At 70.8% G+C, this 57671-nt stretch carries 44 protein-coding genes; 36 read left to right on the top strand and 8 right to left on the bottom strand.

Annotated features, from left to right (window positions below; all coding sequences use genetic code 11):
- Window positions 1–87: 87 nt before the first annotated feature.
- The 3 genes from ACF1FZ_RS22355 (at window position 88) to ACF1FZ_RS22345 (ending at window position 3760) form a co-directional block, all read left to right on the top strand.
- The gene (locus tag ACF1FZ_RS22355; RefSeq protein WP_391775156.1) at window positions 88–2307 is read left to right on the top strand and encodes an MMPL family transporter; all 2220 of its coding nucleotides are present in this window, start codon (window positions 88–90) and stop codon (window positions 2305–2307) included.
- Window positions 2308–2335: 28 nt separating this feature from the next.
- Window positions 2336–2905 (top strand): GNAT family N-acetyltransferase, encoded by a 570-nt coding sequence (locus ACF1FZ_RS22350; protein ID WP_391775155.1) that lies wholly within the window; start codon window positions 2336–2338, stop codon window positions 2903–2905.
- Window positions 2906–3076: 171 nt separating this feature from the next.
- The gene (locus ACF1FZ_RS22345) at window positions 3077–3760 is read left to right on the top strand and encodes a hypothetical protein (RefSeq protein WP_391775154.1); all 684 of its coding nucleotides are present in this window, start codon (window positions 3077–3079) and stop codon (window positions 3758–3760) included.
- 512 nt (window positions 3761–4272) lie between these two features.
- On the opposite strand, the gene ACF1FZ_RS22340 is transcribed toward ACF1FZ_RS22345, so the two are convergent.
- Complete coding sequence (locus ACF1FZ_RS22340) at window positions 4273–5454, bottom strand: PQQ-dependent sugar dehydrogenase (RefSeq protein ID WP_391775153.1); 1182 nt, start codon at window positions 5452–5454, stop codon at window positions 4273–4275.
- A 154-nt stretch (window positions 5455–5608) separates the two neighbouring features.
- Window positions 5609–6601: an aldo/keto reductase gene (locus tag ACF1FZ_RS22335; protein WP_391775152.1), complete on the bottom strand. Its 993-nt coding sequence runs from the start codon at window positions 6599–6601 to the stop codon at window positions 5609–5611.
- Window positions 6602–6706: 105 nt separating this feature from the next.
- On the opposite strand from ACF1FZ_RS22335, the gene ACF1FZ_RS22330 reads away from it, so the two are divergent.
- The 7 genes from ACF1FZ_RS22330 to ACF1FZ_RS22300 all read left to right on the top strand — a co-directional run bounded on the left by ACF1FZ_RS22330 (window position 6707) and on the right by ACF1FZ_RS22300 (window position 16659).
- Entirely contained in the window at window positions 6707–7657 is a 951-nt protein-coding gene (locus ACF1FZ_RS22330; protein WP_391775151.1) for a 2-hydroxyacid dehydrogenase, read from the top strand.
- 267 nt (window positions 7658–7924) lie between these two features.
- Window positions 7925–10756 (top strand): putative bifunctional diguanylate cyclase/phosphodiesterase, encoded by a 2832-nt coding sequence (locus tag ACF1FZ_RS22325; RefSeq protein ID WP_391775150.1) that lies wholly within the window; start codon window positions 7925–7927, stop codon window positions 10754–10756.
- 216 nt (window positions 10757–10972) lie between these two features.
- Window positions 10973–12841, top strand: a complete 1869-nt coding sequence (locus tag ACF1FZ_RS22320) for an acetolactate synthase large subunit (protein WP_391775149.1) — start codon at window positions 10973–10975, stop codon at window positions 12839–12841.
- Window positions 12842–12864: 23 nt separating this feature from the next.
- Entirely contained in the window at window positions 12865–13392 is a 528-nt protein-coding gene (gene ilvN / locus ACF1FZ_RS22315) for an acetolactate synthase small subunit (RefSeq protein ID WP_391775148.1), read from the top strand.
- A gap of 105 nt (window positions 13393–13497) precedes the next feature.
- A complete protein-coding gene (gene ilvC, locus ACF1FZ_RS22310) occupies window positions 13498–14499 on the top strand; it encodes a ketol-acid reductoisomerase (RefSeq protein ID WP_391775147.1) in 1002 nt (333 codons plus the stop codon).
- 299 nt (window positions 14500–14798) lie between these two features.
- Complete coding sequence (gene serA, locus ACF1FZ_RS22305; RefSeq protein ID WP_391775146.1) at window positions 14799–16391, top strand: phosphoglycerate dehydrogenase; 1593 nt, start codon at window positions 14799–14801, stop codon at window positions 16389–16391.
- Window positions 16392–16503: 112 nt separating this feature from the next.
- Window positions 16504–16659 (top strand): hypothetical protein, encoded by a 156-nt coding sequence (locus tag ACF1FZ_RS22300; protein ID WP_391775145.1) that lies wholly within the window; start codon window positions 16504–16506, stop codon window positions 16657–16659.
- A gap of 270 nt (window positions 16660–16929) precedes the next feature.
- Here the strand turns inward: ACF1FZ_RS22300 and ACF1FZ_RS22295 are convergent, their stop codons facing one another.
- A complete protein-coding gene (locus ACF1FZ_RS22295; RefSeq protein WP_391775144.1) occupies window positions 16930–18069 on the bottom strand; it encodes a PucR family transcriptional regulator in 1140 nt (379 codons plus the stop codon).
- 177 nt (window positions 18070–18246) lie between these two features.
- Between ACF1FZ_RS22295 and ACF1FZ_RS22290 the strand changes: the two genes are divergently transcribed.
- Both ACF1FZ_RS22290 and pruA read left to right on the top strand, forming a co-directional pair.
- Window positions 18247–19227 (top strand): proline dehydrogenase family protein, encoded by a 981-nt coding sequence (locus ACF1FZ_RS22290; RefSeq protein WP_391775143.1) that lies wholly within the window; start codon window positions 18247–18249, stop codon window positions 19225–19227.
- An 82-nt stretch (window positions 19228–19309) separates the two neighbouring features.
- Window positions 19310–20941: an L-glutamate gamma-semialdehyde dehydrogenase gene (pruA, locus tag ACF1FZ_RS22285; RefSeq protein ID WP_391775142.1), complete on the top strand. Its 1632-nt coding sequence runs from the start codon at window positions 19310–19312 to the stop codon at window positions 20939–20941.
- 133 nt (window positions 20942–21074) lie between these two features.
- Here pruA and ACF1FZ_RS22280 read toward each other — a convergent pair whose 3' ends face one another.
- On the bottom strand, window positions 21075–23366 hold the full coding sequence (locus ACF1FZ_RS22280; protein ID WP_391775141.1) for a glycoside hydrolase family 3 N-terminal domain-containing protein: 2292 nt from the start codon (window positions 23364–23366) through the stop codon (window positions 21075–21077).
- Between the two features lie 155 nt (window positions 23367–23521).
- Here ACF1FZ_RS22280 and ACF1FZ_RS22275 point away from each other — a divergent pair, with 155 nt between their 5' ends.
- The 18 genes from ACF1FZ_RS22275 (at window position 23522) to ACF1FZ_RS22190 (ending at window position 46718) form a co-directional block, all read left to right on the top strand.
- Window positions 23522–24121, top strand: coding sequence for a TetR/AcrR family transcriptional regulator (locus ACF1FZ_RS22275; RefSeq protein WP_391775140.1), 600 nt, complete (start codon window positions 23522–23524; stop codon window positions 24119–24121).
- A 298-nt stretch (window positions 24122–24419) separates the two neighbouring features.
- Window positions 24420–24548: a hypothetical protein gene (locus ACF1FZ_RS22270; protein WP_391775139.1), complete on the top strand. Its 129-nt coding sequence runs from the start codon at window positions 24420–24422 to the stop codon at window positions 24546–24548.
- Between the two features lie 102 nt (window positions 24549–24650).
- Window positions 24651–25694 carry a 3-isopropylmalate dehydrogenase gene (locus ACF1FZ_RS22265; RefSeq protein WP_391775138.1) on the top strand — a complete coding sequence of 348 codons (1044 nt, stop codon included), beginning with the start codon at window positions 24651–24653 and terminating at the stop codon, window positions 25692–25694.
- A gap of 284 nt (window positions 25695–25978) precedes the next feature.
- Window positions 25979–27082 carry a branched-chain amino acid aminotransferase gene (locus ACF1FZ_RS22260; RefSeq protein WP_391775137.1) on the top strand — a complete coding sequence of 368 codons (1104 nt, stop codon included), beginning with the start codon at window positions 25979–25981 and terminating at the stop codon, window positions 27080–27082.
- 128 nt (window positions 27083–27210) lie between these two features.
- Complete coding sequence (gene ureA, locus ACF1FZ_RS22255) at window positions 27211–27909, top strand: urease subunit gamma (protein ID WP_391775136.1); 699 nt, start codon at window positions 27211–27213, stop codon at window positions 27907–27909.
- Window positions 27906–29588 carry an urease subunit alpha gene (locus tag ACF1FZ_RS22250; RefSeq protein ID WP_391775135.1) on the top strand — a complete coding sequence of 561 codons (1683 nt, stop codon included), beginning with the start codon at window positions 27906–27908 and terminating at the stop codon, window positions 29586–29588. Before ureA ends, ACF1FZ_RS22250 begins: the two co-directional genes overlap by 4 nt.
- Before the next feature lie 9 nt (window positions 29589–29597).
- Window positions 29598–30620, top strand: coding sequence for an agmatine/peptidylarginine deiminase (locus ACF1FZ_RS22245; protein WP_391775134.1), 1023 nt, complete (start codon window positions 29598–29600; stop codon window positions 30618–30620).
- A 4-nt stretch (window positions 30621–30624) separates the two neighbouring features.
- Window positions 30625–31269 (top strand): TetR/AcrR family transcriptional regulator, encoded by a 645-nt coding sequence (locus ACF1FZ_RS22240; RefSeq protein WP_391775133.1) that lies wholly within the window; start codon window positions 30625–30627, stop codon window positions 31267–31269.
- Between the two features lie 278 nt (window positions 31270–31547).
- Entirely contained in the window at window positions 31548–33155 is a 1608-nt protein-coding gene (gene cimA / locus ACF1FZ_RS22235; protein ID WP_391775132.1) for a citramalate synthase, read from the top strand.
- Window positions 33156–33545: 390 nt separating this feature from the next.
- Window positions 33546–34520 (top strand): LacI family DNA-binding transcriptional regulator, encoded by a 975-nt coding sequence (locus ACF1FZ_RS22230; RefSeq protein ID WP_391775131.1) that lies wholly within the window; start codon window positions 33546–33548, stop codon window positions 34518–34520.
- A gap of 128 nt (window positions 34521–34648) precedes the next feature.
- Window positions 34649–36325, top strand: coding sequence for an ABC transporter substrate-binding protein (locus ACF1FZ_RS22225; RefSeq protein WP_391775130.1), 1677 nt, complete (start codon window positions 34649–34651; stop codon window positions 36323–36325).
- A 20-nt stretch (window positions 36326–36345) separates the two neighbouring features.
- Window positions 36346–37401 (top strand): ABC transporter ATP-binding protein, encoded by a 1056-nt coding sequence (locus ACF1FZ_RS22220; protein WP_391775129.1) that lies wholly within the window; start codon window positions 36346–36348, stop codon window positions 37399–37401.
- Window positions 37398–38378 (top strand): ABC transporter permease, encoded by a 981-nt coding sequence (locus ACF1FZ_RS22215; protein WP_391775128.1) that lies wholly within the window; start codon window positions 37398–37400, stop codon window positions 38376–38378. The genes ACF1FZ_RS22220 and ACF1FZ_RS22215 overlap by 4 nt, the downstream gene beginning before the upstream one ends.
- 274 nt (window positions 38379–38652) lie before the next feature.
- Complete coding sequence (locus ACF1FZ_RS22210; protein ID WP_391775127.1) at window positions 38653–39690, top strand: ABC transporter permease; 1038 nt, start codon at window positions 38653–38655, stop codon at window positions 39688–39690.
- Window positions 39687–40673 carry an ABC transporter ATP-binding protein gene (locus ACF1FZ_RS22205; protein WP_391775126.1) on the top strand — a complete coding sequence of 329 codons (987 nt, stop codon included), beginning with the start codon at window positions 39687–39689 and terminating at the stop codon, window positions 40671–40673. Before ACF1FZ_RS22210 ends, ACF1FZ_RS22205 begins: the two co-directional genes overlap by 4 nt.
- A gap of 52 nt (window positions 40674–40725) precedes the next feature.
- Complete coding sequence (locus tag ACF1FZ_RS22200; RefSeq protein WP_391775125.1) at window positions 40726–42138, top strand: GH1 family beta-glucosidase; 1413 nt, start codon at window positions 40726–40728, stop codon at window positions 42136–42138.
- A 43-nt stretch (window positions 42139–42181) separates the two neighbouring features.
- A complete protein-coding gene (locus ACF1FZ_RS22195) occupies window positions 42182–45268 on the top strand; it encodes a glycoside hydrolase family 3 N-terminal domain-containing protein (RefSeq protein ID WP_391775124.1) in 3087 nt (1028 codons plus the stop codon).
- 61 nt (window positions 45269–45329) lie between these two features.
- Window positions 45330–46718 (top strand): hypothetical protein, encoded by a 1389-nt coding sequence (locus tag ACF1FZ_RS22190; protein ID WP_391775123.1) that lies wholly within the window; start codon window positions 45330–45332, stop codon window positions 46716–46718.
- 62 nt (window positions 46719–46780) lie between these two features.
- On the opposite strand, the gene ACF1FZ_RS22185 is transcribed toward ACF1FZ_RS22190, so the two are convergent.
- Entirely contained in the window at window positions 46781–47365 is a 585-nt protein-coding gene (locus ACF1FZ_RS22185) for an MSMEG_1061 family FMN-dependent PPOX-type flavoprotein (protein ID WP_391775122.1), read from the bottom strand.
- 254 nt (window positions 47366–47619) lie between these two features.
- Between ACF1FZ_RS22185 and ppk2 the strand changes: the two genes are divergently transcribed.
- On the top strand, window positions 47620–48570 hold the full coding sequence (gene ppk2 / locus ACF1FZ_RS22180) for a polyphosphate kinase 2 (RefSeq protein ID WP_391775121.1): 951 nt from the start codon (window positions 47620–47622) through the stop codon (window positions 48568–48570).
- Window positions 48571–48703: 133 nt separating this feature from the next.
- On the opposite strand, the gene ACF1FZ_RS22175 is transcribed toward ppk2, so the two are convergent.
- Window positions 48704–50080 (bottom strand): cellulase family glycosylhydrolase, encoded by a 1377-nt coding sequence (locus ACF1FZ_RS22175; protein ID WP_391775120.1) that lies wholly within the window; start codon window positions 50078–50080, stop codon window positions 48704–48706.
- A gap of 479 nt (window positions 50081–50559) precedes the next feature.
- Here ACF1FZ_RS22175 and ACF1FZ_RS22170 point away from each other — a divergent pair, with 479 nt between their 5' ends.
- Both ACF1FZ_RS22170 and ACF1FZ_RS22165 read left to right on the top strand, forming a co-directional pair.
- Entirely contained in the window at window positions 50560–51600 is a 1041-nt protein-coding gene (locus tag ACF1FZ_RS22170) for an NAD(P)/FAD-dependent oxidoreductase (protein ID WP_391775119.1), read from the top strand.
- Entirely contained in the window at window positions 51597–52238 is a 642-nt protein-coding gene (locus ACF1FZ_RS22165) for a class I SAM-dependent methyltransferase (protein WP_391775118.1), read from the top strand. Before ACF1FZ_RS22170 ends, ACF1FZ_RS22165 begins: the two co-directional genes overlap by 4 nt.
- A 61-nt stretch (window positions 52239–52299) precedes the next feature.
- Here the strand turns inward: ACF1FZ_RS22165 and ACF1FZ_RS22160 are convergent, their stop codons facing one another.
- A complete protein-coding gene (locus tag ACF1FZ_RS22160; protein WP_391775117.1) occupies window positions 52300–52914 on the bottom strand; it encodes a YceI family protein in 615 nt (204 codons plus the stop codon).
- 238 nt (window positions 52915–53152) lie between these two features.
- On the opposite strand from ACF1FZ_RS22160, the gene ACF1FZ_RS22155 reads away from it, so the two are divergent.
- Entirely contained in the window at window positions 53153–53674 is a 522-nt protein-coding gene (locus ACF1FZ_RS22155) for a hypothetical protein (protein ID WP_391775116.1), read from the top strand.
- A 126-nt stretch (window positions 53675–53800) separates the two neighbouring features.
- On the opposite strand, the gene ACF1FZ_RS22150 is transcribed toward ACF1FZ_RS22155, so the two are convergent.
- Complete coding sequence (locus ACF1FZ_RS22150; protein WP_391775286.1) at window positions 53801–55012, bottom strand: glycoside hydrolase family 64 protein; 1212 nt, start codon at window positions 55010–55012, stop codon at window positions 53801–53803.
- A gap of 589 nt (window positions 55013–55601) precedes the next feature.
- On the opposite strand from ACF1FZ_RS22150, the gene ACF1FZ_RS22145 reads away from it, so the two are divergent.
- Together ACF1FZ_RS22145 and ACF1FZ_RS22140 are read left to right on the top strand one after the other, a co-directional pair.
- Window positions 55602–57185 carry an acyl-CoA carboxylase subunit beta gene (locus tag ACF1FZ_RS22145; RefSeq protein ID WP_391775115.1) on the top strand — a complete coding sequence of 528 codons (1584 nt, stop codon included), beginning with the start codon at window positions 55602–55604 and terminating at the stop codon, window positions 57183–57185.
- A gap of 70 nt (window positions 57186–57255) precedes the next feature.
- Window positions 57256–57459: an acyl-CoA carboxylase subunit epsilon gene (locus tag ACF1FZ_RS22140; protein WP_391775114.1), complete on the top strand. Its 204-nt coding sequence runs from the start codon at window positions 57256–57258 to the stop codon at window positions 57457–57459.
- Window positions 57460–57671: the final 212 nt, after the last annotated feature.

Raw genomic sequence — 57671 nt, 5'->3', positions numbered from 1 at the left:
CTGACAGAGTGAGCCACTCAGGTCATGAGACTCGTGGGATGTCCCCGGCATGTCCCCTACGGTCCACGAAGCCCAGGAGCACGTCCGTTGGCCGCCATCGCACGCTGGTGCCTCAAGCACCGCCTCGCCGCCGTCCTCATCTGGCTGTCCGCCCTCGGGGGCGTGGCCACCGCGGCGGGATTCGCGGGTTCCGCGTACTCCAACGACTACGAGGTGCCGGGCACCGAGTCGGGCCGTGCGGGCGAGCTCCTGCGGTCGGGGTTCAAGGACCTCGGAGGGGACACCGGCACCGTCGTCTGGCACACCTCCGGCTCCACAGTCCGCGACGCCGGTGTCGAGCGGACGATGACCAGGACACTGCACGAGATCGGAGCGCTGCCCGGTGTGGGTGACGTCACCGGCCCCTACGGACCGGCGGCCCGGGGACAGATCAGCGCGGACGGACGCACCGCCTACGCGACGGTCACCTTCGACCACCGGGCCGGTGAGATCCCGCCCGAACAGGCGCAGGCCGTCGTCGACACCGCGCGGGAGGCCGCGGGCGCAGGACTCCGGGTCGAGCTCGGCGGCACCGCCGTCGCACTGACCGAAGCCCCCGCCCTCCATCTGAGCGAGGCCATCGGGGTGGTCGTCGCCGCAGTGGTCCTCTTCCTCGCTTTCGGTTCGCTCGCCGCGAGCCTGCTGCCGATCGCCACCGCTCTCGTCTCCGTCGGCACGGCGTACGCGGGCACCGTGCTGCTCGGGCACGTCATGATCGTCGCGGACTTCGCGCCCATGCTGGGCATGCTCATCGGGCTCGGCGTCGGCATCGACTACGCGCTCTTCATCGTCACCCGGCACCGGCGGGGGCTGCGCCGCGGCCTCTCCGTGCCCGAAGCGGCGCAGAACGCCGTCGCGACGACCGGGCGTGCCGTCGTCTTCGCCGGAGCCACCGTCTGTGTCGCCCTGCTGGGCATGCTGGTCCTGCGGCTCGGCTTCCTCAACGGCGTCGCGATCGCCGCCTCCCTCACCGTGATGCTGACCGTCGCGGCATCCGTGACCCTGCTGCCCGCGCTGCTCTCCTGCACCGGCATGCGGGCCCTGAGCCGGCGGGAGCGCGAGCGGCTCGCCGAGCACGGGCCGCAGAGCGAACGGGCCACCGGCTTCGCCGCCCGCTGGTCGGTCTTCGTCGAGCGGCGCCCCCGGCTGCTGGGAGCGGCCGCCGCCGCCGTCATGGCCGTGCTCGCGCTGCCCACCCTCTCCCTGCACCTGGGCACCTCCGACCAGGGCAACAACCCCGCGACGGCCACCACCCGCCAGGCGTACGACCTCCTGGCCGACGGGTTCGGCGCCGGTGTCAACGGGCCGCTGACGCTGGCCGCCCGCCTCGACGGAGCCGACGACCGGCTCGCCCTGGACGGCCTGCCCACGGTACTGCGGGGCACCGACGGCGTCGCCTCGGTGAGTCCGGTGACGTACGACGGCAGCGGCGACACCGCGTTCCTCACCGTCGTCCCGGAGTCCGCGCCGCAGTCACAGCGGACCAGCGAACTCGTCCACCGGCTGCGTCACGAGGTCCTGCCGTCGACGACGGATTCCACCTCGCTCCGGATCCACGTGGGTGGGGTGACGGCCGGTTACGACGACTTCGCGGAGATCATCATCGGCAAGCTGCCGCTCTTCGTCGGGGTGGTCATCGGGCTGGGCTGCCTGCTCCTGCTCCTGGCCTTCCGCTCCCTCGCCGTTCCCCTCAAGGCCGCGGTGATGAACGTGGCCGCCGTGGCCGCCTCCTTCGGCGTCGTCGTCGCGGTCTTCCAGTGGGGGTGGGGGAGCGAGCTGCTGGGGCTCGGGAGCGCGGGCCCCATCGAGCCCTTCCTTCCAGTGATCATGGTCTCGGTTCTCTTCGGGCTGTCGATGGACTACCAGGTCTTCCTCGTCGGCCGGATGTACGAGGAGTGGCTGGAGACCGGGGACAACCGCAGGTCGGTGCGAGTCGGCCTCGCGGAGACCGGGCGGGTGATCAACTCGGCTGCCGTGATCATGATTTCGGTCTTTCTCGCCTTCGTCCTCAGCGGCGACCGCGTCATCGCGATGTTCGGCATCGCGCTGGCCGCCGCCGTCGCACTCGACGCCTTCGTCCTGCGCACTTTGCTGGTGCCCGCGCTGATGCACATGCTCGGGGGCGCGAACTGGTGGCTGCCCGCCCGGCTGGACCGGGCGCTTCCGCGCATCAGTATCGAGCCGCCGGACCGCACGGCACCACGTGCGAGGATTCCGGGAAGACGCACCGACGACTCCGGCCGGCCCGTCGCGGAGCGCATCCACTGAGACGTCTCGAAGACCGGGGGGAACAACTGTGTTCACGGTGTCACTGGGGGACGACGGGGCGGAACTCCGCCCGCTCGAGCCCTGGCAGGCGGAGGAATTCCTGGCTCACATGGACCGGGCGCGCGCTCTTGTCGATCCCTGGATCCCGTTCGCCGCAGCTGCCACGGACCTCACCTCCGCACGCGCGCTGCTCCAGCGGTACGCGGACAGGCAGGCGGCCGACACCGGCCGGCTCCACGGCATCTGGCTGGACGGCACGCTGGTCGGCGGTGTCCTGTTCCGGATATTCGAGGCGCAGGCCGGCAACTGCGAGATCGGCTGCTGGCTGGAGCCGGCCGGCCAGGGGCGGGGGCTGGTCAACCGCGCGTCCAGGGTGCTGATCGACTGGGCCGTCGACGTACGGGGGATGCACCGGGTGGAGTGGATCGCCTCCGCCTCCAACACCCGCAGTATCGCCGCGGCCGAGCGGCTGGGAATGACGCGTGAGGGAGTGCTGCGGGAGTCCTACCCGTACCGCGGCAAGCGTCACGACCAGGAGATCTGGGCGGTCCTGGCCTCCGACTGGCGTAAGGGACGGGACCGAGGAGCCCAATGTTAAGGAGGCTCTCATCCGGGCCGCCTAAGGGCTGTCCCGCACTTCCTGGCGAGCGCACGACGACAGCCACGGCACCTCGCCGCGTTGTCGAAACGCCCGGATACATCCAGTACGCGGGCGCCTCTCCGCCTTGCGATGCACCGCGTCTGACGCCGCGCGCTGATCCACCAGGAAGTGCGGGACAGCCCTTGGCGTGCGGCGCATGAACACCTCCCCTCCACCCCGGCCACTGACGACACCGAGGAGAAGAACGCGGCGGACAGGACCGCCGCCGCACCGGACGTGACGAAGAGGACCGGCCCCGCGGAAGACGCCGGGCCGGCCGACGTGGCCCCGGGCGTGACCCCGTCGGACGTGACCGCCATGGACGCAGCCGCGACGGACGCAGCCGCGGAGGACGGACCGGAGGCCGAGCTGGAGCCCGCCCCCTACGACGAGGCCGAAGCCGCCGCGGCTACCGGGGCCGGCGCCGGAGCCGCAGCCGTCGTGGCCGCCGGGCTCGGCATCGTCTCGCTCTCGGGCGCGTGGACCGGCCGCGTCGCCGCCGAGCGCGAGACCCTGATCGGCCAGATCAACACCTCCGGAGACGGCAGCGCCGCCCAGCAGATCTCCGAGATCTACGGCGACGCCTGGCACAGCACGGCCCTCGTCAACGGGCTCTTCGCACTGCTCGCGCTGCTCGTCGGAGTCTTCGTCCCGGTGCGGCCCGCCTTCGGTACCCCCTCACTCCGTCCGCAGGCGGGCTGGGTCCGCTCCGTCGCCGCGGCGGGCATCGCCCTCGGAGCGCTCGGCCTGCTGATCTCCGTGGGCACGTACCTCGACCTCTTCGTCGCCCTGCCGTCCGCCGCCGGAGGCTGAGGCCCGCAGGAAGCCGCCCAGGAGGGAAGAGGGAAGACGATGCACCAGTACGAACTCCACCGACTCGAGCCCGCCGGCCGATCCGCAGGGCCGAGGAGCCGCGCAGTACGGCATGACCCCTGAACCCGCCGGCTACCGGTACGCCGCGTACGATCCGGTCAAAGCCCTGCCCACCGTGCTCCAGACCCCCTGTCCACCGTGCTCCAGACCGCCGTGGAAGCCAGGCCGCCGCTACGCCCGAAACGAGCAACCGGGGCTGCCGGGAAGGGCCATGGAACTCCGGGACGATGTCCCCGACGCGGTGTGTGCCACCCTGCGGCCGCTCGACCACGCCGGGCCTGCCCGGGATGAGGATGCGGGCCGGAGACCGACCCGCTGCGCTACCTCGGCCGTGTGCTTCCGGCCGGGCGCGAAAAGGTCCTCGAAGAAGCGGAACACCCGCTGCGCTTCCCCCCGGCACCCCGCCCGGCGGCGACGCCACGCCGACAGCCCCTGACGGGCTCCGCCGACGGTCAACGCACCTTCAGGAGCAGGATCCGGTCGTCACCCGGCTGTACGGTGCCACGGCCGTCCGTGTTGCTCGTGACCAGCCACAGCTTGTCCCCGCCCGCGGCGAACACCGTGCGCAGACGGCCGTACTTTCCCTCCAGGAACGCCTGGGGGGCGGCCAGCGGTTCCCGGTCCGCCTTGCCCGACAAAGGGATCCGCCACAGCCGCTCGCCCCGCAGCCCCGCCATCCAGACCGATCCCTCGGCATATGCGATCCCGCTCGGTGAGGCTTCGGACGTCTTCCACTGGGCCACCGGGTCGGCGAATCCCGACTTGCCCTCCTTGCCCTCGGCACCGGGCCAGCCGTAATTCCTGCCCTCTTCGATCCGATTCAGCTCGTCCCAGGTGTTCTGGCCGAATTCCGCCGCCCAGAGCCGTTTCCCGCTGTCCCAGGCCAGACCCTGCACATTGCGGTGCCCGTAGGAATAGACCAGCGAGTCGGCCTCGGGATTGCCGTGCACCGGCTCGCCGTCGGGCGTCATCCGCAGGACCTTGCCCGAGAGGGACGACTTGTCCTGGGCGAGCCCCGTGTCACCCGTCTCGCCTGTGCCCGCGTACAGCATGCGGTCCGGTCCGAAGGCGATCCGCCCGCCGTTGTGGACGGAGCCCTTGGGGATCCCCCGGAGAATGGTGTCCGGTGCCCCCAGCTGCTGACCGGCGGGCTTCTTGTCGTCGTACAGAAGGCGGGCGATGCGGTTGTCCGACTCGGTGGTGAAGTACGCGTAGATCAGGTGGTCCGAGCCGTAGGTCGGGGCCACGGCGAGGCCGAGGAGACCGCCCTCGCCGGCCGGTGCGACCCCCGGAACCGAGCCCAGCAGCGTTTTCCTGCCGCTCTCCCCGTCGATCCGGGTGACCGTCGCTTCGTCACGTGAGGCGACCAGCAGGTCACCGCCGGGCAGCGCCGCGAGGCCCCAGGGGGACGCGAGACCGTCCGTGAGCGTCTTCACCACTTCGACCGATCCCTTGGCCGGTGGCGGGTCCGCCGACGGGCTCGCCGAGGCCGGGGGAGCGGACGAGGCGCTCGCCGGGGGCGAGGAGGGGTCCTCACCGTCCGCCGGGCCGCCGCCGGACGAGCAGGCGGACAGCAGGAGGGAGGCCGAGGCGAGCAGAGCCACAGCCCCCTTGCGCAGCACGGGAGTTTGCACAGCACCGATCCTTTCGACGGTCGCACGACTACTGTTCTTACACCGGCGTTCCGCCCCGGGTTCCCGATCTCCGCCGATTCTCCCGCCACGGAGCCGGACCACACGCTCCGAGGAGCCGGCCGGCGTCCGCGGAACCGGCCCCGGGACCGGCGGATCAGTCCCACGACCCACGGGCCCGCGGCAGCCCGGCTATCTCGGCCAGATCCCGGTCCGTGAGCGTCAGCCCCGCCGCACCCGCGTTCTCCACGGCCCACCGCTCCTGCTTCGCACCGGGCACGGGCACCACATGACGGCCCTGTCGCAGAACCCACGCCAGAGCCACCTGCGCGGGAGTGGCGCCGTGCCGCTCCGCGATCCTGCGCAGCCCCGCCACCACCGGCTGGTTCGCCGCCATCATCTCCGCCGTGAACCGGGGGTGCCTCGCCCGTGGGTCATCCGGCTCGAAACCCTGGCCGGGCTTGAGCGTGCCCGTGAGATAACCGTTGCCCAGCGGCATGGCCGCCAGCATCCCCACCCCCCGGGCCGCGCACCACGGCAGCAGATCCTCCAGCGCCTGGGGCGACCACACGGAGAGCTCCGCCTGGACCGCGCTGACGGGAAAGACCTGCTGCACGCGCTCCAGCTGCCGGATGGTCCCGTCGTACATCCGCGCCCCCGGCCCGCGGCCCGCCCGGGCGCCCACCGCGCACAGTCCGAGCGCACGCACCTTGCCCGCCGTCACCAGGTCCGCCATCGCACCCCAGGTCTCCTCGACCGGCACCTCGGGATCCGCCCGGTGCAGTTGGTAGAGGTCGATCACATCGGTCTGGAGCCGCCGCAGCGAGGCGTCGCAGGCCCGGCGCACATAGCCGGGACGCCCGTTGGCCACGATGTGCTGATCGCCCACCAGCAGACCGCACTTGGTCGAGAGGAAGGCTTCGGACCGCCGGCCCCTGAGCGCCCGCCCGACGAGCAGCTCGTTGGTGAAGGGCCCGTACATGTCGGCTGTGTCGAGCAGTTGGACGCCCGCGTCCAGCGCGGCGTGCACCGTCCGCACCGAGCGGTCACCGCGCTGCTGCGACGTGTTGTAGGCCCAGCTCATCGGCATACAGCCCAGCCCGACCGCACCCACGGCGAGCGCCGCCGCACCGATAGTCCTGCGCTCCAACTCCCCGAACCCTCCCCGAACCCTCCCTCGGTACCGTGATCACGGGACCACCAGCACCCCAAAGTAACCTCTGCGGTTCCGCGCCCTTCGCATAGCCTCCTGACCATGACTTCTGTATCTGCTGCCGACGTGTGGCTGCCTTTCGGCGCCGATGAGATCGACGGCCTCCCCGAGGGTCTCAACTACCGTTTCTGGGACGGCGGCCGGGACTACCCGGCGGACCCCTCCGCGTGCGCGTTCTACGTCGTTCCGTACATGAAGGGCCCGGAGGTCGCGGTCCGCCCGCTCAAGGGGATGCACGCGGTCCAGGTCGTCCAGACCCTGTCAGCGGGCATCGACCACGTGGAGCCGGGGCTCGGCCTGCTGCCCGCCGGGGTGCGGCTGTGCAACGCCAAGGGAGTGCACGAGGCCTCGACGGCCGAGCTCGCGCTCACCCTGGTCCTCGCCTCGCTCCGAGGTCTCCCCGGTTTCGTGCACGGCCAGGACAAGGAGGAGTGGCGGTCGGGCTTCTATCCGGCCCTCGCCGACAAGTCCGTCCTCGTGGTGGGCTACGGATCGATCGGCGCGGCCATCGAGGACCGGCTCGAACCGTTCGAGTGCGCGCGAGTGGTGCGCATCGCGCGCTCCGCACGGACAACCGCACGCGGCCCCGTACACGCGATCGAGGAGCTTCCCGCCCTGCTCCCCGAGGCGGACGTCGTCATCCTGTCCACCCCGCTGAACCCCTCCACACAAGGGCTGGTGGAGGCCGGTTTCCTCGCCGCGATGCGGGACGGAGCGCTGCTCGTGAACGTCGCGCGGGGCGCCGTCGTCGACACGGCGGCCCTCCTGTCCGAACTCGAGTCCGGGCGGCTTCGCGCCGCACTCGACGTGACCGACCCGGAGCCCCTGCCCGCCGGCCACCCTCTCTGGCATGCTCCCCACACACTGATCTCCCCTCATGTGGGCGGCAGCACCTCCGCTTTCCTGCCCCGGGCGAAGCGTCTGCTGGCCGGACAGCTCACCCGGTTCGCCGCAGGGGAACCGGTCGGCAACCTCGTACTCACCACCGGCTGAACACGGTCCAGAGCCGTACGGACGCGCCGGGTTCCGGTAACGCCCCAGCTGGTCACGGAGAGTAGAAGGACTATGGCCCTGAGTGACGGCTCTGGTGTATCGTCCACACGGAGGCTGCGCCGTGGCAGGGGCGGCGCCGGGGAGGAAGCGGAACGCGAGGGGGCCACGAGCGATGTTCAGCCAGCGGGAAGACGATCCGACGCAGCGGAGCGACCAGGAGGGGCCGGCGGCAGCGAGAGCGCCAGGAGCTGCCCACGGGGCTCTCCGGTGAGCGCCCTCGGGGCTCTGCTCTCCCGGCGGCCGGCCTCCGGCCGGACCGTGGGGCTGCGCTCCCAGCTCGCCCTCGCCGTCGTCTGCGCGGGATACGCGGTAGGGGCCGCCTTCGGCTGGGGATCGCCCGGAGTCGCCCTGTTCATGGGAGACTTCGGCCTCAGCATCGCCGCCCTGATCGCCGCGGTGTCGTGCTTCCTCTACGCACGCACCGGCGGCAGCAGGTTCCGGCCCGCGTGGTTCCTCTTCTCGCTCTCCTCGGCCATGGCCGCCGGAGGCAACGCGGTGTGGGGATGGTACGAGGTGGTGCTGGGACGCGCGGTGCCCACCCCCTCCCTCGCCGACCTCTTCTTCCTCTGCTTCGCGCCGCCCGCCATCGTCGGGCTGCTCGTCCTGGCCAAACGGCCCGTCACACGGGCGGGATGGGTCTGCCTGGTGCTGGACGCGTGGCTGATCGGCGGATCCATGCTGACGCTCTCCTGGAGCCTCGCACTGGCCCACACCGCACACCTCGTGAACACCGCGGGGGAGAGCGTGGCCCGGGCGGCGCTCTCGCTGGCCTACCCGCTGCTCGACATCGTGCTGGTCTCCATGGTCCTCGCCCTGCACTTCCGGCGGGGCAACGCGAACCGCTCCGCAGTGCACACGGCCATCGCCGGCCTGGCCCTGACCGTGTTGTGCGACGCCCTGTTCACGGCCCCGCTGCTCCGCTCGGCGTACGAGTCGGGCCAGCTGCTGGACGCGGGCTGGTTCGCCGGATCCCTGATCCTCGCGTACGCGCCCTGGGGGGCACGCCGAGGCCAGGACAACGCTGTCGAGAGCCTCGGCCCGGAGCCGCGCGCCATGAGCCGCCCGATCGCCGGATCCATCGCCGCGCTCACGCCCTACCTGGCCGCGGCGGTCTGCACCCTCAGCATTCTGTACAACGTGGTGGAGGGCCGCAGGGTCGACCGGGTCGTGGTCCTCACCGGCTGCACGGTCGTGCTCGCCCTGGTCCTCCGGCAGGCCATCATGCTCCTCGACAACATCGCGCTCACCCAGGAACTGGCCCAGAAGGAGAATCACTTCCGCTCCCTGGTGCAGGGCTCCAGCGACGTCATCATGATCGCCGAGCCCACCGGCAGGCTCCGTTACGTCAGTCCCGCGGCGGCCGGCGTCTACCGGCGCGAAGCCGAGGACCTCGAGGGCGCGGAGCTGTCGTCGATCATCCATCCCGACGACCTCGGGGGAGTGGTCCACGAGCTGCGGCGCTTCCTCGCCGCGCCGTCGCGCGAGGAGCCCACCACCCGGATCGAGTGCCGCTTCCGATCGGGCACGGGCGACTGGCTCCACGTCGAATCCACTGTCAACCGCCACCAGGGCGGTCTTCTCCTCAACAGCAGGGACGTGACCGAGCGGGTCAGGCTGCAGGCGCAGCTCCAGCACAACGCCGAACACGACCCGCTCACCGACCTGCCCAACCGCGCCCTCTTCACCGCTCGCGTCGGCCAGGCGCTCAACGGCCGGCGTGCCGGGGACCCGGGCACCGCCGTGCTCTTCATCGACCTCGACGGCTTCAAGGCGGTCAACGACTCCATCGGCCACCAGGCGGGCGACGAACTCCTCGTGCAGGCCGCGCGCCGCCTCCTGGAGTCCGTGCGCACCTCGGACACCGCGGCCCGCCTCGGGGGCGACGAGTTCGCCGCGCTCATCGTCGGCGACGGCACCCATGACCAGGCCGCCCGGGAGGACCAGGTCCACGAGATCGCCGAGCGCCTGCGCCTGCGGCTCTCCCAGCCCTACCGGATCGGCGCCCAGGAGGTCCGGGTGGCCGCTTCGATCGGTGTCGCCTTCGCCGAGTCGTCCAGCACGCCCAAGGACCTCATGCGCAACGCCGACCTGGCCATGTACCGGGCGAAGGCCGGCGGCAAGGACCGGGTGGAGCTGTACGCCCCCCAGATGCAGGCCGACGTCGTGCGCCGCTCCGAACTCGCGGCGCGGGTCCGCACGGCCTTGCGCGACGGTGAGTTCGCGCTCCTCCACCAGCCCGTCGTCCACCTGGCCAGCGGCGTGGTCGCGGCCGTCGCCGCCCAGGCCCGCTGGCGTTCCGCCCAGGGCATCCTGTTCACCCCCGCCGAGTTCCTCCGTGTCTCCGAGGACAGCAACCGTGCCGCCGAACTCAGTGCCTGGCTGCTGGAGGAGGCCGTCGAGCAGGCCGCCGACCGGTCCAGGGCCGGGCATCCGGTCTCCGTCTCCGTGCGGGTGTCCGCCGCCCGGCTCCTGGACCGGACCCTGCCTCCGGGGCCCGTCGAGGCCCTCCTGGCCCGGCACGGGCTGCCCTCCGGCGCCCTGATGATCGAAGTGGCCGACAGCGACCCCCGGATCTCCTTCGACGAGCTGGAGCAGCGGCTGGTCGCCCTGCGCCGCCTCGGCGTCCGGATCGCGCTCGACGGCTTCGGCAGCGGGTACGCAGCGGTCAACGCCCTGCGCCGGCTCCCCATCGACGTACTGAAGCTGGACCGGTGCCTGGTGGAGGGCGTCGTCGAGTCGGCGAGGCTGCACAAGATCACCAGTGGGCTGCTGCGCATCGCGGGAGATCTCGGCATGCAGTCCGTGGCCGACGGGGTGGACGCGCCCGAGCAGGTACGGGCACTGCGCGCCATGGGATGCACCCACGGCCAGGGAATGGCCTTCGCCGGGCCGCTGGACGAATACCGGCTGCGGCGCACCCTGATCCGGGGGGAATATCCCGTTCCGGGCATCGGTCCGACCGCCCAGCCGGTGCTCGCGGGCGGTGCGATCCCACTGCCGAGCCGCCCACATGATGAGACGCCCGTCCCACCCACTTGACACCGTGTGCGTGCCGGAGAGAGGGTCAATGCCATGCGCACCCGAATTCTCGTACTTGGAAAGCGCGTCGGCTGAAGCAGGGTCGCTCATGGACACCCTGCAGACCGCACCGGCGCGCTCCCCTCGCTTGCCTCACGGCACGAGGGGTTTTTTGTTGCACCGGGACCTTTCGGAACCCACCCAAACACCGCATAAACCCTCAGCTTCGAGAAGAGAATGCCGATGACCGAGCAGGCCACCGGGGCCCAGCACCCGCAGCCGCGGGCCCGTAACGGCGGACCGTCCCCCGCCTCCGTTGAGCACCTCACGGGCGCGCAGTCCCTCATCCGTTCTCTCGAGGAAGTCGGCGCCGACACGGTATTCGGCCTCCCCGGCGGCTGCATCCTGCCCGCGTACGACCCGCTGATGGACTCCACCCGGGTCCGTCACGTCCTGGTCCGTCACGAGCAGGGGGCCGGTCACGCTGCCACCGGTTACGCGCAGGCGACCGGCAAGGTCGGTGTCTGCATGGTCACCTCGGGACCCGGGGCCACCAACCTGGTCACCCCGATCGCCGACGCGGCCATGGACTCCGTGCCGATGGTCGCGATCACCGGTCAGGTGGCCTCCGCCGCCATCGGCACGGACGCCTTCCAGGAAGCCGACATCTGCGGCATCACGATGCCGATCACGAAGCACAACTTCCTGGTCACCCGCGCCGAGGACATCGCGCACACGATCGCCGAGGCCTTCCACATCGCCTCCACCGGCCGTCCGGGGCCCGTCCTCGTCGACATCGCCAAGGACGCGCTGCAGTCGAAGACGGTCTTCAGTTGGCCGCCGACGATGGACCTGCCCGGCTACCGCCCGGTCACCAAGCCGCACGCCAAGCAGATCCGCGAGGCCGCCAAGCTCATCACACAGGCCAAGCGTCCCGTGCTGTACGTCGGCGGCGGGGTCATGAAAGCCGGCGCCACCGCCGAGCTGAAGGTCCTGGCGGAGCTCACCGGAGCGCCCGTCACCACCACGCTGATGGCGCTCGGTTCCTTCCCCGACAGCCACCCGCTGCACGTGGGAATGCCTGGTATGCACGGTTCGGTCACCGCCGTCACCGCGTTGCAGAAGGCCGACCTGATCGTCGCGCTCGGAGCCAGGTTCGACGACCGTGTCACCGGCAGGCTGGACAGCTTCGCCCCGTACGCCAAGATCGTCCACGCGGACATCGACCCGGCCGAGATCGGCAAGAACCGCGCCGCCGACGTCCCGATCGTCGGTGACGCCCGCGAGGTCATCGCCGACCTCGTCCAGGCGGTCCAGGCCGAGCACACCGAGGGCCTCACCGGTGAGGCCGCCAGGCAGTACGCGGACTGGTGGAAGGACCTCAACCGCTGGCGCGAGACCTACCCGGTCGGCTACGACCTGCCGGAGGACGGCAGTCTCTCGCCGCAGCAGGTCATCCAGCGCATCGGTGAACTCGCCCCCGAGGGCACGATCTTCGCGGCGGGTGTCGGCCAGCACCAGATGTGGGCCTCGCACTTCATCCAGTACGAGCAGCCCGCCACCTGGCTCAACTCCGGCGGCGCCGGAACCATGGGGTACGCCGTCCCGGCCGCCATGGGTGCCAAGGCGGGCATGCCCGACCGTGCCGTCTGGGCCATCGACGGTGACGGCTGCTTCCAGATGACCAACCAGGAACTCACCACCTGCGCGCTCAACAACATCCCGATCAAGGTCGCGATCATCAACAACGGCGCGCTCGGGATGGTCCGCCAGTGGCAGACCCTGTTCTACAACCAGCGGTACTCCAACACCGTGCTGCACTCCGGCCCGGACGCGGACGGCAACGCCGCCAAGGGCACCCGGGTGCCGGACTTCGTCAAGCTGTCCGAGGCCATGGGCTGCTACGCGATCCGCTGCGAGGACCCTGCCGACCTGGACAAGGTCATCGCCGAGGCCAACGCGGTCAACGACCGTCCGGTCGTCATCGACTTCATCGTCCACGAGGACGCCATGGTGTGGCCGATGGTCGCAGCCGGCACCTCCAACGACGAGGTCATGGCGGCGCGCGGTGTCCGCCCCGACTTCGGCGACAACGAAGAAGACTGAGAGACAGAGAGAGACCGACTCCCATGTCCAGTAAGCACACGCTCTCCGTCCTGGTCGAGAACAAGCCGGGTGTCCTCGCCCGGATCACGGCCCTGTTCTCCCGGCGCGGCTTCAACATCGACTCGCTCGCGGTCGGTACCACCGAACATCCCGACATCTCGCGCATCACCATTGTCGTGAACGTCGAGGGCCTGCCCCTGGAGCAGGTGACCAAGCAGCTCAACAAGCTGGTCAACGTCTTGAAGATCGTCGAACTCGAGCCCGCCGCAGCGATCCAGCGGGAGCTCGTCCTGGTGAAGGTCCGCGCCGACAACGAGACCCGCTCCCAGATCGTCGAGATCGTCCAGCTGTTCCGCGCCAAGACCGTGGACGTCTCCCCGGAGGCCGTCACGATCGAGGCGACGGGGGGCGCCGAAAAGCTGGAGGCCATGCTCAAGATGCTCGAGCAGTTCGGCATCAAGGAGCTCGTCCAGTCCGGCACCATCGCCATAGGGCGCGGCGCGCGCTCGATCACCGACCGTTCTCTGCGCGCACTCGACCGCACGGCGTAACCCCTTCCGGCCGTCTCGCCGCTCGCATGGCGAGACCCGGCGACGAACCCCACGCACCCCGCCGTACGGTGGGACGCAACACCTGCACACCAAGGAGAAGACCCAGTGGCCGAGCTGTTCTACGACGACGATGCCGACCTGTCCATCATCCAGGGCCGTAAGGTCGCGGTCCTTGGTTACGGCAGCCAGGGGCACGCCCACGCGCTGTCGCTGCGTGACTCGGGTGTCGACGTCCGCGTCGGTCTGCACGAGGGCTCGAAGTCCAAGGCCAAGGCCGAGGAGCAGGGGCTGCGCGTGGTGACCCCGTCCGAGGCGGCCGCCGAGGCCGACGTCATCATGATCCTCGTCCCGGACCCGATCCAGGCCCAGGTCTACGAGGAGTCCGTCAAGGACAACCTCAAGGACGGCGACGCGCTGTTCTTCGGCCACGGCCTGAACATCCGCTTCGACTTCATCAAGCCGCCGGCCAACGTCGACGTCTGCATGGTCGCCCCGAAGGGCCCGGGCCACCTGGTCCGCCGTCAGTACGAGGAGGGCCGCGGCGTCCCGTGCATCGTGGCCGTCGAGCAGGACGCCTCGGGCAAGGGCCTGGAGCTCGCCCTCAGTTACGCGAAGGGCATCGGCGGCACGCGTGCCGGCGTCATCAAGACGACCTTCACCGAGGAGACCGAGACCGACCTGTTCGGTGAGCAGGCCGTTCTCTGCGGTGGTACCGCCGCTCTGGTCAAGGCCGGTTTCGAGACGCTGACCGAGGCCGGTTACCAGCCGGAGATCGCGTACTTCGAGTGCCTCCACGAGCTGAAGCTCATCGTGGACCTCATGTACGAGGGCGGCCTGGAGAAGATGCGCTGGTCCATCTCGGAGACCGCCGAGTGGGGCGACTACGTCACCGGCCCGCGCATCATCACGGACGCCACCAAGGCCGAGATGAAGAAGGTCCTCGCCGAGATCCAGGACGGCACCTTCGCCAAGAACTGGATGGCCGAGTACCACAACGGCCTGCCCAAGTACAACGAGTACAAGAAGGCCGACAGCGAGTCCCTGCTGGAGACCACCGGCGCGGAGCTGCGCAAGCTCATGAGCTGGGTCGACAACGAGGAAGCCTGAGTTCAGGCCGGGGGGCGGGTCCGCACGGGCCCGCCCCCCGGCGCCAGGCCGGCCTCACGCCCCGTGTCACTGCGGGGAGAGGCGGTGGCAGGGAAGCGGCACGTACGTCTGTACAGACCGTCCACCCCGTGCGAGTGATCCTTCCACCAGGGCGCATTGCGTGCCCGGCCGCATGACTACACTCTCAACAACACATACACGCGTCAGGGCCCACAGTGTCGTGCGTCTTCCACGCGGCTAGCCCCTCCACGCCTGCGGCCGTCGGGACGGCCGTCCGCACTGGACTTGTGAGGACACACGTGAGCTCGAAACCTGTCGTACTCATCGCCGAAGAGCTGTCGCCCGCCACGGTTGACGCCCTGGGTCCGGACTTCGAGATCCGGCACTGCAACGGCGCGGACCGCGCCGAACTCCTCCCCGCGATCGCCGACGTCGACGCGATCCTGGTGCGCTCCGCCACCAAGGTCGACGCCGAGGCCATCGCCGCGGCCAAGCAGCTCAAGGTCGTCGCCCGCGCGGGTGTCGGTCTGGACAACGTCGACGTCTCCTCGGCCACCAAGGCCGGCGTGATGGTCGTCAACGCGCCGACGTCCAACATCGTCACCGCCGCCGAGCTGGCCTGTGGTCTGCTCGTCGCCACCGCGCGCAACATCCCGCAGGCCAACACCGCCCTGAAGAACGGCGAGTGGAAGCGCTCCAAGTACACGGGCGTCGAGCTCAGCGAGAAGACCCTCGGTGTCGTCGGCCTCGGCCGCATCGGCGTGCTGGTCGCGCAGCGCATGTCGGCCTTCGGCATGAAGATCGTCGCGTACGACCCCTACGTGCAGCCCGCGCGCGCCGCCCAGATGGGCGTCAAGCTCCTCACACTGGACGAGCTGCTCGAGGTCTCCGACTTCATCACGGTGCACCTCCCCAAGACCCCCGAGACGCTCGGTCTGATCGGCGACGACGCGCTGCACAAGGTGAAGCCCTCGGTGCGCATCGTCAACGCCGCGCGCGGCGGCATCGTCGACGAGGACGCGCTCGCCTCCGCTCTCAAGGAGGGCCGGGTCGCCGGCGCCGGTCTGGACGTCTACACCAAGGAGCCCTGCACGGACTCCCCGCTGTTCCAGTTCGACCAGGTCGTCTGCACCCCGCACCTCGGGGCCTCCACCGACGAGGCGCAGGAGAAGGCGGGCATCGCCGTCGCCAAGTCCGTCCGCCTCGCCCTCGCCGGTGAGCTCGTCCCCGACGCGGTCAACGTCCAGGGCGGCGTCATCGCCGAGGACGTGCGTCCCGGTCTGCCGCTCGCCGAGAAGCTCGGCCGGATCTTCACCGCGCTCGCGGGCGAGGTCGCGGCCCGCCTCGACGTCGAGGTGTACGGCGAGATCACCCAGCACGACGTGAAGGTGCTCGAGCTCTCCGCGCTCAAGGGCGTCTTCGAGGACGTCGTCGACGAGACCGTCAGTTACGTCAACGCCCCGCTCTTCGCGCAGGAGCGGGGTGTCGAGGTCCGCCTCACCACCAGCTCCGAGTCGCCGGACCACCGCAACGTGGTGACCGTCCGCGGCACGCTGTCGAGTGGCGAGGAGGTCGCGGTCTCCGGCACGCTGGCCGGGCCCAAGCACCTCCGGAAGATCGTCGCGATCGGTGAGCACGACGTCGACCTGGCGCTCGCCGACCACATGGTCGTCCTGCGGTACGAGGACCGCCCCGGCGTCGTCGGCGCGGTCGGCAAGATCCTCGGCGAGGCCGGGCTGAACATCGCCGGCATGCAGGTCTCGCGTCAGGACGCGGGCGGCGAGGCACTGGTCGTACTCACCGTCGACGACACCGTCCCGCAGTCGGTCCTCACCGAGATCGCCGAGGAGATCGGCGCCACGTCGGCGCGTTCGGTCGACCTCACGGACTGATCACCCGCCTGTACGACGACCGCGCCCGGCGGACAGAGCGAAAGCCTGTCCGCCGGGCGCGGTCGTACGCCGTCCTGGGCCCCGTGCGGGGGCCGGGGCGACGACGTGTCCCGTGAAGAGCAGGACGGGGGACGCCGCCCGGCCGGGCGTGCTGATCAGGACCGGGGAGACGGCGGCTGCCACGCAGCCGGCCACGGCGAGACCCTTCCGTCGGCTCCTGCGGGCCGGCGCCCGGGCGAGGAACCAGCTCGGCAGGATCAGCGCGTGAGCGAGCGCCGGGCCGCCGGTCAGCCGGAACGGCCGATCGGCGAACGCGTTCCCCGCCCGGCGTCACGACCGCCGGCAGGGGCCCGCCGACGGGGCGGCCCACCCCCACGGGTCGGTTCTTGCGGGTGAGGGTGCGGGTGCGGAGACGCGGGCAGGGGCCTGGACGCCGTTGCTCGTGGTCCGGCCGGCAGGGGCACCGCTGTCCCCTCCGCCGCCGTACCCGGCTCCCGCCCGTGGCGTACCCGACCGAGGCCGGCGGCAGGCCCGGCGCTCACAGCCGGGTCTGCTTCAGAGCCATGTGCAGCAGCAGCCGGTCCTCACCGTCGTTCAGGTCGAGGCCGGTGAGCTGCTGGACCCGGGCGAGGCGGTAGTAGAGCGTCTGGCGGTGGATGCCCAGCTCGGCGGCGGTCCGGCTCGCCTGGCCCGCACGGTCGAGGAACACCTCGGCGGTGCGGGCCAGTTCCGCGTGGGGCGGGGTCAGCAGGGGGCGGACGGCCTGGTCCGGTCCGGTGTCCGGGGCGTGGGGCAGCGCAGTGAGGAGCCGGTAGGGGCCGATGGCCGACCAGTCGGCGACCGGGCCGAAACGGGGCTCCGCCGAGGCGGCACGGGCGGCTGACAGGGCCTCGTGCCAGGAGTCGGCCAGCTCCGCCAGACCCCGCCGGGCAGTGGCGAGGCCACCGGTCGCGGCGGTGCCGGCGGCGGTGCGCAGCCGCTCCGCAGCCGTCGTCGCGGGGTCGCGCGCCTCGGGGGAGCGCAGCCGGACCAGGGCGGCCAGGGCCTGGATGCCGGCGCCGGGCACGGTGGTGAGGGCCGCCGCCGACGGCACCGTACGCACGGACGGGGGCTCGCCCGGCCAGGGGGTCACGCACACCACCGTGTGCAGCCCGTCCGCGTCGGCGCCGAGGGCCTCGTGCAGCGCGGTGACCGCCATGTCGCGCTGCCAGCCGCGCCCGGCGACGAGCACCGCCGCGAACTCCCGGGACAGGTCCGTGCCCGCCCGCTCCTCGTCGGCGAGCAGGGCGCCGATCCGGGCGGCGACGTCCATGGCCGCCGCCAGCTGCCCGTCGGCGGGCCCCGGCTCCGCGTCCAGCAGCCATACGTAGCCCAGGACGACATCCCGGTGGCGTACCGGGAGGCAGACGCGGTCCCGGTAGACCCCGGCCTCCGGGGCGGCGGGGATGCGGACCGGGCCCGTCGCGCGGGTGATGCCGAAACCCTCGAACCAGGCGCGGACCGCGGGGGTGGAGCGCCGGGTGAGGATCGAGCGCGTACGGACGGGGTCCATGGCCGTGTCGTCGTCGCTGTCGTGGGCCCCGAAGGCGACCAGGCCGAAGTCGCGGTTCTCCAGAGTGGCGGGGGCGCCGAGCAGCGCGGAGATCTCGTCGACCAACTCCTGGTAATCGCCCTTCACACCGCCATTCTCGCACCCCTTCAGACAAATGTCTGAGAGCCGGTACACGGATGCGTGACAGCTGTCGATGGCACGTGTCTGCCGGGATACCTAGATTTCACAGTGGTTCTCCGTGCCGTCCCGGTCCGTTCGCATGCGTACCGGCCCGGCCTCGTTCGTACTCCGTGGAGGTGCCCCGTGCTGGGTCCCGTGATTCTCGCCGCGTCACGCAGCGACAAGATGCGTCGTTTCGTCTCGGCCGCGCCGGGCACCAAGCAGGTCGTCGACCGCTTCATCGCCGGTGAGAGCCTCGACCAGGTCGTCCCCGTCATCCGGGACGCGGCCGCCAAGGGCCTCGAGGTCACCCTGGACGTCGTGGGTGAGGACATCACCACCCCCGAGCAGGCCGCCGCCGCGCGCGACGCCTATCTGGAGCTCATCGGCCGCCTCGAGGAGCTCGGCCTCGGCGAGCGCGCCGAGATGTCCGTCAAGCTGTCGATGTTCGGCCAGTCCCTCCCGTCGCCCGCCACCGCCGCCGGCAAAGAGGCCTCCGGGCCCGCCCCCGAATTCCCGGGCGGCCACGAGCTCGCCCTCGCCAACGTCCGCCCCGTCGTCGAGGCCGCCGCCGCGATCGGCACCACGGTCACGCTGGACGCCGAGGACCACACCACGCTCGACTCGATGTTCGCCATCCACGAGGAGCTGCGGAAGGACTTTCCGCAGACCGGCTGCGTGATCCAGTCCTACCTGTTCCGCACCGAGGCCGACGCCCGGCGCCTCGCCGCCGCGGGCAGCCGGGTCCGCCTGGTGAAGGGCGCCTACAAGGAGCCCGCCTCCGTCGCGTACCAGAGCAAGCCGGAGATCGACAAGGCGTACGTCCGCGTCCTGAAGACGCTGATGCAGGGCGAGGGCTACCCGATGATCGGCTCCCACGATCCCCGTCTGATCGCCATCGGCCAGGAGCTCGCACGCCAGGCCGGGCGCAAACTGGATGAGTACGAGTTCCAGATGCTGTACGGCATCCGCAGTGAGGAGCACGTCCGGCTCGCGGCCGAGGGCCACCGGATGCGCGTCTACACGGCGTACGGAACCGACTGGTACGGATACTTCATGCGCCGCCTCGCGGAGAAGCCGGCCAACCTGCTGTTCTTCGGCCGGTCCGTTCTCACCAAGGGCTGAACAAAAGGGCTGCACCACGGGCTGAACCAGGGCTGACCCGCCCGGCCGGCCAACCCACCTCAACCAAGGAGACAAGGCACTCATGGACGCTGTCACCCAGGTCCCCGCGCCGGTCAACGAGCCGGTCCACTCCTACGCCCCCGGCACCCCGGAGCGCGCCCGTCTGGAGGCGAAGCTCAAGGAGCTCGGCGAGAACCCGATCGACCTGCCGATGACCATCGGCGGCGAGAAGAGGATGGGCGGCGGCGCCCGCGTCGACGTCGTGCAGCCGCACAACCACAAGGCCGTCATCGGCACCTTCGCCGGCGCCACCGAGCAGGACGCGCAGGACGCGATCGACGCCGCCCTCGCCGCCGCCCCGGCCTGGCGTGCGATGTCCTTCGACGACCGCGCCGCGATCATCCTGCGCGCGGCCGAGCTGCTGTCCGGCCCCTGGCGCGAGACGATGGCCGCCTCCACGATGCTCGGCCAGGGCAAGACCGCCCAGCAGGCCGAGATCGACACCCCCTGCGAGCTCGTCGACTTCTGGCGCTTCAACGTGCACTACGCGCGCCAGATCCTCGCCGAGCAGCCCCCGGCCAACTCCACCGGCGTGTGGAACCGCATGGACCACCGCCCGCTGGAGGGCTTCGTCTACGCGATCACGCCGTTCAACTTCACCGCCATCGCGGGCAACCTGCCGACCGCCCCCGCGCTCATGGGCAACGTGGTGGTGTGGAAGCCGTCCCCGACACAGACCCACGCCGCCGTGCTGCTGATGCAGCTCCTGGAGGAGGCCGGTCTGCCCAAGGGCGTCATCAACCTGGTCACGGGCGACGGCATCGCCGTCTCCGAGGTGGCCCTGAACCACCGCGACCTGGCCGGCATCCACTTCACCGGCTCGACCCCCACCTTCCAGCACCTGTGGAGGACGGTCGGCAACAACATCGCCAACTACCGCACGTACCCGCGGCTCGTGGGTGAGACCGGTGGCAAGGACTTCGTGGTCGCCCACCCGAGTGCCGACCGCGCCGTCCTGAAGACCGCGCTGACCCGCGGCTCCTTCGAGTACCAGGGCCAGAAGTGCTCAGCCTCCTCCCGCGCGTACGTTCCCGCCTCCATCTGGAACTCCGGTTTCAAGGAGGAGTTCGCGGCCGAGGTCGACGGCATCACCATGGGTGACGTCACCGACCTGTCGCACTTCATGGGCGCCGTCATCGACGAGCGTTCCTTCGCGAAGAACAAGGCCGCGATCGACCGCGCCGCCGCCGACCCGACCTGCACGATCATCGCGGGCGGCACGTACGACGACTCCGTCGGCTACTTCGTCCGCCCGACCGTCATCGTCTGCGACGACCCGGCCAACGAGGTCTTCACCACCGAGTACTTCGGTCCGATCCTCGCCGTCCACGTCTACGAGGACGAGAAGTACGACACCATGCTGGAGCAGATGGAGTCGGTCTCCGACTACGCGCTGACCGGTGCGGTCATCTCCAACGACCGCGCGGCCGCCGCGTACACGATGGACAAGCTCCGTTACGCGGCGGGCAACTTCTACATCAACGACAAGTCGACCGGCGCCGTCGTCGGCCAGCAGCCCTTCGGCGGCGGCCGTGCTTCGGGGACCAACGACAAGGCGGGCGCCCCGCAGAACCTGCAGCGCTGGACGCTGACCCGCGCCATCAAGGAGACGCTGGTCCCGCCGACCGAGTACACCTACCCCCACCAGGGCTGACAGTCCTCAGGGGCGCCCGCCCGGGCGCCCCGCCCCGCACTCCGCCTCCCGGCCGGCTCCCCCCGCCGGGCCGGGAGGCGGTTTCCGTTCCAGGGCAGGACCAGCCCCTCCAGGGCAGGAACCCCGGGCAGCCTCAGCCCTTCACGGTGAAGCCGGCCCGCAGGAGGACGTCGTCGCGTGAGGACGGTCCGACGAGCAGCTCGAAAGCGCCGGGCTCGACGACACGCCGGCCGGCCGCGTCCACGAGGGTGCAGTCGGAGACCGGGAGTTCCAGCAGCACCTCGCGCGCCTCGCCCGGGGCGAGCGTCACCTGCCGGTAGGCCTTGAGCTCCTTCTCGGCCCAGGTCACGGACGTCACCGTGTCGCTGATGTACACCTGCACCGTCTCCAGGGCCGGCCGCGCGCCGGTGTTACGGACGGTGACGCGGGCCCGCAGCGTGTCGCTCTCCCCGACGCTCGCCGTGAGGATCTCCAGGCCGCAGTACACGACGGTCGTGTAGCTCAGGCCCTCGCCGAACACGAAGGCGGGACGCTGGGTGAGGTCGGCGTACCGGGAGCCGTGCTGGCCGCGGATCTGGTTGTAGTACGTCGGCTGCTGTCCCGCGTGCCGGGCGAAGGAGACGGGCAGCCGGCCCGACGGCTCGACGAGGCCCAGCAGGACCTCCGCCACCGCACGGCCGCCCTGCATGCCCGGGTTGAAGGCGTGCAGGACCGCGGCCGCGCCGAGGGCGGACGCCGGGAGCACCAGCGGCTTCGAGCTGATGACCACGACGACCAGCGGCTTGCCGGTCGCGGCCAGCGCGTCGAGCAACGCGACCTGGTCCCCGACGAGTTCCAGGGTCGCCGTCGAACGTCCCTCACCGACCAGCTCGATGCGGTCACCCACCACGGCCACGACGTAGTCGGCGGCCTCGGCCGCGGCGACGGCTTCCCCGATCAGGGACTCGGAGGGCCGCGCGGGGACGACGACGTCCGGACGGGGCTGTCCGTCAGGGAAGAACGCGCCCTCGGGGCCGGGGCCCACGGAGAGGATCGCGGCGCCGCGTGCGTAGGTGACCTCCCAGCCGTCCGGGACGTGCTCGCGGAAGCCGTCGAGCACGGTACGGATCATGGGGCGCGGGTGGCCGTCGGGCAGCCAGTCCGCCTGACCGGAGGAGCCCGCCCAGTCGCCCAGCTGGGTCTGCGCGTCGTCCGCGTTGGGCCCGATGACGGCGACCGTACGCGCAGCCGGGTCCGTCCCGGCCGCGGCGCGTCCGTCCCGGCCCGGCACGAACCCGCCGGCCAGCGGCAGGGTCCCGTCGTTGGTGAGCAGCACCAACGAGCGGCGGGCCGCCTCCAGATTCAGCTCGGTGTGCCCGGCACTGCCGATGACCGCGGCCTGCCGGGCGGTGTCGGGGTGGCGGGGGTCCTCGAACAGGCCGAGCTCGAACTTCAGGGTCAGGACGCGCCGTACCGCCGCGTCGATCTCCGCCTCGTCCAGCAAGCCCTCGGCGACCGCGCTCTGCGCGCCCTCGAAGAACTGCGGGGTGGTCATCACCATGTCGTTGCCCGCCCGGACCGCGGCCGCTGCCGCCTGGGTGTGGTCGGCGTAGACCTTCTGTTCCCACACCATGCGGCCGACGTTGTCCCAGTCGGTGACCAGCGTGCCCGTGTAACCCCATTCACCGCGCAGCACCTCGTCGAGCAGCCAGTCGTTGACCGTGATCGGCACACCGTCCATGGACTGGTAGCCGAGCATGAACGTACGGCAGCCCTCGCGGGCGACCCGCTCGAACGGGGGCAGGAACCAGGAGCGCAGCTTGCGCCGGGAGATGTCGGCCTCGCTCGCGTCACGGCCGCCCTGGGTCTCGGAGTAGCCCGCGAAGTGCTTGGCGCACGCGAGGACCGCGGTCGGGTCCCCCATCCCCTCGCCCTGGTAGCCGCGGACCATCGCCGAGGCCAGCTCGCCGATCAGGAAGGGATCCTCGCCGAAGGTCTCGCCGACCCGGCCCCAGCGCAGGTCCCGGGTGATGCAGAGCACCGGCGAGAAGGTCCAGTGGACGCCCGTCGCCGCGACCTCGACGGCGGTGGCCCTGGCCACGCGCTCCACGAGTTCCGGGTCCCAGCTCGCGGCCAGACCGAGCTGGGTGGGATAGATCGTGGCCCCCTCCCAGAAGGAGTGGCCGTGGATGCAGTCCTCCGCGACCAGCAGGGGGATGCGCAGCCGGGACCGCCCGGTCAGCTCCGCCGCTTCGAGGACGCGCTCGGGCGACGCGTGCAGGATCGAACCCGCATTCAGGTCCTCGATGAGGTGGCGTACCCCGTCCTTGGCGTTCAGCTGGAGCATCTGGCCGGTCTTCTCGGCCAGGGTCATGCGGCCGAGGAGGTCGCCGACCCGCTCGGCGACGGGGAGCGAGGGGTCGAGATAGGGGAGGGAGGGGGACACGGGAGGTCCTTTCGCGACATGGTTCGCTTCACCATAGAGTCAATACCGACCAGCTGGTAAGTATCTCCGGGAGCCGGATCCTCCGGGCGGTTGGCCGGAAACCCGTACACCGAAGTACCGGCCCGACCGGGGCCGGCGGATCTGGGGAGTGGCGAGTGACGGCCGAAGCGCGGCGCGGTTACGCGAAGGGCCGCGCGAAGCGGCGCGAGATCCTGGACCAGGCCATGGCCCTGTTCGGCGAGGCCGGTTACCGGGGCGCGTCACTGCGGGTGATCGCGACCCGCTGCGGCATCTCGCACACCGGCCTGCTGCATCACTTCCCGACCAAGGAGGCGCTGCTGCTCGCCGTGCTGGAGCACCGCGACGACGTGGACGGCGCGTGGCTCTCACTCGGAGGCACCGCGGGCGTCGAACGGCTGCGGCGGTTCGCCGAGCTGGCCGAGCTGAACTCCGCACGGCGCGGGATCGTCGAGCTGTTCTCGGTGGTCTCCGCCGAGGCGACGGCCGCCGACCACCCGGCTCACGGATATTTCGTGCGCCGCTACGAGAACTCGGTCGCCGGAGCGCAGCTCGCCTACGAGGAGGCGCGCCGGGCCGGCGCGCTGCGGCCGGGCATCGCTCCCGGCGACGCCGGCCGTCAGCTGATCGCCCTGATGGACGGGCTCCAGGTGCAGTGGCTGCTCAGCGACTGCACCACGGACATGGCAGGTGTCCTGCGCACGCACATGGAGGCGCAGCTCACCGTGGATCTCTGAGGTTCACCTCTCCGCTCTCCGGGGCCGGATCACCGGCCGGCCGCACCGTCCGGCCGCGCCACCGTCTCAGATAGTAGGAAGTCCGAGTATCTGTAGAGACAGATGGCCCGGGCTGTCCTAACTTTGTAGGAGCCGAACGAATCGCTGATCCAGCGACCGGCGTGTGTGAGCGTGCCCCGAGCAGGCAACCCCTGCGGCCGCTCCCCGCCCCTTCAGGCGCATCGAAATCCCGATCCCGACCTCCGCTGCGCGAAGTCCTGATCCCGAAATCCACGCGATCCCAAGGAGTCGATCCCTCATGGCCGAGACCACTGTCCGCCGCGTCCGCCACACCTCCCGCACCGCCGAGTCGGAGCGCAAGAACGCCGCCGCAGCCCTGCAGAGGGCCCTCGACCGCCGCGACAACGGCGGGACGACCGGTCACTGAGGGAGCGCACCCGCCCCGCGGCACGAACCGCGCCCGAACCCGCGATGTCCGTATCGTGGACGCCGAGTGTCACGGGGTGGGACGGAAGGCTAGGGTGCCTGCATGTCTCGCAGCATCGATCTCGCAGTGATCCCCGGCGACGGTATCGGCCAGGAGGTCGTCACCCAGGGCCTCAAGGTTCTCAACGCTGTTCTCCCGCAGGATGTGAAGCTGGAGACCAAGGAGTACGACCTCGGCGCCCGGCGATGGCACCGCACCGGTGAGACCCTTCCCGACGCGGAGCTGGAGGCCCTCAAGGGGCACGACGCCATCCTGCTCGGCGCCATCGGCGACCCGTCCGTCCCGTCGGGCGTGCTGGAGCGCGGACTGCTGCTGAAGCTGCGTTTCGCCTTCGACCACTTCATCAACCTGCGGCCGTCGAAGCTCTTCCCGAACACGGCGACCCCGCTGGCCGGGCGCCCCGAGATCGACTTCGTCGTCGTCCGCGAGGGCACCGAGGGCCCGTACACGGGCAACGGCGGTTCCCTGCGCACGGGCACCGAGCACGAGGTCGCCACCGAGGTCAGCGTCAACACCGCCTACGGTGTCGAGCGTGTCGTGCGTGACGCCTTCGCGCGAGCCGCCGCCCGTCCGCGCAAGAAGCTGACGCTGGTCCACAAGAACAACGTCCTCGTACACGCCGGCCACCTGTGGAAGAACACCTTCGACAGGGTCGCGGCCGATTTCCCCGAGGTCGGCACCGACTACCTGCACGTCGACGCCGCGACGATCTTCTTCGTCACCCAGCCGGAGCGCTTCGACGTCATCGTCACCGACAACCTCTTCGGTGACATCCTCACCGACCTCGCCGCAGCCGTGACCGGCGGCATCGGCCTGGCCGCTTCCGGCAACATCAACCCGACGGGCGCCTTCCCGTCGATGTTCGAGCCGGTGCACGGCACCGCGCCCGACATCGCGGGCCAGGGCAAGGCCGACCCGACCGCCACGGTCCTCTCCGTCGCCCTCCTGCTGCGCCACCTCGGCTACGAGGCCGAGGCCGTGCGCATCGAGGAGGCCGTCTCCGCCGACCTCGCGGAGCGTGACGGGAAGAACGCGCGCACCACTGACGAGATCGGCGACGCGCTCGCGGTACGCGTAGCGAGCTGACCCGACGTCTCCCCTTCGAAGCCGCCGGGTCGCAACCGCACCCGGCGGCTTCACCTTGCGGTCCCGGGTGCCACCATCGACCTCCGGACCGCGTTTTCGCGCCCCTGTGAACGTCACCGCAATCACGTCATTTCGTGCAGAGCCGCCCCCGGGAGATAATCGAACGGCGGGACCGCGGCTCGCGGTGGTGCTCGGACGTCCTACAACCTGCCCGGCAGCTGCTGGGGCGGAAGCGGGCGTGAGCGCGGTCCATCACACACAAGACCGGTGAAGGACACGCACTCATGACGACGCCCACGATCGAGCTCAAGCCCTCCTCCAACCCGCTGTCCGACGCGGAGCGCGAGGCGATCCTGGCCAACCCCGGCTTCGGCCGCCACTTCACCGATCACATGGTGACGATCCGCTGGACCGAGGGCCGCGGCTGGCACGACGCCCAGCTCGTGCCGTACGGGCCGCTGTCGGTGGACCCGGCCAACATGACGCTGCACTACGCGCAGGAGATCTTCGAAGGCCTCAAGGCGTACCGGCAGCCCGACGGCACGGTCGCCACCTTCCGCCCCGAGGCCAACGCCGCACGCTTCCAGCGGTCCGCCGCGCGGCTGGCGATGCCGGAGCTGCCGGCCGAGACCTTCATCGAGGCCTGTGACGCCCTGGTCCGGCAGGACCAGGCCTGGGTCCCGGAGCACGGCGGTGAGGAGTCCCTCTACCTGCGGCCCTTCATGATCGCCGCCGAGGTCGGTCTCGGTGTCCGGCCGGCCAACGAGTACCTCTTCCTCGTCATCGCCTCTCCCGCCGGCGCCTACTTCCCCGGCGGCGTGAAGCCGGTCTCGATCTGGCTCTCCCAGGACCGGGTGCGCGCCGTCCCCGGCGGCATGGGCGACGCCAAGACCGGGGGTAACTACGCGGCTTCCCTGCTCGCCCAGGCCGAGGCCGCGGCGCAGGGCTGCGACCAGGTCGCCTACCTCGACGCCGTCGAGCACAAGTGGGTCGAGGAGCTGGGCGGCATGAACCTCTACTTCGTGTACGGGCAGGAGGACGGCAGCAAGAGGATCGTCACTCCCACCCTCACCGGCTCGCTGCTCGCGGGAGTCACGCGTGACTCCCTGCTCACCGTCGCCCGCGACCTCGGTTACGCCTCCGAGGAGGGGCGCGTCTCCATCGACCAGTGGCGCACCGACACCCGGAACGGCACCCTCACCGAGGTCTTCGCCTGCGGCACCGCCGCCGTCATCACGCCGGTCGGCACCGTGAAGTCCGCGGACGGTGAGTGGACCCAGGGCGACGGCACGCCCGGCGAGGTCACCCTCAAGCTGCGCGAGCGCCTGCTGGACATCCAGCGCGGTATCGCCGAGGACACCCACGGCTGGATGCACGAGCTCGTCTGACCGACGGACGTACCCACGAGGGCCGCGCCCCCCACCAGGGGGTGCGGCCCTCGTCGTCTCGCGGCACGGGTTTTGAGCGACGCTCGAAACATGGTTAGAGTGCTGCTCCAACCAGGAGGTGCCGCGACGTGCGACTGACCCCGACCGAACGTGACCGGCTGCTGCTCTTCGGCGCGGCCGAGCTGGCCAGGGCCCGGCGGGCCCGTGGCCTGCGGCTCAACGTCCCCGAGGCGACGGCTCTGATCGCGGACACCGTCTGCGAGGCGGCCAGGGACGGGCACAGACTCGCCGACGCGATCGAGGCAGCCCGCGCTGTACTGGGGCCGGACGACGTGCTGCCAGGTGTGGCGGACGTGGTCACCGAGGTCCAGGTGGAGGCCGTGTTCGACGACGGCTCCCGGCTCGCCGTGGTCAGCGGTCCTCTGGACGGCGGTTCGCTCGGCGACGACGCCCCCGGCGCGCTTCTCCCCGGCCCGGTGAAGGCTGGTCCGGAGCCGTCCGTGCGCCTCGCCGTCCGTAACACCGCGACCGTTCCGGTCAGTGTGACGTCCCACTTCCACTTCTTCGAGGCCAATCCCCGCCTCGACTTCGACCGGGCGGCGGCGTACGGGATGCGGCTGAGCGTGCCCGCCGGGTCCTCCGTCCGCTTCGGGCCGGGGGAGACGGCCGAGGCCGCTCTCGTCCCGATCGGCGGCGACCGGATCGCGATCGGCTTCGCCGGGCTCGTGGACGGGCCCCTGGACGCGCCGGGCGCGAAGGAGGAGGCGCTGCGCAGGGCAGCGGCCTGCGGCTACCTCGGAGCAGGAGCAGAGGAGGACGGCCGATGAATCCGTACGAGTACGCCTCCGTGCACGGGCCGCGCGCCGGGGACCGGGTCAGGCTCGGTGACTCCGGTCTGACCGTCCGCGTGGAGTCCGACGCCCAGAAGCAGGGGGACGAGTTCCTCGCCGGCTTCGGCAAGACGGCCCGGGACGGCCTGCACCTCAAGGCCGCCGCCGTCCGGGACACCTGCGACGTCGTCATCAGCAACGTGCTGGTCATCGATGCCGTACTGGGCATCAGGAAGGTGTCGATCGGCATCCGTGAGGGCCGCATCGCCGCGATCGGCCGGGCCGGGAATCCGGACACCCTCGACGGCGTCGACGTGGTCGTCGGCACGGGCACGGCCATCGTCTCCGGGGAGGGCCTCATCGCGACGGCGGGAGCCGTGGACCCGCACGTCCACCTGCTCTCCCCGCGCATCATGGAGGCGTCCCTGGCCTCCGGCGTCACCACGGTCATCGGCCAGGAGTTCGGTCCGGTCTGGGGTGTCGGCGTCAACTCGCCGTGGGCCCTGCGGCACGCCTTCAACGCCTTCGACGCCTGGCCCGTCAACATCGGTTTCCTGGGACGCGGTTCGTCCTCGCACGAGGCGCCGCTGGTGGAAGCCCTCGCCGAGGGCGGCGCCTGCGGCTTCAAGGTCCACGAGGACATGGGCGCCCACACCCGCGCCCTGGACACCGCCCTGCGGGTCGCCGAGGACCACGACGTCCAGGTCGCCCTGCACAGCGACGGGCTCAACGAGTGCCTGTCCGTCGAGGACACCCTGAGCGTGCTCGAAGGCCGGACGATCCACGCCTTCCACATCGAGGGCTGCGGTGGCGGACACGTCCCCAACGTGCTGAAGATGGCGGGGGTCCCCCACGTCATCGGCTCCTCCACCAACCCGACGCTCCCTTTCGGCCGTGACGCGGTCGCCGAGCACTACGGGATGATCGTCTCCGTCCACGACCTCAAGACGGACCTCCCCGGCGATGCCGCCATGGCCCGCGACCGGATCAGGGCCGGGACCATGGGGGCCGAGGACGTGCTGCACGACCTGGGTGCCATCGGGATCACCTCGTCCGACGCGCAGGGCATGGGGCGGGCCGGCGAGACCGTACGCCGCACGTTCGCCATGGCCGCGAAGATGAAGGCCGAGCTCGGCCCGATGGAGGGCGACGGCCCCGGTGACGACAACGCCCGCGTGCTGCGCTACATCGCCAAACTCACCGTCAACCCCGCCATCGCCCACGGCCTCTCCCACGAGGTCGGCTCCATCGAGACGGGGAAGCTCGCCGACATCGTCCTGTGGCGCCCCGAGTTCTTCGGTGCGAAGCCCCAGCTGGTCCTCAAGTCCGGCTTTCCCGCCTACGGAGTGACGGGCGACCCCAACGCCGCCACGGACACCTGCGAACCCCTCGTCCTCGGCCCGCAGTTCGGTGCGTACGGAGCCACGGCCGCGGATCTCTCCGTCGCCTTCGTCGCGGAGGCCGCCACCCAGCTGGGCGCCGATCTCATGCCCACCCGCCGCCGCAGGGTCGCGGTCCGGGGCACACGCGGCATCGGGCCCGCGGACCTGCGCCTCAACTCCCGCACCGGAAAGGTCGACGTCGACGGCGACACCGGTCTCGTCACCCTCGACGGTGACCCGTTGCGCTCACCGGCCGCCGGATCCGTCTCCCTCAACCGCCTCTACTTCCTCTAGGGACCCGCCATGACCTTCCGTATGCCGCCCGAGTGGGCCCCCCACGAGCGCACCTGGATGGCCTGGCCGGGCCCCAACCCCACCTTCGCCACCGCGGCCGGGCTCGACGAGGCCCGCAGGGCGTGGGCCGCCGTCGCCCGCGCCGTGCGCCGCTTCGAACCGGTCACCGTGATCGTCGGTCCCGGCCAGGAGGACAGCGCCCGGGCGTTGCTCGGCCCGGACGTCGAGACGGCCGTACGGCCCCTCGACGACGCCTGGATGCGGGACATCGGACCGACCTTCGTCATCGACGCCGAAAACCGCCGGATCGCCGCGGTGGACTGGACGTTCAACGGCTGGGGTGCCCAGGACTGGGCCCGCTGGACGCACGACCGGCACATCGCGCGGGGCGTCGCCGAGCTGGCCGGAGTGCCCGTGCACAGCTCGCCGCTGGTCAACGAGGGCGGCGCGATCCACGTGGACGGCGAGGGCACCGTGCTGCTCACCGAAACCGTCCAGCTGGGCAAGGAGCGCAACCCCGGCTGGACCCGGCAGGCCGTCGAGGACGAGATCCACGCCCGTCTCGGCACCGAGAAGGCCCTCTGGCTGCCGCGCGGCCTGGCCGGTGACTACGGCACGTACGGCACCCTCGGCCATGTCGACATCGTCGCCGCCTTCGCCCGCCCCGGTGTGGTCGTCGCCCACGTCCAGCCCGACCCCTCCCACCCGGACCACGAGATCACCCGTGAGACGGTCCGGATCCTGCGGACCGCCACCGACGCGGGGGGCCGCAGGCTGGAGGTCGTGGAGATCCCGGCCCCCACGGCACTGCGCGGCGCCGACGGCGCATGGACCGAGCACTCCTACATCAACCACTACCTGTGCAACGACGGGGTGATCCTCTGCGCCTTCGACGACCCGAGGGACGAGGAGGCGGCGGCCGTGTTCGCAGACCTGTTCCCGGACCGTACGGTGACACCCGTCGACGCCCGTACGATCTTTGCCGGTGGTGGAGGCATCCACTGCATCACGCAGCAACAGCCCAGGATCTGAAACCGTGCCCAGTACCCCGCGCCGCCGCAACGTCGCCCCGCCCAGGAAGGACGTGCTCGCCGCCGTCATGGCCACCGTCGCCGAGCGCGGACTGGACGGGCTCACCATGGCGGGACTCGGCCGCGAGGTGGGGATGAGCAGCGGGCACCTCCTCTACTACTTCCGCACCAAGGACGAGCTGCTGCTGCAGACCCTGGAGTGGAGTGAGGCGCGGCTCGGATCCGAACGCCGGGCCCTGCTCGGCGGACCCGGCACCGCCCGTGAGCGGCTCGACGCCTACATCGCGCTGTACGTCCCCGACGGCCACCGCGACCCGCACTGGACGCTCTGGCTGGAGGTCTGGAACCGCTCGCAGGACGCCGACGACGACGCCCGCGCCCGGCAGGCGGCCATCGAGGACGCCTGGCACCGCGACCTCGTGGAGCTGCTGGCCGACGGCATCGCACGCGGTGAGTTCCGCGCCGTGGACACCGACCGGGCCGCGGTCCGCCTGAGAGCCCTCATGGACGGGTTCAGCGTCCATGTCACGGTCGGTGTCCCCGGCACCGGACGGGACCAGGTCCTGGAACAGATGCGCGGATATGCGGACGAGACGCTCACACCTCCCGGACCGCCCGGTCGCACAGCGGAATTCACGCCCGCATCCTGAGACGGACCGGGCCACGGAGGTGCCGTTGTGCCAGACTGCGTGCGTGTCCTCGTCCGCCATGATTATCGGCAGCAGGCGCGCCGGTCCGCAGTGACCGTCCCGTACCACCACGTACGGAACGGACATCGTGCCCCAGACCCGCGCGCAGACCTCTCGCACCCGCGAGGGGTTTTTTCGTTTTCCGGTCCACACCACGGCCGGAGCGAGGCACGCGAGAGGATGGGGGCAAGTGGAGCCGATTCGTCCGGATCCGCTCACCCGACAGGAGTCAGATCAGCATGACCACCAAGGCCACGGCCCCCGACGACACCTTCCATGTCTTCGACACCACCCTGCGCGACGGTGCGCAGCGTGAAGGCATCAACCTGACGGTCGCGGACAAGCTGACCATTGCCCGGCATCTGGACGACTTCGGCGTGGGCTTCGTCGAGGGGGGCTGGCCCGGCGCCAACCCCCGCGACACCGAGTTCTTCGCCCGTGCCCAGCAGGAGATCGACTTCCGGCACGCCCAGCTCGTCGCGTTCGGTGCCACCCGCAGGGCCGGCGGCAAGGCCGCGGAGGACCCGCAGGTCCAGGCGCTCCTGGACTCGGGCGCCCCGGTGATCACACTGGTGGCCAAGTCCCACGACCGCCATGTGGAGCTGGCCCTGCGCACCACCCTGGACGAGAACCTGGAGATGGTCCGCGACACCGTCGCCCACCTCCGGGAGCAGGGCCGGCGGGTCTTCGTCGACTGCGAGCACTTCTTCGACGGCTACCGCGCCGACGCCGAGTACGCCAAGGCGGTCGTACGCACGGCCCATGAGGCAGGCGCCGATGTGGTCATCCTCTGCGACACCAACGGCGGGATGCTCCCCGCCCAGGTACAGGCCGTCGTCTCCACCGTCCTCGCCGACACCGGCGCCCGGCTCGGAATCCACGCCCAGGACGACACGGGCTGCGCCGTCGCCAACACCCTGGCCGCCGTGGACGCGGGCGCCACCCACGTGCAGTGCACCGCCAACGGATACGGCGAGCGGGTCGGCAACGCCAACCTCTTCCCGGTCGTCGCCGCGCTGGAACTCAAGTACGGCAAGAACGTCCTGCCCGAGGGCGCCCTCGCCGAGATGACCCGTATCTCCCACGCCATCGCCGAGGTCGTCAACCTCACGCCCTCCACCCACCAGCCGTACGTGGGTGTCTCCGCCTTCGCCCACAAGGCCGGACTCCACGCCTCCGCGATCAAGGTCGACCCGGACCTCTACCAGCACATCGACCCGGAGCGCGTCGGCAACACCATGCGGATGCTGGTCTCCGACATGGCGGGCCGCGCCTCCATCGAGCTCAAGGGCAAGGAGCTCGGCATCGAACTCGGAGACGACCGCGCGCTCGTCCAGCGGGTCGTCGAGCGGGTCAAGGAGCGCGAACTCCAGGGCTACACCTACGAGGCGGCCGACGCCTCCTTCGAGCTGCTGCTGCGTGCCGAGGCCGAGGGCAGGCCGCGGCGCTACTTCCGCACCGAGTCCTGGCGAGCCATCGTCGAGGACCGCCCCGACGGCACCCACGCCAACGAAGCGACCGTGAAGCTCTGGGCGAAGGGCGAGCGGATCGTCGCCACGGCGGAGGGCAACGGCCCGGTCAACGCCCTGGACCGGGCGCTGCGCGTTGGTCTGGAGCGGATCTACCCGCAGCTCGCCAAGCTCGAACTGGTCGACTACAAGGTCCGCATCCTGGAGGGCCGCACCGGCACCGAGTCCACCACCCGGGTGCTGATCACCACGGGTGACGGGACCGGGGACTGGGCGACGGTCGGCGTGGCCGAGAACGTCATCGCCGCGTCCTGGCAGGCACTGGAGGACGCGTACACCTACGGTCTGCTGCGGGCGGGCGTCGAACCGGCCGAGTGACGGGCGCCGCCCCGGTCGGAGCCGCCGGACCTCGTGGCCGGCGGCTCCGACGCATGTACGGATCCGGGCCGCCGGGCACGGCGCGCCGGCGGGTACGGCCGGGCCGGCGCACCATCCGCCGTACACGGTGCCCAGCTCACCGCGGGTGCCCAAGTGAACGGCGTCTTCTGCGCTCACGTCAAGAGGCCGGCACGTTCAAGAGGTGAACAAACGGCCTCCCGAACCTGCTTCGCGCATGGGTACGGACCAATCTCGGTGTGAAGTATTGACGCCCCTGCCCCGGCGCGGTTAACTCCAGCCGCAACGCCGGTACCGGTTCCGGTACCGGTTGCGGAACCGGTACCGAAGCCCCCGTCCCACCCTCGTCCCGCCTTGTCCCTGGAGGCCCCGTTGCGCGTCACCATCGCCGATGTCGCCCGTGAGGCCGGCGTCAGCAAGACGACCGTGTCACGGGTCATCAACGTCAAGGGAGAGGTGGATGATTCGACGGCCGACCGCGTTCGTGAAGTGATCGCAGCCCTCGGTTATGTGCCCAGCTCGGGCGCCGTCGGACTGGCGCGCGGCAGCAGCCGCACGGTCGGCATGCTGGTTCCCTCGCTCACCTGGCCGTGGATGGGCGAAGTGCTCCAGGGCGTCGTCGACACGGTCGAGGCCGCCGACTACGGGCTGCTGCTCTTCACCTGCAACCGGGGCTCGGAGTCCGTCGAACGCTTCACCACCCAGGTGTCGGCGCGCGCCTTCGACGGACTCGTCGTCGTCGAGCCGGAGAACACGCTCGCGCAGCTCACCGCACTGCACCGGGCCGGTCTGCCGATCGTCCTGATCGACGACCGGGGCCACCATCCGGAATTCCCCTCCGTCGTGACCACCAATCACGAGGGAGGCGCGTCCGCCGCCCGTCATCTGCGGGCCGCGGGGCGTACCAGACCCCTGGTCCTCACCGGCCCGAAACACTTCGGCTGTGTCCGTGACCGGCTCGCGGGCTTCCGTTCGGTCCTGCCCACCGAACTGGTCGTGGACGGGGACTTCACCGAACGCCGGGGCCGGCTCGCGGTGGAGGAACTCCTGGCGGACGGCGTGGAGTTCGACTCGGTCTTCGCCCACAACGACATCAGTGCGGCCGGGGTCCTGCGAGCGCTGAGGGCCGTCGGCCGCCGTGTCCCCGACGACATCGCGGTGATCGGCTTCGACGACATCCCGATGGCCGAGCACACCGAACCGCCCCTGACCACCGTGCACCAGCCCACGCGGCAGATGGGCGAGGCGGCGGCCCGCGTGCTGCTCTCCCGCCTCGGCGGCACCACCGTGCCGGACGGGCCGGTCGTCCTGCCCACCGAACTGGTCGTGCGCCGCTCGGCGCCATAACGGGGCCGGCCCCCGCCGGTCACCCGCCCGCATCCCCGAACCAGCCGCACACGCCTCACCGCACCCGGCGCGTCGAGCGCTGCCCACACCACCGGATCTCCCAGACCCGCAGTCCTCCTGGAGTCGCCATGTCCGTACGTCGCCGTCACACTCTGAGAGCGCTCTCAGCCGCCACCGCCGTGGTCGCGCTCGCCGCCGGCTGCTCGTCCGCCAACTCGGGTGCCGGCAAGGGGGGCGCCGGTGCTTCCGGCGTGCTGACCCTCGGAAAGCCCGACGGGCCGCAGACGAACAACAGCAACCCGTTCCTCGCGACCTCGGCGAGCGCCACCCTCGGCTACCGGTTCATGATCTACGAGCCGCTGGCGATGACGAACCAGATCCGCCCCACCGACAAGGCGGACCCCTGGCTGGCGACGGACTGGGCCTGGGAGGCCAACTTCACCAAGGTCACCTTCACCCTCGACGAGCGGGCCAAGTGGGCCGACGGCAAGCCGCTCACCGCCGCGGACGTCGCCTTCACCTTCGAACTGCTCAAGAAGCACCCGGCGCTCAACGGCAACGGCATCCCGTACGACGGCGTCACCGTCGAGGGGGACAAGGTCGTCCTGACCTTCAAGGAGTCCCAGTTCGTCAACCAGAACAAGATCATCACGACGTTCGTCGTGCCCAAGCACATCTGGGAGAAGGTCGAGAACCCGGAGACCTGGCCCAACCGCACCCCGGTCGGCTCCGGCCCGTACAAGCTGAAGACCTTCACCCCGCAGACCACCACCCTGACCGCCACACCCGCCTACTGGAAGGGTGAGACGAAGGTCAAGGAACTGCGCTACTCCGCGTACAACGACAACAGCGCGGCGACGACGGCCCTGGCGAACGGCAAGCTGGAATGGTCGTTCGTCTTCATGCCGAACTACAAGCAGCTGTACGTCGCCAAGGACCCGAAGAACCACAAGCTGTGGTTCCCCTCGGGGCTCGGCATCCACGGCCTGTGGTTCAACACCGCCCGCAAGCCGTTCGACAACCCGGCCCTGCGCAAGGCGATGGCCATGGTCGTCGACCGCAAGGCGATCCACGTGCAGGCCCAGGCGACCCTCTACCCGGAGATCAGCAACCCGACCGGCATCCCGCTGCCCGCCGGGGAGCCGTTCCTCGCCCCGGAGTACAAGAACGCCACCACGGCGCCCGACGTGGCCGGGGCCAAGAAGATCCTCGCCGAGGCGGGCTTCGAGCTCAGCGGCGGCGTCCTGAAGGACCCGGGCGGCAAGCCCGTCGAGCTGACCTTCACCGACCCGGCCGGCTGGAACGACTACATCACCGGGCTCTCCATCATCAAGGACGACATCAAGCAGCTCGGCATCGAGGCCAAGGTCAAGACGCAGACAGCGGAGGCGTGGGGCAACGACGTCGCCACCGGAAACTTCGACGCCACCCTGCACTGGACCAACAGCGGCGCGACGCCGTACGACATGTACCAGAACATCATGGACGGGGCGATCCTCCAGCCCGTCGGCAAGAGCTCCCAGCTCGGCAACTTCGGCCGCTTCAAGAGCCCCGAGGCCACCGCCGCGCTGAAGGAGTACGCCAACGCCACCGACGACGCCACCCGCACCAGGGCCATGAACACGCTTCAGAAGATCATGGTCGAGCAGGCGCCGGTCATCCCGACGGCCGCGGCCCCCATCGGTGCCGAGTACTCCACGAAGAACTGGGTGGGATGGCCGACCGAGAAGGACCCGTACGCAGCCCCGCAGCACACCCAGCCGGACGCGCTGGAAGTCGTGCTGAACCTCGAGCCCGCCAAGTAAGTACGGGGAAGAACCGGCCGATGACCACCGAACAGTCCGCAGACGTGCGCACCGTGAACGACGTGGTGCTCGAAGCACGCGGAGTCACCAAGCACTTCCCCGTACGGCGCACCGCCGGCGACCTCGTCGCCCGCAGGCGCCGCACCGTCCACGCCGTCGACGACGTCTCGCTGGAACTCCGGCGGGGGACCGTCACGGCCCTGGTGGGGGAGTCGGGTTCCGGCAAGTCCACCGTCGCACGGCTGCTCGCCCAGCTCTACCCGCTCACCTCCGGTGAGATACACCTGGGCGGCACGGCGGTGAAGGCCGGGCGCGGCCGGTCCTTCCGTACGTACGTCAAGCAGGTCCAGCTGATCTTCCAGGACCCCTTCGCCTCGCTCAACCCCGTGCACACCGTGCGCTACCACCTGACCCGGGCGCTCAGGATCCACGGCCGGGCGGGGAGCGGGGAGGCGGACCTGGAGAAGAACCTGGCCGCTCTGCTCGAACGCGTCCAGCTGACTCCTCCCCGTCAGTTCCTGGACAAGTTCCCGCACGAGCTGTCCGGAGGGCAGCGCCAGCGCGTGGCGATAGCGCGCGCGCTCGGCGCCGACCCTCAGGTGCTGCTGGCCGACGAGCCGGTGTCGATGCTGGACGTGTCGATCCGGCTCGGCGTCCTCAACCTGCTCCGTGACCTCAAGGAGCGTCTGCACCTCGCGATCCTCTACATCACCCACGACATCGCGTCCGCCCGCTACTTCGCGGACACGACCCTGGTGATGTACGCGGGCCGGATCGTCGAGGGCGGTGACAGCGAGACCGTCACCCAGCACCCCGCGCACCCCTACACACAGCTGCTGATCGCCTCCGCGCCGGACCCCGACCGGGTGGCGGACGAGGAGGCGCAGGAAGAGACCGGAAGCGGCGAGCCGCCCTCCCTGATCGCCCCGCCGGACGGCTGCCGCTTCCACCCCCGCTGCCCGAAGGCCATGGAGCGCTGCCGCACCGAACTGCCGCCGCGCTTCGACCTGGCGGACGGCCGGTGGGCCGCCTGCTGGCTGTACGACGGCACCGCCGCCGAGGGAGGAGCGAAGTGAAGTACGTCCTCCAGCGGCTCGTCTTCTACGCGGTCACCGCGTGGGCCGCCATCACCATCAACTTCCTGATCCCGCGCCTGATGCCGGGCGACCCCGTCGAGGCCCTGATGAGCCGCTACCAGGGGCAGCTCGACACCAGCGCCATCGCCTCCCTGAAGGCGCTGTTCGGGCTCGACGAGGACCAGTCCCTCTGGTCGCAGTACACCGACTACTGGTCCCACCTGCTCGACGGAGACCTCGGCCTGTCCTTCACCTTCTTCCCGACCCCGGTCGGTGAGGTGATCTCCGCGTCACTGCCGTGGACGCTCGCGCTGGTCGGCATCACCACCCTGATCAGCTTCCTGCTCGGCACCGGTATCGGCGTCTACAGCGGGTGGCGGCGCGGCTCCTGGCTGGACGGGCTGCTGCCCGTCACCACCTTCATCTCGGCCATCCCGTACTTCTGGCTCGGCCTCATCGCCATCGCGCTGTTCGCGGTGAAGTGGCAGGTCTTCCCGGCCGCCGGAGGATACGACAACTCCCTGGTCCCCGCCTTCGACTGGCCGTTCATCTCCAGCGCGCTCTACCACGGGGTGCTCCCCGGGGTGACGATCGTGCTGAGCGCCATCGCCGGCTGGATCCTCGGCATGCGCAACATGATGGTGACCGTCTCCTCCGAGGACTACGTCATGGTGGCGCAGGCCAAGGGGCTGTCCGAGCGGCGCGTGATGTTCTCGTACGCCGCGCGCAACGCCGTCCTGCCCAACATCTCGGGCTTCGCCCTCTCGCTGGGCTTCATCGTCGGCGGCACCCTGCTGGTCGAGATGGTCTTCTCCTACCCGGGCATCGGCTTCCAGCTGTTCCAGGCCGTCGGGGCCAAGGACTACCCGCTGATGCAGGGCGTCTTCCTGATCATCACGCTGTCCGTCCTCGCCGCGAACCTGCTGGCCGACATGGCGTACGCCCTCCTCGACCCGCGCACCCGCAAGGAGGCCTAGTGGGCCTCTCTTCCGGGACGGGCCGGACCCGCGTGGCCCGGCACGCGCTCCCCCCGGGCCCTGAGGGGCGGGGGGAGTCCCGTCCGCGTCGTCGTCAGTCCACCACTTCCCCGCGCCCTCGGCGTCCTCCCCGGTCTCCCGGCCGCGCTCGAGGAGGGGAGAGAGCGTCGAGCAGGGCGAGGCCCCGCCGCGCCGCCTCCCTCCTCCGCCCCGCGGCCGCCCGCACCGGAGCACGCTCCCTGTTCCGGCCCGTCCCGGAAGAGAGGCCCTGATCATGGCCGTCACCACCACCACCGACGTAGTCGTCACGGACGCCGCCCCCGCCGCGTCCCGGGCCAGGTTCCGCTTCCTGCGCGGCGGGAAGACCCGCACCGGGCTGCTGATCCTCGCGTTCTTCGCCGTCCTCGCCGTGGCGGGCCCCTGGCTCGCCCCGTACGACCCGGACGCGATGAGCGACCAGCTGCTGCGGCCGCCGTCCGCCGACCACTGGTTCGGTACGACGCAGACCGGGCAGGACGTCCTCTCGCAGATCCTGGTGGGCACCCGCGGTGTGCTGCTCGTGGGATTCCTCGCGGGCATCCTGGCGACCGTGCTGTCCGTCCTCATCGGGGTCAGCGCGGGATTCCTCGGCGGGGCCGCCGACGAGCTCCTCTCGATGCTCTCCAACATCTTCCTCGTCATCCCGGGCCTGCCGCTGATCATCATCATCGCGAGCTTCGTCGAGGACACCGGCGACCTCCTGATCGCCTCCGTCATCGCCCTCACCTCCTGGGCCTGGGGTGCGCGCGTCCTGCGTGCCCAGACCCTGTCGCTCCGGCGCCGGGACTACGTGGAGGCGGCGCGTGCCACCGGTGAGTCCACCTGGCGGATCATCCTCTTCGAGGTCATGCCGAACCTCACCGCCGTCATCGCGTCCGGCTTCGTCGGCACCGTCATCTTCGCGGTCCTCTCCGAGATCACCCTCGCCTTCATCGGCGTCGCCGACATCTCCCACTGGAACTGGGGCACCGTGCTCTTCTGGGCCCAGTCCAACCAGGCCCTGGCCCAGGGCGCCTGGTGGTGGTTCGTTCCCGCCGGGCTGTGCATCGCCCTGTTGGGCACCGCCCTCTCGCTGATCAACTTCGGCATCGACGAGTTCGTCAACCCGCGCCTGCGCACCGCGACGGGCGCCTCCCGGAAGGTCCGGATGCGGGTCGGCTTCACCCCGGTGGCCCGTACGGCCTCGCCCGGCACCCCTGCCTCGCCCGGAACGCCCGAGTCGCCCGGCACCCCCGAGTCGCCCGGAACGCCCAGCAAGGAGCACACCGCATGACCGCCGAGCCGATCCTCACCATCAGCGGACTGAACGTCGACTACGGCACCGGCGCGAGCGGCGTCCGTGCGCTGCGGGACATCGACCTCACCCTGCACCGCGGTGAAGTCCTGGGCCTGGCGGGGGAGTCGGGATCGGGCAAGTCCACGCTCGCGTACGCCGTCACCCGGCTGCTCTCGCCGCCCGGGGTGATCACCGGAGGCGACGTCCACTACCACCGGCCGGGTGGGGAGAGCGTCGACATCCTCTCCCTCACCCCGGACGAGCTGCGCGCCTTCCGCTGGCAGGAACTGTCGATCGTGTTCCAGGGGGCGATGAACTCGCTGAACCCGGTGCACACGGTCCACAGCCAGCTCACCGACGTCCTCACCGCGCACCGCCCCGGCATGCGGGCCGCCGAACGCACCGCGCGGGCCGAGGAACTGCTGAACCTCGTCGGCATCTCCACCGACCGGCTCGCCGCCTATCCGCACCAGCTCTCCGGCGGCATGCGCCAGCGCGTGATGATCGCGATGGCACTCGCCCTGGAACCCGAGATCGTCATCATGGACGAGCCCACCACCGCCCTGGACGTCGTGATGCAGCGGCAGATCCTGCGCAAGCTGGTGGAGCTGCGGGAGCGGCTCTCCTTCTCCGTCGTGTTCATCACCCACGACATCTCGCTGCTGATCGAGTTCTCCGACCGGATCGCGATCATGTACGGCGGCCGGATCGTGGAACAGGCGGGCGCCGCCGAGATCTACCGCGACCCCCGCCACCCCTACAGCGAAGGCCTCCTGCACTCCTTCCCCGCACTGCACGGCCCCCGGCGTGAGCTCACGGGCATCCCGGGGTCGCCCCCGCACCTGTCCGCGATGCCCACCGGCTGCGCCTTCCACCCGCGCTGCGGCAAGGCCTTCGAGCCGTGCCCGGAGCGGGTGCCGGTCCTCGCCCCGCCGGAGAGCGGCCAGGACCGCGAAGTCGCCTGCTGGCTGCACGACTGACCGCCGGCACCGCCGCACACCATCCACAGCAGACCCGGAGTTACGGAGAACGATGAACCTCGACACGCCTCGCAGCAGCCTGCAGCCCACCGCCGTCCAGGGACTCCCCGCCGGCTTCCGCTGGGGCGTCGCCACGTCCTCGTACCAGATCGAGGGCGCCGCTTCGGAGGACGGCCGCGCCCCGTCGATCTGGGACACCTACTGCCGTGTGCCCGGCGCCGTGCACAACGCCGAGCACGGCGACGTGGCCTGCGACCACTACCACCGGATGCCCGAGGACGTGGAGCTGATCGCGGGCCTCGGCGTCGACACGTACCGCTTCTCGCTGGCCTGGCCGCGCATCCAGCCGGGTGGCCGTGGCCTCGCCAACGCCAAGGGCCTCGACTTCTACAAGCGGCTGGTCGACGAGCTCCACGGCAGGAACGTCACCCCCTGGATCACCCTCTACCACTGGGACCTGCCGCAGGAGCTGGAGGACGCGGGCGGCTGGCCGGCCCGCGACACCGCCCTGCGGTTCGCCGAGTACGCCATGCTCGCCTACGAGGCCCTCGGCGACCGGGTCGAGCACTGGACGACCCTGAACGAGCCGTGGTGCTCGGCGATGCTCGGATACGCCTACGGGGCGCACGCCCCCGGCCGGCGCGACATGGGTGACGCCATGGGGGCCGTCCACCACCTGCTCCTGGGCCACGGGCTCGCCGCCCGGCAGATGCGCGAGGCGGCGGGGAGCAACCCGCTCGAACTCGGTATCACCCTCAACCTCGGCACCGCCACCCCGGAGACCGGCAGCGAGGCCGACCGGGAGGCCTGCCGCCGCGCCGACGGCATGGGCACCCGCCTCTACCTCGACCCGGTCGTCCACGGCCGCTATCCGCAGGACGTCCTCGACGACCTCGCGGCCCAGAACATCGGACTTCCCGTCCAGGAAGGCGACATGGCAGCCATCGCCACTCCCCTCGACGTCCTCGGCGTCAACTTCTACCGCGGCGCCATGTTCTCCGGAGTCACCGAGGACGGTTCGCCGACCGGTGCCGACGGCCTCCCCGTCGTCCGGGGGGTGGAGCGCGACCTGCCCCGCACGGCGATGGACTGGGAGATCACCCCCGCCGAGCTCACCGAGCTGCTGCTGCGGCTCCAGCGGGACTACGCACTGCCGACCGTCATCACGGAGAACGGGGCCGCCTTCGACGACACGGTCGCCGCCGACGGCTCCGTCCCCGACGCCGACCGCACCGCCTACCTCGCCGACCACATCGCCGCCGTGTCCGAGGCCCGCCGGCAGGGCGCGGACGTCCGGGGCTACTTCGCCTGGTCGCTGATGGACAACTTCGAGTGGGCCTACGGATACGACAAGCGGTTCGGCATCGTCCGCGTCGACTACGACACGCAGGTGCGGACGCTCAAGGACAGCGCCAAGTGGTACCGCGACACGATCCGCCTCACCCGGAACGCCCGCACCGACTGACCTCCCCGTGCCGAACCGCCACCGGAGCAGAGAAGAGCCGCACATGCCCCGCACACCCCGTCCCCGCGCACGTCACCGGGCGAGACCGGCGACAGCCGCGCTCGCCGCCGCCACCGTCCTCGCCTCCCTGCTGGCCGGGGCCGTCCCCAGCGCGGCGGCCGGCGCCGAGGACCCTGCCCCCGTCCTCGTCGACCGCTTCGAGGGAGAGGTCCCGCTCGGCAACCCGCCCGCCGACTCCCTGTTCACCTGGGGCGGCGACGCGGACGACCACCCCGCCCTGAAGTTCGAGGAGCGCGCCGACGCGCCCGAGGGCTCCACGGTCCTGTCGGGCACCTACGACATCAGTGCCTACGGAGGGCTCAGCCACGAGTTCGCCGTGGACCAGCCACCGGAGGACTGGACCGCCCACAAGGGCATCCGCTTCTGGTGGTACGGCCAGAACACCGCGCCCCTGCCGCCCGGCTCGGGCAAGCGGATCAACTTCGAGATCAAGGACGGCGGAGCCAACGGCGGCGCCTCCGAGCTGTGGACCACCTCGTTCACCGACGACTGGGAGGGCTGGCACCAGGTCGAGATCCCCTTCGCGGACTTCGTCTACCGGGCCGACTACCAGCCCGTCGGCGGCATCGACCAGGTACTCGGCCTGAACGAGATGTGGGGCTACGCCCTCACCCTGCCGACCGGCGCCCCCGGCTCCTTCGCCATGGACGCCGTCGAGCTGTACGGGAAGGCCGACCCGGCCCTGAAGTCGAGCGTCGTCGTCGACTCCGCCGTGCACCCGGTCGAGGAGGGCGGGACGGCGGACATCAGGATCTCCGTCGTCACGACCGGCTCCGTCCCCACCGAGGAACCCGTCACCGTCGCCTACACGACCAAGGGCGGCAGCGCCGGCTCCGGCAAGGACTACACACCGGTCACCGGCACCCACACCTTCCCCGCGGGCACCGCCTCAGGCACCACCCACACCGTCTCCGTGGCCACCACCAGGGACAGGGGCGCGGAGTCGGCGGAGACGATCCCGCTGGAACTCACCGTCACCGGGGCCAAGGCGCCCAAGGAGAACCCCCAGGTCGTCATCGACGCCCACGGGCTGCCGTACCAGAACGCGAAGCTCCCGGTGAAGAAGCGCGTCGCCGACCTGCTGTCGCGGATGTCCCCCGCCGAGAAGGCCGGCCAGATGACCCAGGCGGAGCGCAACGCGCTGAAGTCACAGGGTGACATCGCCGCGTACGACCTCGGTTCGCTGCTCTCCGGGGGAGGCTCCGTACCCACCCCGAACACGCCCGAGGCCTGGGCGAAGATGACCGACGCCTACCAGCTGCGCGCGCAGGCCACCCATTTCCAGATCCCGCTGATCTACGGCGTGGACGCCGTGCACGGCCACAACAACGTGATCGGCTCGACGATCATGCCGCACAACATCGGCATCGGCGCGGGCCGCGACCCGAAGCTCGCGGAGAAGACGGGCGCCGTCACCGCGAAGGAGGTCCGGGCCACCGGCATCCCGTGGGACTTCGCCCCCTGTGTGTGCGTCACCCGTGACGAGCGCTGGGGCCGCTCCTACGAGGCGTACGGCGAGGACCCGGCGCTGGTCGAGGCCATGGAGACGGTCATCACCGGCATGCAGGGCAGCCCCTCCGGCAGGGACCTCGACCGCAACGACAAGGTGCTGGCCAGCGCCAAGCACTTCGTCGGTGACGGCGGCACGGAGTTCGGTTCGTCCACCACCGGCTCTTACACCATCGACCAGGGCGTCACGAAGGTCACGCGCCAGGAGCTCGAAGCGGTGCACCTCGCGCCCTTCGCCGAGTCCGTGAAGCGGGGCGTCGGCACGGTCATGCCGTCGTACTCCTCGCTGGACGTCCTCGGTGACGACGAGGGCCCGGTGAAGATGCACGCCCACGCCGGGATGATCAACGGTGTGCTCAAGGACCGGATGGGCTTCGAGGGCTTCGTCATCAGCGACTGGCAGGCCATCGACCAGATCCCCGGTGACTACGCGAGCGACGTCCGCACCTCGGTGAACGCCGGCCTCGACATGATCATGGTCCCGACCGCCTACCAGGACTTCACGAAGACGCTCCAGGAAGAGGTCGCCGCGGGCCGGATCGGCCAGGCCCGCATCGACGACGCCGTCTCCCGCATCCTGACCCAGAAGTTCCGTCTCGGCCTCTTCGAGAAGCCGTACGCCGACACCTCCCACCTGGACGAGGTCGGCTCCGCCGGGCACCGGGCGGTCGCCCGTGAGGCAGCCGCCAAGTCCCAGGTGCTGCTGAAGAACGACGGCGCGGTGCTGCCGCTCGAGCCGTCGCAGAAGGTCTACGTCGCCGGCTCCAACGCCGACGACCTCGGCAACCAGGCCGGTGGCTGGACCGTCAGCTGGCAGGGCGCCTCCGGTGCCACCACCACGGGCACGACGATCCTGGAGGGCATCGCGAAGAACACTTCCTCGGCCACCTTCTCGAAGGACGCCTCCGCCCCCACCGAGGGCTACGACGTGGGAGTCGTGGTCGTCGGCGAGAAGCCGTACGCCGAGGGCATCGGGGACGTCGGCAACGGCCACGACCTGGAGCTCACCGACGCCGACAAGGCGGCCGTCGACACGGTCTGCGCCGCCATGAAGTGTGCCGTCCTCGTGGTCTCGGGCCGCCCGCAGCTCATCGGGGACCGGCTCGGGGACATCGACGCCCTGGTCGCCTCCTGGCTGCCGGGCACCGAGGGCGACGGCGTCGCCGACGTCCTCTACGGCAAGCGGGCCTTCACCGGGCAGCTTCCGGTGACCTGGCCGAGGTCCGAGTCGCAACTGCCGGTCAACGTCGGCGACACGGTGTACGACCCGCAGTTCCCGTACGGCTGGGGACTGACCACCCTGCACAAGGCCCCGTCGGGCGGCGAAGCCGCCCTCACCGGCCTCGCCGTCGCCGCGCAGCTCGCCGAGCGTGCGGGCCTCGGGAAGACCGCGGCGGGCAAGAAGATCGTGGACCGGGCCAGGCTCCTGGTCCAGCAGAAGACCGGCGGGAAGCTCACCGCGGCGGTGTCCGGACCGTTCGCCGAGGCGGACCACCTGCTGCTCACCGGTGACCTGACCGCAGCGGTGGCGAAGCTGCGCACGGCGTACCGCGCCGTGTAACAGCATGAACGTGACCCGGGCGGGCGACGCATTTTTCGCCCGTTCGGGTTACTTTCGGAGTATGCGGAAAAGGCTGTTCGCTCCCCTGTGGGCCTGCCTGCTGCTGATGCTTTCGGCGGTCGTGCTGGCACTGGTCCCCGCTGCCCAAGCCGCCGCCCCCTCCACCGTCGACGACGTGGCCCGTGCCCTGCGCCAGGGCCCCGTGTACGTCGACCCGGCGGCCTCCGGGCAGCTCTCGGCGTCCCAGGAGGACGCCCTGGAGAAGAAGATCAAGGACGCCGACAAGCCGGTCTTCGTGGCCGTGCTGCCCGCGACGTCCGACTACCCGCCCGAGAACCTCCTGCAGAACCTGCGCACCGACACCGGAGTCACCGGCGTCTACGCGGTCCGCCTCGGTGACGGCTTCGACGCGGGCGCCGACCCGCAGGTGATGCCGGTCCGGGCCGTGGAGAACCTCACCACCGCCGTGAAGGCACCCGGCACGGGCACCGACGCCGCGACGCAGCTCAACGCCTTCGTCGACCGCGCCGTCGACCAGGCCAGGGGCAGTGCCCCGGCCTCCTGGTCCGGGGGCGGTGCGGACGACGGCGCCGGGGACGGTGCCCCGGTGGCCGGCCTGATCGTCCTCGGAGGTGTGGCCCTCGTGGGTGGAGGCACCGCGTTCGCGGTCGTCCGCCGCGGCAGGAAGCGCAGGGAGGAGGAAGAACGGGCCGCCCTGGAGAAACTCCGGGTCGTCGTGGACGAGGACATCACCGCGTACGGCGAAACCCTGGACCGACTGGACTTCCATCCCGCCGAGAAGGGCGCGGACGACGCGATGCGCGGCGACTACGAACGCGCGCTCGACTCCTACGAGGAAGCCAAGTCCCGCATGGGCGGTGCCCAGCACCCCTCCGACGTACGCGGGGTCACCAAGGCCCTGGAGGACGGCCGTTTCTCCCTCGCCGTCCTGGAGGCCCGCCGCAAGGGCCATGCGCTTCCGGCACGCCGGCCGCCCTGCTTCTTCGACCCGCGCCACGGGCCCTCGGTCGCGGACGTCCTGTGGATGCCGTCCGGCGGGGCGGCCCGCGAGGTCCCGGTCTGCGGTGCCGACGAGGTCAGGCTGCGCGACGGCGAGGAGCCGATGAGCCGCACGGTCGACGTCGGCGACGGCCGGCGGCGCCCCTACTGGGAGGCCGGCCCGGCCTACGGCCCCTGGGCCGGCGGCTACTTCGGCGGCGGCCTGCTCCCGGGCCTGCTGGTCGGCACCATGCTCGGGTCGATGCTCGCCACCCCGGCGTACGGGGCTGAGTACGGCGGCGGCGACTTCGGCGGCGGTGAATGGGGTGGTGGCGATGTCTCCGGCTCCGATTTCGACGCCTCCGGGTTCGGTGGTTTCGGCGACGGGGGAGGCTTCGGCGACGGCGGTGGTTTCGGAGGAGGCGGAGGCTTCGACGGCGGCGGGTTCTAGCCGTACCGGCCCCGGCCCTTCCCGCGGCGGTCCAGGGGTCCGGCCGGAGCCCAGGGTGCCGGTCAGGCCCCGGCCGCACCCTCCCACGTCTGCGGCGCCCACACGCCCGAGCGCTTGAGGGAAGCCGGGCAGTGCAGATAGATCTCGTCGATCTCCACGACGAGGGCCAGGTCGGGGCGTCGGCCCTTCACCGCCATCTCGTCGAAGAAGTGCGCGTCGGTGAGGATGCGGGCCCGGCCGTTGATCCGCAGGACGGTCATCACGCCGGGTATCAGGTAGAGCAGCCCGACATGCGGGTTGGACAGGATGTTGTGGAAGCTGTCGCCGCGCCGGTTGCCCGGCAGGTCGGGGAGCGCCAGAGTGCGCGGGTCCAGGACGTGGGTGAAACCGGGTTCGCCGCCGCGCGGGGAGGTGTCGCAGTTGCCGTCGGCGTCGGAGGTCGACACCGCGCAGAACGGCGCGCGGGCCAGGAGTCCCAGGTCGGCCTCGGTCAGTTCGTCGTGCACCTTGTCGATGACGAGCGGCCACGGCTCACCCAGGATCTCGCGCAGCTGCTCCGCCGACCGGAGGGGTACCGCCCCGGCCAGGGGGTCGCCGCCCACCGGGGGGGCGTAGGCGGTGGCTGCCACGGGCGCGGCGTTCGACAAGGGATTCTCCGACCTCATGGGGGCGCAGCAGCGGACCGCCGGCCTGAGCGCATTATTAGGCTTACCTTACTTACGCGTGTGGGTGTGCCTCGTCCCGGGGCGGCAAGCAGTACCGGCCGGACGCTGTTGGCCGTCCACGCACTGGATGAGGTTGTTTCGCTCTTCCCGGAGAAGATGGAGTAGGCGGGGTGAATCGCCCCGGGCCCCGCACCACCTGGTGGCGAGGGGCGTGAACGGACGGGAGGCCGGAGCCGATGGACCGGGACCGGGTGGAGAAACAGCTGCTGGACGGCTTGACCGTCGACGCCAGCAGGCCGGAACAGCCGATCCTGCTGGATGACGGGGGCCGGCCGATCAAGACCTGGCGGGAGAACTACCCGTACGACCGCAAGATCCGCCGCGCGGAGTACGAACGGTCCAAGCGCATCCTGCAGATCGAGATGCTCAAGCTCCAGCGGTGGACCAAGGACACCGGGGCGCGGGTCGTGGTGCTCTGCGAGGGGCGGGACGCGGCCGGCAAGGGCGGCACCATCCAGCGCTTCACCGAGCGCCTCAATCCGCGCGGCGCGCGCATAGTGGCCCTGGACAAGCCCACGGACCGTGAGCGGGGCCAGTGGTACTTCCAACGCTATGTGTCCCACCTGCCCGCGCCCGGCGAGATCGTCTTCTTCGACCGCTCCTGGTACAACCGGGCCGGGGTCGAACGCGTCATGGGCTTCTGCACCCAGCCCGAGTACGAACTCTTCCTGAAGCAGTGCCCGGAGTTCGAGCAGATGCTCGTCGACGACGGGATCATCGTGGTGAAGTTCTGGTTCTCCGTCTCCCGCGCCGAGCAGCGCACCCGCTTCGCGATCCGCCAGGTCGACCCCGTGCGCCAGTGGAAGCTCTCGCCCACGGACGTCGACTCCCTCGACCGCTGGGACGACTACACCACGGCGAAGATCGACATGTTCCGCGCCACCGACACCGAGCACGCTCCGTGGACCGTCGTGAAGAGCAACGACAAGCGAAGGGGCCGGCTCGAAGCGATGCGCAGTCTCCTCGCACGCATCGACTACGCGTCCAAGGACGCCGAAGCCGTCGGCAAGCCGGACCCCCTCATCGTGGGAGCCGCCGCCACCCTGCTGGAGCCGGGCGAGGAGGACACGGCCCTCTCGCCCACCCGCCTCGCCCCGAACACCGAGGGGCCCGGGGAACACCCGTGATTCCGGCCGGGTCGGAGCCCATGGACGTGTCGCCGGACCACAGGGTGCCGTCGCCCGTCCCGTAGCTCTCCCGCCCCGGTCGCGGGGCGGGGGCCGGGGCGGGGCTCCGGCCCGGCCGGAGTCCCGCCGGGTGTCAGCTGGTGGGGAAGCTGTCAGGCGTGCTGATCCGGCTCTTGAGCAGCGCACCGGACTCGGTCAGCACACCGCTGCTGCTGTAGTCGCTGCCGTCGCAGGTGCCGGGCCTGAACGCCGCGCTGCCCTCGGGGGCTTCGGAGTAGGTCCAGTTCGCATAGCTGATCTTCCGCTGGTCGAGCAGGTCCAGCCAGGCCGTGGTGCTCGCCCGGTCCACCGCTCCGCCGCCGTTGGCGCTCACTGTGCCGAACTCGGTCACGAACAGCGGAAGCCGCGAGGCCGCCCGGCTCAGCGCGGAGCGGTAGTTGTCCTTGTGGCTCGCGGCGTAGAAGTGGAACGCGTACATGAGGTTGGTGGCATTGACGGGATTGTTGACGACCTCGCTCTCGTCGGACCCGTCCGAGACCCCCAGCGAGGACCAGCCGCGCGTGCCGACGATGACGACGGCGTCCGGGTCGGCGGCCCGGATCACCGGGATGACCTGCTCGGCGTAGCTCTTGACGGCCGACCAGCTCACGCCGTTGGGCTCGTTGGCGATCTCGTAGATCACGTTCTTCTTGCCGGCGTTGCGGGCGGCGACGGAGGCGAAGAACGTCTTCGCGCGCTGCAGGTTGTGGTTCGGGTCGCCCGGCGTCAGGGTGTGGAAGTCGATCAACGCGTACATGCCGCGGTCCTCGGCCATGTCGACGAGCTCGTTCACGCGGTTGGTGAAGCCCGCCGGGTCGGTCTCGTAACCGTCCTCCTGCACGTACATGGCGATGCGGAACAGGTCCGACTTCCAGTCGTTCGCCAACGCGTCCAGGGAAGCGTCGTTGTAGCACTGGTCGAACCACTGGATGCCGTGTGTGCTCATGCCCCGCAGCTGGATGGGGCGGTTGTGCTGGTTGCACAGGTTCACGCCGCAGACGTGGAGCTGGCCGTTGACCTCCACGGGGGTGCCGTTCCCCGGGGCGGGCGGGGGCTCTTCTTCGAGAGAGCCGGTACAGGCGACGCCGTTGAGTGTGAACGCCGTGGGCTTCGGATTGGCGCCCGTGAAGGTGCCCGTGTATCCCAGGTCCGCGGACGCGCCGGTGGCCAGCGTGCGGTTCCAGTCGACGCCGACGACGGTGACCGCCGAACCGGACTGCGACCAGGTGGCGTTCCAGCCCTGGGTGACCTTCTGTCCCGCGTCGGGCAGGGTGAACCCGAGCGTCCAGCCGGTGAGGGGGGCGCCCAGGTTGGTGACCTTCACCCCGGCCTGGAAGCCGCCCGTCCACTGGCTGGTGACCGTGTATTCGACCTTGCAGCCGGCGGCGGCGGCCGTCGCCCCGGGGCTCGTTGCTGCCGTAAGGCCCAGGACTGTCGCGCAGGTCGCCAGTAAGGCGAGCAGGCGTTTCATGGCGTTCCTCCTCGTGGGGGGCGGAAACAGCGGTATGGGAGCGCTCCCAAGGTCCATCGGGCCGAGACCGTACACCGAGACGCCGGCGCGCGTACAGACATCCGACCGGCTTTGGTGAGGAGGGCTGGGGAGGCGCGGCACCGGGGCGCGGGCGACCGGTGGAAGGCCGGGGCGCTCGGGGCCTGGTCAAGCGGTGTGCGGTGAGCCCGGCCGGGGCTTCCGCGTCCAGCTTGCCCGGGGCGACGTGCTCCGGATCGAGGTGCACGACAGCGGGGCCGGCGAGGTCCGGGAACCCGCGGCCCGGGACCTCTCGCCGAATACGGGCGCGGGCTCGCGCTCGTCGGGGTGCTCGCCGACGCGCGGGGCGTGGGGAGCGGGACCCTGGGAGGGCCGCGTGGTGCGAGTTTGCCGTTTCGGCAAGCAAGCTTGTCGAAACGGCTGGGCGCGCGCACCATCTCCCGTAACAGGAGGTGATCCGCATGAGCGGTATGAACCAGCGGTACGACGTGGTGGTGATCGGCGGGGGGGCCGCCGGGCTGAGCGGGGCGCTCGCCCTGTCCCGGGCCCGGCGCTCCGTGCTCGTGATCGACGCGGGCAGCCCGCGCAACGCACCCGCGTCCCACGCGCACAACTACCTGGGCCGGGAAGGCATCCCGCCCCTGGAGCTGCTGGCCGTCGGGCGGGCCGAGGCGGCGGGCTACGGTGCCGAGATCGTCCAGGGCGACGTGGTCTCGGCCGAGAAGCTGTCCGACGGATTCCGCGTCGTGCAGACGGACGGAAGGGCTGTCCACGCCCGCCGCCTGCTCGTGACCACCGGAATCGTCGACGAACTGCCGGCCGTGGAGGGACTGGCCGAGCGCTGGGGCAACGACGTGCTGCACTGTCCGTACTGTCACGGCTGGGAGGTGCGGGATCAGGCCGTCGGCATTCTGGCGGCCGGCCCCATGGCCCCGCACCAGGCCCTGCTCTGGCGGCAGTGGACCGATGACGTGGTGCTGTTCCGGAACGACCGGCCCGACTTCAGTGACGAGGAGTACGAGCAGCTCGCCGCCCGGGGCATCTGCGTGGTGGACGGCGAGGTGGCCGCGCTGGAGGCCGCCGGGGACCGGATCACCGGGGTGCGGCTGGCCGGGGGCACGGTGATCCCGCGCGAGGCGCTCGTGGTCCAGCCCCGCTTCACCGCCCGCTCGGCGGTCCTGGAGAGTCTCGGCCTCCGGCCGACCGAGATGGAGATGGGCGGCCACGTCGTCGGTACGTACATCGCGGCCGACCCCGCCGGGGCCACCGAGGTGCCCGGCGTATGGGTGGCCGGCAACGTCGCCAACCTCATGGAGCAGGTCGTCGGAGCGGCGGCGGCCGGGCTCAAGGCGGCCTCGATGATCAACATGGACCTCGTCGCCGAGGACACCCGGCGCGCGGTCGACGCCCGCCGTGCCCCCTTCTCGGCCGAGGCCGAGCGCCAGGTCACCGAGCGGGTGCTCGGCGACCGCCGTCACGGACTTCAGGAGACAGCACGATGACGACCGAAGACACACGCACCGGCGCCGAGATGTGGGACGACCGCTATCGCGAGAACGACCGGATCTGGAGCGGCAACCCCAACGTCGTCCTCGTCCGTGAAGTGGAGGGCCTGAAGCCGGGCCGCGCCCTCGACCTGGGATGCGGCGAGGGCGCGGACGCGGTGTGGCTCGCCCGGTGGGGCTGGCAGGTCACCGCCACCGACATCTCGCGCGTCGCCCTGGAGCGGGCGGCGGTGCACGCGGCGGAAACCGGAGTGGAGGACAGGATCGACTGGCAGTGGCACGACCTGGGGGTCTCGTTCCCCGAGGGGGAGTACGACCTGGTCTCCGCCCAGTTCCTGCACTCGATGGGTGACCTGCCCCGCGAGGAGATCCTGCGCAGGGCCGCCGGGGCCGTCGCACCCGGCGGCGTCCTTCTGGTCGTCGGCCACGCCGGGTTCCCCTCCTGGGAGGAGAACCCGCACCCCGAGGTGGTGTTCCCGACCCCGGACGAGGTCCTCACCTCCCTCGAACTCCCGGAGGGTGCGTGGGAGGTGCTGCTCAGTGAGGAACACGAGCGGACCCAGAACGACCCCGAGGGCCGGCCCACCACCCGCACGGACAACGCGCTGAAGCTCCGTCGCCGGGTCTCCCGGTGACGCCGGGCGCGCCCGCCGTCCCCTGGAAGGGGTGACGGCGGGCGCGCCCGGTCCGGGAAGGTCAGGCCTGCGGGGCTGCCTTGATCGCGGAGATGTCGAAGTTCAGCCGGACCTTGTCGCTGACCATCACGCCGCCGGTCTCCAGGGCGGCGTTCCAGGTCAGCCCCCAGTCGGAGCGGAGGATGTCGGCGCTGCCCTCGAAGCCGACGCGCTCGTTGCCGTAGACGTCGGTCGCGGAGCCGTGGAACTCCAGATCGATGGAGAGCGGGCGGGTGACGTCCTTGATCGTGAGGTCGCCGGTGATGCGGTAGGCGTCACCGCCGAGCTGCTCGGCCCGTGTGGAGCGGAACGTCATCAGGGGGAACTTCTCGGCGTCGAAGAAGTCGCCGCTGACCAGGTGGCCGTCGCGGTCGGCGATACCGGTGTCCACGCTGGCGATCCTCACGTCGATGGAGGCGGAGGAGCCGGCCGGGTCGGAACCGTCCAGCTCCAGCGTGCCCTCGTGGTCACCGAACGAGCCGCGCACGTTGGTCACCATGGCGTGGCGCACCGTGAAACCGATGCTGCTGTGCGCCGGGTCGATCGTGTAGGTGCCGGTCAGAGCTGCCAGCGCCGGGTCCACGGCGAGGGTGGCTGTGGTGGACGGGGCGGTGTTCTTGCGGTTGAACAGAGCCATGGCTCCTCCTCGGGACGTGGTCCGGCGCGCTCCGCGGGGCAGACCGCCGAACATTTGATTTAACCTTCAACGAGATTGACTGTAGACCCATTTTGTTCAAAATTCAACATCAAGGGTCCAGGCCGGTCCGGAAGTCGCGGGAGTCGCCGCACCGCCCCTCGCCGCCCCCTGGCGGACGCGCGTAGATCTGGGGCACTATCTCCTCGCCCCTATTTGTCATGAGCAGGAGGATTCCCCCATGCCGACCCGTCCCGGGCTCCGCTCGGCTCTCACCGCTCTCGCCCTCGTCCTCGGCGTGCTCTTCGCGCCCGGGGCCGGCGTCCTCGGCGGCGCCACCGAGGCCCACGCCGTCACCAAGCTGACCCACTCCCAGGCGACCTCGCGCTTCAGCTCCTCCGGGATCACCTGGTCGTCCTCGGGCGGCTGCTCCAACCGGAACGTCCCCACCTGCACGTCCTTCGACCAGCTCAACCTGTCCAGCGCCCAGGGCGCCCAGACGCTGAAGAGCGCCACGGGCTGCGCGCTCAACATCACCGGGGGTACCGAGACCGGGCACGCCGGTGGCACGTACTCGCACTGGAACGGCTACAAGCTGGACTTCGGCAAGAGCACCTGCCTGACGAACTACGTGAAGGGCACGTTCACCTACATCGGCGTGCGGGGTGACGGCGCCCCGCAGTACCGGTCGGGCTCCGGCAACGTCTACGCGGACGAGGGCAACCACTGGGACGTGACGTACTACAACTGCGGCGGCTGCTGACCTCCTGCGCGCAAGCTCCCCGTACGAGGGACCCCGCACACACGGGTGCCCCTGTCCGACGGACAGGGGCACCCGAGTGGCTGACGCCGCCTCAGGCCGGGTCTGCGGCTCCGGTACCGGCCCCGCTCAGGAACCCACGCTCACCGTGAAGCGGCGGGGGTTGCCGTCGTGGGCGGCCCCCGACACGTCCGGCTCACCGTCGGGACGTACGTCGTCGTAGGGGAACGCGTAGCCGATCGGGGAGTTCGCGTGGACGACGCGCGACCAGTGGTTGGTCACCGCGCCCTTGTAGTAGTCCGCCACCGACGTGCCGTTGGGCTGCTGCGGGTGGCTGAGCATGATCGAGCGGTTGAAGCCGGCCGCGATCCTGGCCAGCAGCGCCTTCTTGTCGTCGGAATCCCCGGGATTGTTCGCGAAGGGGCCGTGATTGCAGGTGAAGATGTCCTTCGACGTCGGCTTGACGAAGGTGTGGCCGCCCTCGAAGGTCAGGGTGTCCCCGCTGACGCGCCCCGCCAGCGTGCCCCGGCCGCCCTGCAGGTCGATCCGCAGGTCGGTGGAGCGGTACTTCTCCCACACCTCGTCGATCTGCGCGGTGAACAGGTCCCGGAACGGCATCTGGTCCGGCCGGTCGAAGAACGGCGCCATCAGGTTCTGGGGCGAGACGACCCGCAGGACCTGCCCGTCCGGGCCGCGGGTGACCAGCTCGTCCCAGGGCTGTCCGTCGGAGGCCGCCTGGGCCGTGAGATCGTCGGCGATGCGCTGGACCGCGCCGTCCGGGAGCGGGGCCACCGTGTGCGTGCCGTCGCCCTCCAGGGTCAGCCCGATCGGCAGTGCCGTCACCAGGTCGACGTAGCTGATGTTCGCGTACAGCTGTTGCGGATTGAAGGTGAACTCGCAGAAGGACCAGGTCCTGCCGTAGTTCGGGTCGGTGGGGGTCGCGAAGGCCGGCTCGACCAGGGACGGACCCGGGTTGAGGTAGAAGTCCAGCTTGTCGTCGCGTACGAAGTAGACCCTCGCCCCGTACATCTGAGGCAGGGTGAGCACGACAGGTCCGGCGCCCGCGGCCTTCAGCGGGATGGCGCAGTCCACCGGCAGCGGGGTCTGCGGGGCGCCGGGGGAGTCGGGACGGTAGACGCTGCCGTCGGGGCGCAGGAGCACCCAGCGGTCCGTGCCCTGCTCGTGGCCGGTGACGTACGCGTGCACCGTGCCGGGCAACGAGCGGTTCTCCAGGGCCAGTTCGCACGTCGCGGGGGCCGCCGACGCGCGTGGGCTCAGGGTGCTGCCCCAGAGGGGGTAGGTGAGCGCGGTCGCGGAGGCGGCGGCGCCTGTCAGGAACATTCTGCGCGAAATCACGAAGGAACTCCCGAGGTGTGGGGGGTGCAGACGGGGTCAGGGAATGGCCCGAGGAGGCGGACCGGTGGGGGCCGTCTGCGGTCCGCACCACTCTCGCGAGGGCTCCGGTGAGCGTCAAGACTTATGACTGAGAGCGCTCTCAAGAAGCCGCCGTTCTTCACAACTCGACGCCCTCGGAGGGGTCTTGGCCACTCCTGGTCTCTCGTCGCATGCGTGGAGTGACAGGAGCTGAAGGCGGGTACGGCCTGTTTCCTCGTCCTGTGCGCGGATACGGTCCCCCGGAGGCGGGTCACCGCCGTGACGCGCGAGCGCACGGACGGGAGACCACTCCCGGCCCCGGCTGTCGAGGCGTGTCCGGTCGTCCGCCCCGGTGGATTCACGGCGTGGCGCGCGATCCGCTGTGTGGCGAGGGCCACAGCCCTTGTTTTGTCGCACCTCTACAACGCGGTGGCCCTGCGAGCTGGCAGATGGGTTACACGGTCCCCGGCTTCTGTCAGGTGCCACCAGGAAACGGGGCAGGAGACTGTCCGGTGTGGACGGCAGGTTTCCGCAGCCGGGTTCGTAGGGTCGACGTATGACCGTTGTGGACGAAATCGCGGGCGAGCCGGGCGACACGCGTGGCCGGGTGGCCGAACTGCTGGCGCTGCGCGAACAGGCCCGGCGCGGACCGAGCGACCGGGCGACCGAGGCGCAGCACGCCAAGGGGAAGCTGACGGCGCGGGAGCGCATCGAGCTGCTGCTGGACGAGGGATCGTTCAAGGAGGTCGAGCAGCTGCGCCGGCACCGGGCGACCGGATTCGGCCTGGAGGCGAAGAAGCCGTACACCGACGGTGTCATCACCGGCTGGGGCACGGTCGAGGGCCGGACGGTCTTCGTCTACGCGCACGACTTCCGGATCTTCGGCGGGGCGCTGGGCGAGGCCCACGCCACGAAGATCCACAAGATCATGGACATGGCCATCTCGGCGGGTGCCCCGCTGGTCTCGCTGAACGACGGTGCGGGCGCCCGGATCCAGGAGGGTGTGAGCGCGCTCGCGGGCTACGGCGGGATCTTCCAGCGCAACACCCGCGCCTCCGGCGTCATCCCGCAGATCAGCGTGATGCTCGGTCCGTGCGCGGGTGGCGCGGCCTACAGCCCGGCGCTCACCGACTTCGTGTTCATGGTCCGCGAGACCTCGCAGATGTTCATCACCGGACCGGACGTCGTCAAGGCGGTCACCGGCGAGGAGATCACGCAGAACGGCCTCGGCGGCGCCGACGTGCACGCCGAGACCTCGGGCGTCGCGCACTTCGCGTACGACGACGAGGAGACCTGCATCGCCGAGGTCCGCTACCTGATCGGGATGCTCCCCTCCAACAACCGGGAGAACCCGCCCGTCGTGCCGAGCGACGACCCGGCGGACCGGCGTGGCGACGTCCTCCTGGACCTGGTCCCGGCCGACGGCAACCGTCCGTACGACATGCACAAGGTCATCGAGGAGCTCGTCGACGACGGCGACTTCCTGGAGGTCCACGAGCGCTGGGCGCGCAACATCGTCTGCGCCCTGGCCCGGCTCGACGGGCAGGTCGTCGGCATCGTGGCCAACCAGCCGCAGGCGCTGGCCGGTGTCCTGGACATCGAGGCGTCCGAGAAGGCCGCGCGGTTCGTCCAGATGTGTGATGCGTTCAACATCCCCATCATCACTCTGCTGGACGTACCCGGCTTCCTGCCCGGCGTCGACCAGGAGCACGGTGGGATCATCCGCCACGGTGCGAAGCTGCTGTACGCGTACTGCAACGCGACCGTGCCGAGGATCTCGCTGATCCTGCGCAAGGCCTACGGAGGTGCGTACATCGTCATGGACAGCCAGTCCATCGGTGCCGACCTCACCTACGCGTGGCCGACCAACGAGATCGCCGTCATGGGCGCCGAAGGCGCCGCCAACGTCATCTTCCGCCGGCAGATCGCCGACGCCGAGGACCCCGAAGCCATGCGGGCCCGCATGGTCAAGGAGTACAAGGCGGAGCTGATGCACCCCTACTACGCGGCCGAGCGCGGCCTGGTCGACGACGTCATCGACCCCGCCGAGACGCGCGAGGTGCTGATCGCCTCGCTCGCGATGCTCCGCAACAAGCACGCGGACCTGCCGTCCCGCAAGCACGGCAACCCCCCGCAGTAGTCGCAGCCGCAGCGGCCACCCCGGCCCCCGCCCACGTTTCGCGACCACCTGCACAGAAGACGGAGACACCATGACCGCCACTCCCGCCGATTCAGTCCTGCGCGTCGAGAAGGGCCAGGCCGGCCCCGAGGAGCTCGCCGCCATCACCGCGGTCCTGCTCGCCCGCGCGGCCGCCCGGCCCGACGCACCCGCCCACCGGGGCCGCAGCACCGCCGGATGGCGCCGGCTGGAGCGCACCCCCGGCTTCCGCGCCCCGCACAGCTGGCAGGGCTGAAGCCAAGGCCTCAGCGGCCGTCACAGGGCCCACCGGGTCCCGTGGCGGCCGCTGAGGCGCGTTCCGAGGCTCCACCGGGCCCCGTGCGGGCGAAGGCCCCGTACTCCTTCGCCGGAGCTTGGGTTCTAACGGTCCTCGCAACACCCGCGATCTGTGGGAGTTGCGAGGACCGTGGTCGTTGGACGCGATGACGTTGCGAGGCTGAGGGAGCG

Source organism: Streptomyces sp. NPDC014623 (assembly GCF_043088245.1).
Classification (GTDB): domain Bacteria; phylum Actinomycetota; class Actinomycetes; order Streptomycetales; family Streptomycetaceae; genus Streptomyces.
Note: the sequence above shows the minus strand (reverse complement) of the source record. Positions and strands in the feature narration are given on the sequence as shown.

Coding starts and splice junctions, on each gene's coding strand:
- ACF1FZ_RS22330 (WP_391775151.1), top strand. CDS start 6,707: ATGACTTCTGTATCTGCTGCCGACGTGTGGCTGCCTTTCGGCGCCGAT.
- ACF1FZ_RS22320 (WP_391775149.1), top strand. CDS start 10,973: ATGCCGATGACCGAGCAGGCCACCGGGGCCCAGCACCCGCAGCCGCGG.
- ilvN (WP_391775148.1), top strand. CDS start 12,865: ATGTCCAGTAAGCACACGCTCTCCGTCCTGGTCGAGAACAAGCCGGGT.
- pruA (WP_391775142.1), top strand. CDS start 19,310: ATGGACGCTGTCACCCAGGTCCCCGCGCCGGTCAACGAGCCGGTCCAC.
- ACF1FZ_RS22270 (WP_391775139.1), top strand. CDS start 24,420: ATGGCCGAGACCACTGTCCGCCGCGTCCGCCACACCTCCCGCACCGCC.
- ACF1FZ_RS22265 (WP_391775138.1), top strand. CDS start 24,651: ATGTCTCGCAGCATCGATCTCGCAGTGATCCCCGGCGACGGTATCGGC.
- ACF1FZ_RS22260 (WP_391775137.1), top strand. CDS start 25,979: ATGACGACGCCCACGATCGAGCTCAAGCCCTCCTCCAACCCGCTGTCC.
- ACF1FZ_RS22250 (WP_391775135.1), top strand. CDS start 27,906: ATGAATCCGTACGAGTACGCCTCCGTGCACGGGCCGCGCGCCGGGGAC.
- ACF1FZ_RS22245 (WP_391775134.1), top strand. CDS start 29,598: ATGACCTTCCGTATGCCGCCCGAGTGGGCCCCCCACGAGCGCACCTGG.
- cimA (WP_391775132.1), top strand. CDS start 31,548: ATGACCACCAAGGCCACGGCCCCCGACGACACCTTCCATGTCTTCGAC.
- ACF1FZ_RS22225 (WP_391775130.1), top strand. CDS start 34,649: ATGTCCGTACGTCGCCGTCACACTCTGAGAGCGCTCTCAGCCGCCACC.
- ACF1FZ_RS22220 (WP_391775129.1), top strand. CDS start 36,346: ATGACCACCGAACAGTCCGCAGACGTGCGCACCGTGAACGACGTGGTG.
- ACF1FZ_RS22210 (WP_391775127.1), top strand. CDS start 38,653: ATGGCCGTCACCACCACCACCGACGTAGTCGTCACGGACGCCGCCCCC.
- ACF1FZ_RS22205 (WP_391775126.1), top strand. CDS start 39,687: ATGACCGCCGAGCCGATCCTCACCATCAGCGGACTGAACGTCGACTAC.
- ACF1FZ_RS22200 (WP_391775125.1), top strand. CDS start 40,726: ATGAACCTCGACACGCCTCGCAGCAGCCTGCAGCCCACCGCCGTCCAG.
- ACF1FZ_RS22195 (WP_391775124.1), top strand. CDS start 42,182: ATGCCCCGCACACCCCGTCCCCGCGCACGTCACCGGGCGAGACCGGCG.
- ACF1FZ_RS22190 (WP_391775123.1), top strand. CDS start 45,330: ATGCGGAAAAGGCTGTTCGCTCCCCTGTGGGCCTGCCTGCTGCTGATG.
- ppk2 (WP_391775121.1), top strand. CDS start 47,620: ATGGACCGGGACCGGGTGGAGAAACAGCTGCTGGACGGCTTGACCGTC.
- ACF1FZ_RS22175 (WP_391775120.1), bottom strand. CDS start 50,080: ATGAAACGCCTGCTCGCCTTACTGGCGACCTGCGCGACAGTCCTGGGC.
- ACF1FZ_RS22170 (WP_391775119.1), top strand. CDS start 50,560: ATGAGCGGTATGAACCAGCGGTACGACGTGGTGGTGATCGGCGGGGGG.
- ACF1FZ_RS22165 (WP_391775118.1), top strand. CDS start 51,597: ATGACGACCGAAGACACACGCACCGGCGCCGAGATGTGGGACGACCGC.
- ACF1FZ_RS22160 (WP_391775117.1), bottom strand. CDS start 52,914: ATGGCTCTGTTCAACCGCAAGAACACCGCCCCGTCCACCACAGCCACC.
- ACF1FZ_RS22155 (WP_391775116.1), top strand. CDS start 53,153: ATGCCGACCCGTCCCGGGCTCCGCTCGGCTCTCACCGCTCTCGCCCTC.
- ACF1FZ_RS22150 (WP_391775286.1), bottom strand. CDS start 55,012: ATGTTCCTGACAGGCGCCGCCGCCTCCGCGACCGCGCTCACCTACCCC.
- ACF1FZ_RS22145 (WP_391775115.1), top strand. CDS start 55,602: ATGACCGTTGTGGACGAAATCGCGGGCGAGCCGGGCGACACGCGTGGC.
- ACF1FZ_RS22140 (WP_391775114.1), top strand. CDS start 57,256: ATGACCGCCACTCCCGCCGATTCAGTCCTGCGCGTCGAGAAGGGCCAG.